The following is a 55,888-nucleotide window of genomic DNA, read 5'->3' as shown; positions in this document are numbered from 1 at the left end:
AGGGCGAGGGTGCGCGTGGGACCGGTGGCGAGCCGGACGGCCCAGTCCCGTGCCGTCTTGGCCAACTCCTCGTCCGGTACGACCCGGTTGACCAGGCCCAGCCGCTCGGCTTCCGGCGCGGAGAGGGTGTCGCCGAAGAACATCAGCTCCTTGGCGCGGTGCGGGCCGATCAGGCGGGGGAGGAGATAGGCGCCGCCGCCGTCGGGGACCAGGGCGCGGCGGACGAACACCTCGATGAAGCGGGCGGATTCGGCGGCCAGGACCAGGTCGCAGGCGAGCGCGAGATGGGCGCCGAGGCCGGCGGCGGTGCCGTTGACCGCCGCGATCACCGGCTTCTCGCAGTCGAGGACGGCGCCGACCAGACGCTGGGCGCCGAGCCGGATGGTGCGGGCCACGTCGCCGGGGAGGCGTTCGGCCGTGGCGCCGCCGCGGAGGTCGGCGCCCGCGCAGAAACCCCGGCCGGTTCCGGTGACGACCACGGCCCGCACCGAGGGGTCCGCGGACGCTTCGGACAGCAGCTGGATGATGCGTTCTCGCTGGTCAGGGGTGATGGCGTTGAGGGCCTCGGGGCGGTTGAGGGTGATCTGCGCGACCTGGTTGTCAGTGGCGTGCAGTACCAATGACTCAACGGAAATTTCCGGCTCGTCGTTCTTTACCGGCTCTCGGGGGGAATTGGGCATGTTCATCTCAGCGGCACACCGTCAGCGCGTCGAGCGCCACCGCGCCCTGCCCCTCGGGCAGCACCATCAGGGGGTTGATGTCGAGTTCGGCGAGCTGGTCGCCGAGTTCCAGGGCCATCCGCTGGACGCGCAGGATCACCTCGACGAGCGCCTCGAGGTCGGCCGGCGGCCGCCCCCTGGCCCCGTCCAGCAGGGCCCGCCCGCGCAGTTCGGCGAGCATGTCCCGGGCCTGCTCCTCGCCGAACGGCGGCACGCGTACGGCCGCGTCGTGCAGGACCTCGACCAGGACCCCGCCCAGCCCGACGGTCACCGTCGGCCCGAACAGGGCGTCGTGCGTGACCCCGACCACCATCTCCACGCCCCGCTCGACCATCTGGCAGACCAGCACACCGTCGAGGGTGATGCCCTCGTAGCGGGCGATGTCGGTGAGCTCCCGGTAGGCGTCGCGGACCTGGCTGGCGGAGGTCAGCCCGATCTTCACCAGGCCCAGCTCGGTCTTGTGGGCGATCTGCGCGCCGGACGCCTTCATCACCACCGGGTAGCCGACCAGCCCCGCCGCGCGCACGGCGGCGGCCGCGCTGGTCACCAGCTGCTCGCGCGGCACCCGTATGCCGTACGCGCGCAGCAGCTGTTTCGCCGCGTGCTCGCTCAGCTGCTGCCCCGGCCGCATCAGCGCGAGCGCCTTGCGGTACGAGGGCGAGGGCGTGCGCGGGGCCTCGTCGAAGGGGGAGTGGTAGGCGCCGACGAAGCGGTGGTGGTCGAGGTAGGCGCGGACTGCGGTGAGGCAGTTGCCGACCGTGCGGAAGGTGGCCACCCGGGAGGAGCCCAGCAGGACCTCGCGGTAGGCGGGTTCGGTGCCGACCGGCGAACCCCACACCACGCACACCAGCTTGTCGCTCGCCTCGGCCGCGTCGACCAGATCCCGCACGAGCCGGTCGCTGAGCGGCGGGAAGGGGCCGGTGATCGGGCAGATCAGCACCCCGACCTCCGGGTCGGCGAGGATCGCGTCGATGATCTTCCGGCCGCGCCAGTCGCCCACCGGATGACCGCCGTTGTCGACCGGGTTGGCCACGCTCAGGTACTCCGGTATCCACTGGTGCAGCTCGGCCTGCCGTGCCTCGGACAGCACCGGCAGCCGGAGCCCCGCCCCGGACGCCAGGTCCGCGGCGTGCGCGCCCGTGCCGCCCGAGATCGAATAGACGACCACCCCGTCGGCGTGTGGCGGCCGGGCCCGGGCCAGCAGGGCAGCGGTGTCCTGGAGTTCGTCGAGGCCGTCGACGCGGATCACCCCGTACTGGCGCAGCGCCGCGTCGACCACGTCGTCCGCACCGGTCAGCTTGCCGGTGTGGGAGGCGGCGGTGCGCGCGCCGGCCTCGGTGCGGCCGACCTTCACGGCGACCACCGGCACCTTGCGGCGGGCCGCGCGGTCGGCGGCCAGCAGGAAGGCGCGGCCGTCCTTGAGGCCCTCGACGTAGCAGGCGATGGCGCCGACCTCGGGGCGCTCGGCGAAGTAGGAGATGAAGTCGGCGGTCTCCAGGTCGGCCTCGTTGCCGGTGGGCGCCCAGTGCGAGAGGCGGATGCCGAGTTCCTGGGCGGCGAAGACGGGCCGGCCCTGGTGTCCTGACTGGGTGATCAGCGCGATCGCCGGTCCGTCCAGGTCGTCCCGGAAGCGCTCGAAGGCGTTCAGGTTGGTGTTCGGGCCGAGCAGCCGCAGCCCGGAGCGGCGTACGGCGGCCGCGAGCCGGACCTGGGCCGCCGCCCCCTCCTCGCCGGTCTCGGCGAACCCGGAGGCGAAGGCGACGGCGAACTTCACCTTGGTCTCGGCCAGTTCCTCGAGCACCGGAAGGGGGTCGGCGACCAGGAGCACGGCGAGGTCGACCTGCTCGGGCAGGTCGGCGACGGAAGGAGCGCAGGCGATGCCGAAGACCGACGGCCGGGTTGGATGCACCGGGTGGACCCGGGCCCCGACCCGCTCGGCCCAGTCGAGGATCTGCCGGGTGATACCGGTGTTGGGCCGCCCCTCGGCGTCCGAGGCGCCGATCACGGCGACGGACTCGGGCCGGAAGAACCTGTCCAGATCCGGTACGTCCGCGTACAGCGGCCGTCCGCTGACGTCCTGCTCGTCCGCGTCGGCCGTCCGGCCGTGGACGGCGGGTCCGGGTCGCTGCTCACCGCAGGCGATAACCCGGGCCCGGCGGGAGTCGGTGGTGAGGGTGCCGTGGGTTGATCCAAGCATCGTTCCGCCCGCTCCTGTGTGACAGCACAATTAACTGACGCAGTGTCAGATTACTGAACTGACACTGCGTCAGGAACTGGTCTGCACGCAAAGTTGAGACCGAAAGCAGCCCGTCTTCTCAGCCGAGGGCGGCCAGCACCTCCTTCGCGACCCGCTCGCCCGACCGCACCGCCCCGTCCATGAAGCCCGTCCAGAACGTGGCGGTCTCCGTCCCCGCCCAGTGGATCCCGCCCACCGGCTCGCGCAGTGCGGCCCCGTACTCGGTCAGCACACCGGGCGGCGCGTAGGCCACCGGGCCGCCCCGTGAGAAGCCCTCATTGTCCCAGCGTTGCAGCACGAAGGAGGTGGGAGATCCGGCCTTGTCCCCGAAGTAGTTGACGTAGTCGGCCAGGACGGCCGCCTTGACGTCGGCGACGCTCGCCGCGTCGTACGCCCGCATCTCGTCGGCCTCGATGAAGCCCATCAGCGCCCCGTAGGAGGCGTCCGGCGGGGAGTTGTCGAAGGTCGAGCGGACCACGCCGGAGTCGCTGACGGCCTGCCCGTTGAGGCCGGCGGCCCGCCAGAAGGGGGTGTCGTAGACGGCGATCGCCTTGCCGATCGAGCCCATCGGCATCCGCTGGGTGAGCTGGTCGCGGGCGGCCGGCAGCAGCGGATCGTAGGTGATGCGGGCGGCCAGCGGGGGCGGCACGGCGACCACGACCCGGGTCGCGTTGACCGTGATGCCGTCCGCCGTGACGACGTACGAGCCGCCAGACCCGACGATCGACCGCACCGGAGCGCTCAGCACCACCCGGTCGCCGAGAGCCGCGGCGAGCTTGATCGGGACCTGCTGGGAGCCGCCGACGAAGCGGGACTCCTGGGCGCCGCCCGCGGTGTCCGTGAGGCGCTCCAGGGTGCCGGCGGTGGACTCGTTGCCGGCGGCGGCGATGTAGGAGAGGACGTAGAGGAGGGAGAGTTCGCGGGGCTCGGCCGAGAAGATCGATGTGCAGGCCAGGTCCAGGAGGAACTTGGCGGACGGGACGATCGCGTGGGCGTTCAGCCAGCTCTCGAAGGTCTGCCTGTCCCACTCGGCGGCCTTGACGGCGGTCCAGGGCGCGTTCACCGGCACCTGGGCGGCCATGCTGTCCAGCTCGGACTGCACGATCGCCGCGTTGGCGAGCCCGGCCGCGTCGACCGGCGGCACCGAGCCGAGCAGGCCGCTGGTGTCGTAGGGCGTGCGCCTGCCGTCCTTGTAGAGGAGGTTGTCGCCCGTGTTGTAGGTGGCGAAGGTCGCCACCCCCAGGGAGTCGGCGAGGGCCTTCATGCGGTCCTGGGTGGGGCCGATGAACTCGCCGCCGCCCTCGGTGTGACCGCCGCCCGCCAGCGCCAGGTTCACCACCCGGCCGCCGACCCGGTCCCGGGCCTCCAGAACGGCCACCGACCTGCCGCCGGCCACCAGGTCGCGGGCCGCGGTGAGCCCGGCGAGGCCGCCGCCGACGATCGCGACGTCGACGGTCCGGGAGGCGGCCGAGGCGGCCGAGGCGGCTGCGGTGGCCTCGGTGGCCTCGGTGGCCGCCGTGGCCGTACCGGCGGAGACCGTGGTGAGGCCGGCCGCCCCGGCGGCGGCACCGCCGAGGAGGGAGCGGCGGGAGAGGGACCTCGCGGGGGTGAGCTGTCTTTCACGTGGCACGTGCGTCCTCCGTCATGAGCGAGAGGGGTGGAGCCGGAAAGGTGAGCAGGGCTCATATTCTGGGCTCGGGCACGCGGATGTGCTACCGCCGGTAACAAACAACTCCGGTCGCATCCGTCACATGAGCAACGGGGCGCATACGTCAGGAGGTTGAGGATCCGTACGCCGTCCGGGAGGCGTTCGCCCCATGTCGTCCAGCGGTGCTGGGCTCGCCGTCCGGAAGGGGGTGCTCGCACCACGCCGTCCGGGGAGTTCGGGCCACGCCGCCCACGCCGCCCACGCCGTCCGGGGCGTTCGGGGCGTTCGGTCTACGTCGTCCACGCCGTCCGGGGCATTCGGGGCGTTCGGTCTACGTCGTCCGCTGTCGCCTCGCGACGGTCTTCGCGATCTTCTGCGCGTCGAGCGCCATCTCCCGGAACATGCCGCTGATGGGGTTGGTGTAGCCGGTGAAGTACAGGCCGGGGGCGTTCTTCGGGGTGCGGGGGCCGTGGGTGACCGGGTGGCCGCGGTCGTCGAGGACGTCGAGGTGGCCGACCAGATCCTCCAGTGCGCGCACGTATCCGGTCGCGGCGATCACCGTGTCGGGGGAGACGAGGGTGCCGTCGGCGAGGGTGACCTTGCCGTCCTCGAAGCCTTCGACGGCGGCCACGATCTCCACCTTCCCCTTCTGCACCGCGTCGACGAGGCCGACGTCCAGGATCGGGATGGCGCCCTGCCCGACCCGGCTGTAGAGGCCGGTGCCGGGGCGGGGCAGACCCTGGGCGGCCAGGTCGGGCACGCTGACCTTGGCCATCGTGCGGGCCAGCCGGTCGACGAGGGACACCGGGAGGCGTCGTACCAGGATCGAGTTGTACTGGGCGGCCCAGCCGGCGGTGGAACGGCGCACGACGTGCGGGACCGTGCGGACCGCGAGCCGTACCCGGGCGGCGCCGCCCTCCACCAGGTCGACGGCGATCTCGGCGCCGGTGTTGCCGGCGCCGACGACGAGGACGTCCTGCCCGGCGAAGGGCTCGGCGTTCCGGTACTCGCCGGCGTGCAGGAACCGGCCGCCGTAGGTGGCCCGGCCGGGCCAGTCGGGGATGCGCGGAGTGTGGTTGAAGCCGGTGGCGACCACCACCGCCGAGCCGGTCAGCTCCCGGCCGCCGGAGGCGTGCAGCAGCCAGCCGGTGCCGTCGGGCGAGCGCTCCACCCGGGAGACCTCGACGCCGGTGACGATCTCCAGTTCGTGGTGCTCGGCGTACTTCTCCAGATAGCGCACCACGTCGGCGCGGGAGACCCAGCGGCCGAAGCGGCGCGGCATGGGCAGCCCGGGCAGGGCGGAGAGGCGGCGGGTGGTGTGGAGACGGAGGCGGTCGTAGTGGTGGCGCCAGGAGGAGCCGACGTCGTCGGACTTCTCCAGGACGACGGCGCGGATGCCCCGGGCTCGCAGCGCGTACGCGGCGGCGAGACCTCCGGGGCCGGCGCCGATGACGTAGACGGGCGAAACGGTGGGGGAAAACACGGCCATGGGCGGGAGCGTAATCACGCTCCACGTTGATGGGTCTCGGTCAAGACCGGAATTGGTTGCGGATTGATCACACCCGTAGGAGAAGTGAGTGGGACTTGTGACGTAGCCCACTTCATCTGAACGGAAGTGGAAGAGAAGGGGTGGGAAAAGGCCCGCGCCGCCGGGCTCCGGTGCGCGGGAGCCCGACGGCGCGGGTGGGCGGTGTTCCTTAGACAGACGGGAAAAGAACACCGCGTTCGGGGAGGCTATCGCGGTCGTGAGGGGCCTATCTCGATTGTGAGAGGTTCTTACTTCCGCGGCGGTTTTCTCAGTCCCGCTCGCCCTTCTTGCCGGTGCCGGTGCCGGTGCCGGTGCCGTCGCCGCTGCTGTTGCCCTTGCCCTTGCCGAAGCCCGTCACCTCGGCGATCCAGGTGATGAAGTCGCCCGGGTCGGTGTTGGCGCCATGGCCCTGGTCCCAGTAGTAGAGGTGGTTCACGTCGTCGCCGAGGTTGTCCAGGCGGGCCGCCAGGTTCGCGGAGATGACGTGCGAGGTGTCGGTGTCGTTGGTGCCGAGACGGATCCACCAGTGCTTCGAGCGCTTGCCGTTGACCTTCTCCACCAGGTGGTACATCGGGTTCATCAGGTTCAGCTTCTCGGGGACGTCGCTCGCGACCCGCTTGGTGCTGAGACCGGTGGAGTCATTCTTCGCGCCGTAGGACGTGAAGTGGCGGCTTTCGGTCGTACCCGCTCCGAACTCATTGTTTTCGCCGGCGGACAGGTCGAAGGCGTCGAAGGCGGGGGTGGTCTTCTTGCGGGCGCCGACGTGGGTGAGGTAGTCGTCCCAGCCGAAGGCGGCCCTGCCGCCGGACCAGGTGATGAAGGTGTTGGCGGCCAGGTAGGTCTCGCGGTCCGAGTCCGACAGGGCGGCGAGGTAGGTGGTGGCGGACGGCTCCAGGTACTGCTTGACCAGGTACTCGTCGTAGTTGCGGGCGGTCAGCGGGCCGAAGCCGTCCAGACCGCGCAGCTTCAGGGCCGCCTGGTACTCGGCGAACTGGGCCCGCAGGTCCTTCGACACGGTCTGGTCGACGACCTTGCCGGTGGACTGGGTGACGTTGGAGCCCCAGTTCCACTCGTAGGCGCCGTCGGCGTGCTCCAGGTCGGTGATCGGGCACCAGGCGCCGGTCGCGAAGATCGCGTCCGAGGCGTCGGCCGCGCCGATCTCCTTGAGGTACTTGTCGTAGACCGGGCTGTCGCCGGAGGCGCCGAGCAGCGAGGACAGGGCGCCGCCCGCACTGGTGCCGGCCGACACGATCCGGTCGACGTCGCCGGGGATGAGGCCGCGGTTGGCCTTCACGTACCGCACGGCCGCCTTGAGGTCGACGATCGCGGCGGGGGCGGTGCCGTAGTACTCGCCGTCGGAGTTCTTGAGGGTACGGCCGCGGGCGCCGGGCTCGACCACCACGTAGCCGGCGGCCAGGGCCAGCAGCTGGTTGGAGGCGGTGGCGCCGCCGGTGGCATTGGTGTTGCCGTTCGCGGTGGAGGTGGTGGAGGTGGTGGAGGTGGTGGAGGTGGTGGAGGTGGTGGAGGTGGTGGAGGTGGTGGAGGTGGTGGAGGCCGAGGCGCTGGGCGCGGCGCTGCCGGTGGGCGCACCGCTCGGGGCACCGCCGCCGGCGCTCATGCCCCCGGCGCCGACACCGGTGGCGTCCGCCACGGAGGAGGGCATGTACCCGCCGACGGAGTTGGCGAACAGGATCGGCGCGTTCGTCGGGTCGACCGTCTCGCCGTCGATCTCGACCGGGGCGCTGACGACGAGCGACTGGTAGGTCTCGTCCACCGGGTTGGCGACATAGGTGATCGCCTTCCAGAAGTGGTACGTCACCGAGTGGTCGTCGCCGTCCGTGTCCGTGACGGTCGTCGTCAGCTTCGTGTACGCGTCCGGGTCGAACTTCAGGGAGCCCGAGGAGCCGGAGGAGCCCGACGAGGAGTCGCTCGACGCCTGTGCGCTGAGGGCGATGCCGCCGACTGCTGCGACACCGGCCGTGGCGCCGATGCCCATGATCACGGTCCTGCGCTTCACTGCCCTGTGCTTCACCTTGCTGCCTCTCGTGTGCGGGCTCCTTGGCCTTGCGCATGCGAACGTAATTCGGTGCCGACAAAATCGTCAACAATACGCCGGGATTCATGGCGGACCCACAGCCCCATGGGAATCGCACAGCTTTTGCCCAGCACCCTCTGGGCTCCCGCAACCATCTGACATAACGTCAGATTCATGGATGCGACGAGTGCGCCGACCGCGACGACCACCGACCGGGCCCGCCCGGCCGCCCGGCGGTACGACCTCCCCGAACCGGACGCCTTCACCCGCCCCTACTGGGAGGCGGCGGCCGAGGGCAGGCTCCTGCTCCGCCGCTGCGGCTCCTGCGGCCGGGCCCACCACTACCCCCGGGAGTTCTGCCCGCACTGCTGGAGCGAGGACGTCACCTGGGAGCCCGCGTCCGGCCGCGCGAACCTCTACACCTGGTCCGTCGTGCACCGCAACGACCTCCCGCCCTTCGGCGACCGCGTCCCGTACGTCGCCGCCGTGGTCGACCTGGCGGAGGGCCCGCGCATGATGACCGAGCTGGTGGACACGCCCGAGCCGCGCGCCGGACTGGAGCTGGCGGTCGCCTTCCGGGAGGGCGTGCCGGTGTTCCGCCCCGCGGCCCGCTGAAAGGGAGCGGCCGGGACGGGGGGCGGTCAGGACAGGGAGCGGCCGGCATAGGGGGCGGCCAGAACAGGGGGCGCGCCGAAACGGGCTGGGCCATCACCCGGCACAGAGGCTTCAATGACCCCATGGCCCAGATCGACGAACAGCCCGCCGCCCGCCGCCTCGACGTCACCCCGCACGGTCACGGCCTGCGCCTCGACCACTGGAACCCGGACTCACGGGCCCACGCCGAGGCCTGGCTGTGCGGCCGTACCGACCTGGACTTCCTCCGCTGGAACACCCCGCTCCAGCCGGACATCGACCTCGCCGGGGCCCGCGCAGCCCTGTTGAGGCAGCGCGAGCAGGCGGCCGCCGGTGGCTGCGCGCCGTTCCGGATCGCGGACGCGGAGAGCGGTACGACCCTCGGGCACATCGGCATCAACATGATCGACCGGGTGTCCCGTTGCGCCCGGGTCGGCTACTGGGTCCTCCCCGAGGCACGGGGCCGCCGGGTCGCCACCCACGCCCTGGCCCTGGCCGCCCGCTGGACCTTCACCGAGCTGGGCCTCTACCGCCTGGAACTGGGACACGCCCTCGGCCACGAGGCGTCCTGCCGGATAGCGCAGACGTGCGGGTTCCCGTATGAGGGGACGCTGCGGGGCGCGATGTTCGAGGCGGGCCGGCCGAGCGCGTTCCGGGACGCCCACCTGCACGCCCGCCTCGCCTCGGACCCGGAGCCGTCGCTGGATTAATTCACGTGCGGGGGGCGGCGGCCGACCGGGACCATCGACCATGGCCTCCGAGACACCTGCATCCGAAGCGACCGAAGCGACCGAAGCGACCGACGCATCCGAAGCGACCGACGCATCCGAAGCGGCCGACGCGTCCGAGGCACCCGGCCCGTCCGACTGGCACTTCACCTCCGACGTGGACGAATTCCTCGACCACGCCCAGGACTTCCTCGGCTCCCGCCCGGACCTGCACACCGTCCATCTGACGGTGACCCAGCAGCTGCGGCACAGCGGCCCGTTGGCGTACGGCGACCTGCCCCCGTTCCTCGGCTACCTGACCCGGAGCGACGGCAGCGTGGGCGCGGCCCTGCTGCACACCCCGCCGTACGCCCCGCGCACCACCCGCCTCACGGCCGGGGAGTGCGAGGCGCTGGCCTCCCGGCTCCTCGCCCTCGGCCACCCGGTCTCCGGATTCGGCGCCGAACGCGCGACGGCGGAGGCGTTCGTGGCGGCCTGGGAACGGCGGACCGGGACGCCCGGGAAGCTCCAGGACCTCGAACGGCTCTACCGGCTGGACGAGTTGACGGTCCCCGCCCCGGTGCCGGAGGGCCGGGCGAGGGTGGCCGGGCCGGCGGACCGGGAGCTGCTGATCCGCTGGTACGGCGGCTTCGTCGCCGACGCGGGCGTGCCGGGCGGCCGGGACGCCGGGGACTGGGCCGACTTCCGGCTCTCCTACGGCGGCGTCACGCTCTGGGAGACCCCCGACGGCACCCCGGTGTCCATGGCCGGTGTGACCCCGACGGTCGCAGGCCAGGCCCGGGTCGCGCCCGTCTACACCCCGCGCGAGCTGCGCGGCCGCGGCTACGCCGGTGCGGTGACGGCGGAGGTCAGCCGGTTAGCCCTGGCCCAGGGCGTCGGCGAGGTCCTCCTCTTCACGGACCTGGCGAACCCGACGAGCAACGCGCTCTACCAGCGCATCGGCTACCGGCAGGTGGCCGACTGGGCGGTGTACGACTTCGGGGAGGGGGCGTAGGGGGAGGGGGGGCTGGCGCCTAGGGCCGGCGTGCGCCGCGCGGTCCGGCGCCCGCGGCAGGCGTGCGCCGTGCGGAACCGGCGCTCGCGATCGGCGTACGCCCCGCGGAACCGGCGCTCACGGCTGGCGGGCGCCGTGCGGAACCGGCGCTCACGGCAGGCGTACGCCCCGCGGAACAAGCGCTCGCGGTCGGCGTGCGCCCCGCGGAACCGGCGCTCGCGGCCCGCGTGCGTAGCGAAGGACCGGCGCTCGCAGCCGGGCGGGCGCCGTGTGGTCCGGCGTTCATGGCCACAGCAGTTGCTTTCGCCAAGTCCCGTTCTCCTCCGCGACGTACCGGAGCCGGACATGGCGCCGTTCCGGGTCGCCCTGGAAGAACTCGGCCTCCTCCGGGCGCAGCCGGTAGAGGGTCCAGGTGGGGGAGGGGGCGGCCGGGTTGGCGCGGGCTCGTTCCCAGGCCGCCTCCGACTCCTTGCGCAGCTCCTCCAGCGAGGACAGGACGCCGCTCTGGCTGCCGGTGAGCGCCGCCGCCAGGGCGCCCGTCGAGCGGGCGTGCAGGTCTGCCTGGCCCTCCTCCGACGGGGCCGCGGTGACCGGCCCGCGGAGCCGGACCTGGCGGCCCAGCACCGGCCAGTAGAAGGCCAGCGCCGCGTACGGGCGGGCATCCAGCTGATGCCCCTTGCGGCTGGTCAGATGCGACGCGAAGGACCAGCCGTCCGGGTCCGCGCCGTGCAGCATCACGATCCGTACGTCCGCCCGGCCCTGCTCGTCCGCCGTGGCCAGTGACACGGTGTGCGGTTCCGGCTGCCCGGCCGCCACCGCCTCCGCGAACCACGTGGTGAAGAGAGGGAGCGGGGCATCGGGTGCCGACGCCGGGTCGAACGGCCGTAGCTCCGTGGTCTCGGGGGACCAGACCCGGAGCGACTTCAGGAGCGTGTGAAGATCCGTTGCTGCCATGTGCCGAGTATCACTCGGGGACCCCGCGGGGCCGCACCATCAGGACGTCGTACGGCGGCCAGGCGTGCCCGGAGGGGCCCGGGCGCCGGACTCCCCGGGCACAACCGCGCAAATCCCTGCGAACACCTGTGCCCCGGCCCCACACTGTCCGGCATGAGGGGACCCAGGACCGTTCAGGTGGCCGTACGCCACGTACTCGGGGACGCCGGGCGGCCCAGGACGCGGACCGTCACCTGGGCCGCGCGTGACTTCCGGCTGGTCCGGCCGGCCGAGGGCCGGGACCGCGTCGAGCTGGAGTGCCCGGTCTGCTCGGCCGCGCTCGTCGCCGAGGTCCGCGACCACGCCCGTACCCGGCGCGTCCGCCTGACCTGGGGCACGGTCTTCCTGCTCGCGCTGGCCCTGTTCGCCGCCTCGCTGGCCTACGCCGTCCACGAGGGCGGCCGGACGCTCCCGGCCGGGCAGTCGCCGCCCCTGCTCCTCCCGATCAGCGTGGCCGTGGCCGCGGTGACCCTGATCGTCACCCCCGTCGCCTGGGTGATCGCCCGCAACCACATCGGCGTCACCCTCGTCGACGCCCGCGGCCACCGCATCGTGCCGGTGCGCCGCTGAGCCGAGGCACCCCTCAGTGCCGGGCGAACTGGACCCCGGTCCGCTGGACCGTGTCCGGGCGTACCGGGAGTGCGGGCACGGTGAACTGTTCGCCGTAGATGTCGGTGAGGCGGAGCTCACCGCCGCAGCCGGTGCCCTGTTCGGAGAGGAAGTAGTTGTACCCGGTGCGGGTCAGCGCCAGCCAGCCGCCGCCGGTGCGGACCTCCAGGCGGGCCAGCGGGTTGCGGTGGCCGATCGCCTGGATGCCGCACCAGTACTGGGTGGAACCGGTCTTGTAGCGGATCGAGACCGTGTCCGAGGTGGCCGGGCTCAGCAGGCTCCAGGTGATCGCGATCCGGCCCGCCGAGAGCGGCGCGAGCTTCGCGAACGCCTGTCGGCTGAGGTCGAGCTGGCCGGCCGCACAGGGCGCCGGGCACTCGTTGGTGATGCGTACGGTGATCGACGTGCCGCTCGCCGCGCGGACCGAGACGTACGCCCCGCAGGCCTTCGCCGTCTCGTAGTCCGCGGTGTTCATCGCCGCGGTCATGACGTCGTCGGTCGGGCCGAACGAGCAGGCGCCGTCGCCGTTGCCGACGTCGTAGGAGGTGGCGACCCCCTGGTAGGAGGCCCCGGGGCGGATCCGGCCGGCCGCGGGGGCCGTGGTGGTGGACGGGGTGCGGGCGGTGCCGGCCGCCGCGCGCCGGGCCGGGGTGGCGGACGGAGCCGCGGACGCCGTCGGCGTGGTCCGTGCGCTCGCCGTGGGCTTCGACGACGCCGACGGTCCTTTCGAGGGCGTCGCCGATGCCGTCTCCGCCGCCGTCGTGCTCGCCCCGGCTTCCGGCGAGGCCGTGGACGAGGCCGCGGACACCGCCCGGTCCGCGGCCCCCTGCCCGGCGCCGGCCGTGCCGCCGGGGCGGAAGGCCACGACCAGGGTCACGACCAGGGCGACGGCGGCCACGGCGGCCACCGCGAGGAGGGGGCCGCGGACCGGGCGCCACTCGAAGTTCTGGTCCGGACGCGGGCGACGGCGATGTGAGGAGGAGGCCACGGGGCGATCCTTACGCGGTTCGGCGGTGCACGTCCTTCGAACGTCTCGTTCTGAACGTCGAAGCTTCCGGTACGCAGTCGCCGCCGCGGCCCGGAAGGTTGCCGCCGCCTTCCCCGGCCCCGGTGTCACCCCCGCCCCCCCCGGCCCCGGTGTCACCCCCGCCCCCCGGCCCCGGCGAAACTCCCGCCCCCTCACGGCCCGGTGTCACCCCCGCCCCAGCACCACCGTCCCCGACGAGCAGAACCAGCCCCCCGTCCCCGAGGCCACCCCCAGCTCCGGCAGCCCCCCGTCCGCCCGCCGCACCTGCCGGTCACCGGCCTCCCCGCGCAGCTGCCGTACCGTCTCCACCAGCAGGAACAGCCCCCGCATGCCCGGGTGCTGGGCCGACAGGCCGCCCCCGTCCGTGTTCACGGGAAGCTCCCCTCCCTCGACCCGCAGCCGCCCCTTCTCCACGAACGCCCCGCCCTCGCCCTTCGCGCAGAAGCCCAGGTCCTCCAGCGTCACCAGCGTCATGTAGGTGAAGGCGTCGTAGATCTCGGCGAAGTCCACCTCCGAGGGCCGTACGCCCGCCCGCCGGAAGGCCAGTTCGCCGCTCACCGCCGCCGGGGACACCGTGAAGTCCGCCCACTCCGACATGGTCGCGTGCGAGAGGCACTCACCTGTGCCAAGGACCCACACCGGCGCGGTACGGCAGTCCCGTACGTACTCCTCGGCCGCCAGCAGCACGGCCGCGCCGCCGTCGGAGCGGATGCAGCAGTGCAGCTTGGTGAAGGGGTCGGCGATCATCGGGCCGGACAGGACCTCGTCGACCGTGACCGGGGTGCGGAACATCGCCTCCGGGTTCAGCGCCGCGTTCGCCCGTGCCTGGACCGCCACCTGTGCCAACTGCTCGATCGTCGTGCCGTGTTCGATCATGTGCCGGCGGGCCGCCATCGCGTACTTGGCGATGAGCGTGTGGCCGTAGGGGACCTCGAACTGGAGCGGGCCCCCGGCGCCGAAGGACAGATTGCCGGTCCTGCGGCCCGCCTTGATGTCGGCGCGGGCCGTCGAGCCGTACACCAGCAGGACCGCGTTGGCATGGCCCGCCGCGATCGCGTCCGCCGCGTGCGCCGCCATGACCTCCCAGGTGGAGCCGCCGACCGAGGTGGAGTCGGCCCAGGTGGGGCGCAGGCCCAGGTACTCGGCCACCTCCACCGGGGCCAGGGTGCCCAGGCCCGCGGAGGCGAAGCCGTCGACCACCTCCCGGCCGAGGCCCGCGTCGGCCAGTGCGCGGCGGGCCGCCTGGGCGTGCAGGGCGTAGGCGGTGGTGTCGTCCACGCGGCCGCAGTCGGACAGGGCCACGCCGACCACGGCGACCTTGCGGGGTCCGGTCATGAATCTGACGGTACATCAGATCCGCTGCACTCCGCCCCTGTGCATCTGCATCCAACACCCCTAGCATGACGGGCCGTCAGATCGTCAGGAGGTCCGGTCATGGACGCCCGCTTCACCGACGAGCAGGACGAGATCCGGCGCGCCCTGCGTGAACTGCTCCACAAGCGCTGCGGGACGGAGGACGTACGGGCCGCCGTCGACAGGCCGGAGGGGCACGATCCCGCCCTGTGGACCGCCCTCGGCGAACAACTCGGCCTGCCCGGACTCGCGCTGCCCGAGGCGTACGGCGGGGCCGGCTGCACCGCCACCGAAGTCGCGCTGGCCGCCGAGGAGTTGGGGCGCGCCCTCGCCCCTTCCCCCTTCCTCGCCACCGCGGTCCTCGCCGCCCCGCTGCTGCTCGCCCTCGGCACCGATGCCCAACGCGCCGAGCTGCTCCCGAGGATCGCCGACGGCGGCCTCACCGCCGCCCTCGCCGTCCCCGGCACCCGGCTCGGCACCGCCCTCGCGCTCACCGGCCCCGGCGGCGGCGACTGGGCCGGCGGCGGACGGGCCGGCGGTGTCCAGGCGCGGCACCGGGGGGACCGGTGGCAGCTGTACGGAGAGGCCGACCAGGTGCTGGACGGGCACAGCGCCGGGCTGCTGCTGGTCCCGGCGCACGCCGGCGGGTACGCCCGCTCGCGGGTCCTGCTCTTCCTGGTGGCGGGGGACGCCGACGGGGTCGTACGGACCCGGCGCACCACCCTCGACCCGACCCGCCCCCAGGCCAGGGTCCAACTGCGCCATGTGGCCGCGGAACCGCTGGGCGACGAGGACACCGACATCCGGCCCGCCCTCGCCGCACTCGGCGACTCCGTGGCCGCGGTGCTCGCGGGCGAGGCCGTGGGGGCCGCGGACCGGGCGCTGGAGCGGACGGTGGAGTACGTGAAGCAGCGGGAGCAGTTCGGGCGGGCGATCGGGTCGTTCCAGGCCGTCAAGCACCGGCTGGCCGATGTGCACGTGGCGGTACGGGCGGCCCGGTCGGCCGCCTACTACGCGGCCTGGGCGACGGCCCGGGGGGAGCCGGCGGGCGCACTGGCCCTCGCCCAGGCGCTGGAGGCGCTGCGGACCGCCGCCGCGGAGGGGATCCAGCTGCACGGCGGGATCGGGTTCACCTGGGAGCACGAGGCGCATCTGTTCTTCAAGCGGGCGGCCGGGGACGAGCTGCTCTTCGGGCCCGTGCACCGGCTGCGCGGGCAGGCCGCCGACGCGGCGGGGCTGTTCGGGGGACAGGGGGTGGCGGTGTGATCGGCGAACGCCTGGTGCGGAAGGCGGCGGCCAGCCGCGGGTTCCTGAAGGTCGCCCCGCATGTGGTCCCGGCCCTGGACCGGGCCGTGCACCGGCTCAGCGGAGGCCGGCTGCTGCTCAGCGCGCAGATGCTGCCCGGGGCGGTCCTGACCTCCACGGGGGCGCGCAGCGGCCTGCCCCGGCGTACGCCGCTCGCGTGCATGCCCCAGGAGGACGGCTGGCTGCTCGTCGGATCCAACTACGGCCGGACCGACCACCCCGCCTGGACCTACAACCTCCTCGGGCATCCCGCCGCCGAGATCAACTGGAAGGGGCGGGACATACCGGTCACCGCCCGGCTGCTGACGGGGGCGGAACGGGCGGCCGCCTGGCGCGAACTCCTGCAGTTCTGGCCGCCGTACGCGACGTACCAGGAGCGGGTGGACCGGGAGCTGCGGGTCTTCCGGCTCACCGCGTCGTAGCGGGTGCCGCGGGTGCCGTGGCGGCTCGCCGGGGCGCGGCGGCCGGTCAGAGCGCGTGCTGGGCCAGCAGCAGGGCGCCGATGCCCAGCATCGCCGCCCCCGAGGTGCGGGTGACCGCCCTGGCCGCCCTCGGGCGCGCCGACAGCAGGCGGCGGGCCAGTGTGCCGACGGCGAGGTAGACGGCCGCGCAGGCCGCCATGTGGAGGGCGCCGAGTACGGCCGTCTGGGCGGCCACCGGGGCATGGTCGCCCTTCGTCACCAGGAACTGGGGGAGCACGGAGAGGTAGAGCAGCAGGCCCTTGGGGTTGAGGCCGCTGATCGCCGCACCCCGCCAGAAGCCCGGCCCCTCCGTCCCGGCCGCCGCCTCTTCCCCCTCCACCGGTACCGCCGGGCGCCGCAGCACGCTCCACCCCAGCCACACCAGATACCCGGCTCCGGCCACCGTCAGGACGGTGAGCAGCGCGGGCGAACTCGCCACCAGCACCGCGAGGCCCGCGACCGCGAGCGCCGTGTGCAGCGCGTACCCGGCGACCAGGCCCGCCACCGCGCGCGGCACCGAGCGGCCGCGCACCCCGGCGGCGATCACGAACGCCCAGTCGGCGCCGGGGACGCACACCAGCAGCAGGTCCACGGCGAGGAAGGAGATCAGGGGTCCGGTGTCCATGGCAGGGACATTAGGCGCGAACAGCCCGAAAGTGTTGTCGAAATTTGCTCACGACCAGCCGTTCCGGGGGAGAATCTTCCCCATGGACGACGTGGACCGGAAAATTCTTGCCGAGCTTCAGCAGGACGGACGGCTGACCGTGACCGAGCTGGCCGGGCGGGTGCGGCTGAGCGTCTCGCCGTGCCACCGGCGGCTGCGCGAGCTGGAGCGGGCGGGGGCGATCAGCGGGTACCGGGCGGTGGTGGACCCGGCGTCCGTGGGGCTGACCTTCGAGGCGCTGGTCTTCGTCTCCATGCGGCAGGAGGACCGGGACACGGTCGCCGACTTCGAGCGTGCGATCGCGGAGATCCCCCATGTGCTGGACGCACAGCGGCTGTTCGGCGAGCCCGACTATCTGCTGCGGGTGGCCACCGCCGACCTCGCCGCCTTCCAGCGGCTCTACGACGAACGGCTGGCGACCCTGCCGGGGGTGCAGCGCCTCACCTCGACCCTGGTGATGAAGCACGTGGTCCGGGACCGCCCGCTGCCGGCGTGACGGAACGGGTAGCGCAACAGGCGGTGGCCCACCTCCGGTGAACCGCCGCCTGCCAGACAGGACCCGGGGCGCGGGTTACTTCGTGGGCTTCTTCCCGGTCACGCCCAGATGCACCAACAGTGCGAGGTTCGGCTTGAGTTCGGCCTGCTTCACGCCCCAGGACTGGAAGCCCTTCTGGTGCGAGGCGACCGCCGCGAGCATCGCGACCAGCGAACCGGCCATGGCGGCCGGGTTCACGTCCTTGTCGACCTTGCCCTTGGACTGCAACTCCTTGATGGAGTCGGTCAGGGAGTTGTTCACCGAGTTGAGGATCTTCATACGGATCTTGTAGAACCGTTTGTCCCCTTCGGCCGCGCCGAGGTCGACCACGCGCAGGATCGCGTCGTTCTTGCGCCAGAACTCCAGGAAACCGTCCACGAGTTCCTGCGCGGTCGCCCAGCCGGCCTTGCCGACCCAGGAGCGCCCTGCCAGCAGCTCGGTCAACTGGCCGCCCTCGGTGGCCATTTGCTCGGCGATCTCCAGGACGGCGCCCTCGACGTCCGGGAAGTACTGGTAGAAGGTCGCGGGCGAAGTACCCGCCTTCCGGGCGACATCGATGACCTTGACGTCCCGGTAAGGGGAGGAGCTGAGCATCTCGCTGAGGCAGTCGAGCAGCTTCTGCCGGGTCGCCTGCCCACGCCGGCCGGCCACGCGGCCGTCGACGGTACGCACTTGTCCTGTCATGCCGTCAGCTTACCGAGGGGTGATCGGAGCGCGATTCGGCCGACTGCAAATGGGGTGCACGGGTGTATGGGGGGTGGGTGACGGGTGCGTGGGGGGTGCCACCCCAGGTGGTGCGGCTGGTCTGCGGGGTCCGAGCCGGACGGTTACTTTGACGACATGGCCGAAAACAGGGCATCCGCATACACAGAGGGCGTCCCGTGCTGGGTGGACGTGCAGCTTCCCGACGTCGAGGCGGGCAAGCGGTTCTACGGCGGGCTCTTCGGGTGGACCTTCGAGGACGCCGGACCGGGGGCCGTGTGGGCCCGGCTGGACGGCGCGGCCGTCGCCAGGCTGGCACGGAAGCGGGACGGCCGGATGCCCACGGTCTGGACGGTGTACTTCGCGACCCCGGACGCCCGGGCCCTCGCCCGGCGGATCCTCGCCGCCGGCGGCCAGATCGTGCACGACCCGGTCCCCGTCCGCGACCTCGGCACCGCCGCCCTGGTCGCCGACCCCCAGGGCGCCGTCTTCGGCCTCTGGCAGGCCGCCGGCCACCCCGGTTTCGGCGTCCGGCACGCCCCCGGCACCTTCGCCTGGGCGCAGCTCTACACCAGCGACACCGACGCGGCCAACACCTTCTACGGCCACCTCTTCGCCGCCGCCCTGTTCGGCGCCGGCGCCGAACCGGACTTCGGTCGCGCCCCCGTCTCCGACGTCTTCTACCCCGGGATGCCGCCGCAGTTCGTCGTCCACTTCCGTACCGGGGACGTGGGGGCCGCGGTCGGGGCCGTGCGGCAGCTGGGCGGCCGGGTCCAGGCGCCGCCCTTCGAGACGTCGTACGGAAAAGTGGCCGTCGTGACCGACAATCAGGGGGCGTCCTTCGCGCTGCTGCAACGCTGAGGCCGGAAACAGACGGCTCTTGGTGGATAAATGTCTCACTTTGTCATGTGACACCCCGATTGGTCGCCGGGTTCGCAACCTGTGCCCGGGCCAGGAAGAATCAGGGTGCGTGCCGCCATGGCGGTGCGGTGGTGAGACGCTGCACGGGGTCGCGTACATATGTGGGTGGACGGGGCCCGTACGGGGAGGTGGCAGGCAAGTGGTGGATCAGCTGACGCAGCACGATCCGCGGCGGATCGGGCCGTTCGAGGTGCTGGGACGGCTGGGGGCCGGCGGCATGGGGCTGGTCTATCTCGCGCGCTCGGCGTCCGGACGGCGCGTGGCGATCAAGACGGTCCGGACCGAACTCGCCGAGGACCAGCTGTTCCGGGTCCGCTTCACCCGCGAGGTGGAGGCGGCCCGCGCGGTCTCCGGCTTCTACACGGCGGCCGTGGTCGACGCCGACCCGCGCGCGGCGGTGCCGTGGCTGGCGACCGCGTACGTTCCCGCGCCCTCGCTCGAAGAGATAGTGAACGACTGCGGGCCGCTCCCGGCCCAGGCGGTCCGCTGGCTCGCGGCGGGCGTCGCGGAGGCGCTCCAGTCGATCCACGGCGCCGGCCTGGTGCACCGGGACCTGAAACCGTCGAACGTCCTCGTCGTGGAGGACGGCCCCCGGGTCATCGACTTCGGCATCGCGTCCGGCGTCTCGAACACCCGTTTGACGATGACGAACGTCGCCGTCGGCACCCCCGCCTACATGTCCCCCGAGCAGGCCAAGGACTCCCGCAGCGTCACCGGCGCCAGCGACGTCTTCTCCCTCGGCTCCATGCTCGTCTTCGCCGCCACCGGCCACCCGCCCTTCCACGGCGCCAACCCGGTCGAGACCGTCTTCATGCTGCTGCGCGAGGGCCCGGACCTCGAAGGCCTCCCGGAGGAACTCCGCCCCCTCATCGAGTCCTGCATGCAGATGGAGGCCGTCGGCCGCCCCAACCCGGCCGACCTCCAGGCCCAGCTGGCCCCCCATCTCTTCGGCTCCGGCTCCGACGACAGCGGTACGGCGTCCGCGTGGCTGCCCGAGAAGGCGGTCGCGCTGATCGAGTCCCGGCGCGGCGGCCGCCCGGCCGTGAAGCCCTCCGCCAACCCGTCCGGCGCCCGCAGCGGCGGCCGGCTCGCCGTCCCCCCGCCGCCCTCCTACGACCCCGTCGTCCCGGTCCCGGTCGGCGCCCCCGACGCCGGCCCGGTCCGGCTGGCCGGCGCCCCGGTGCCGATCGGCCCCGGCCCGCGGGTCGCCGACGCCCGTGCCGCCGCCGTCAAGGCGCCGCCGCCCGAAGCCGGCCTGGTGGCCAACTGGTCCCGGCCGCGCCCCGGCGTCAACGGCGCCGACCCCGCCGTACCGCCCACGCCCGTCCAGCCCCCGGAGACGGCGTCCGGCTGGCGGCCCTGGCGGTTCCGGATGTCCAACGACGTCTGGGGCACCCCGGCCGTCGACGGCGACCTCGTCTACGTCACCTCCTTCGAGGTGCACGCCCTCGACGTCGCCACCGGCCGGCGCCGCTTCAAGACGAGGGACGTCGCCTGGTCCATGGCGGTGGCGGACGGCCGTATCCACGCCTCCGACGGGCCCACCCTGTTCGCCCTGGAGGCCCGCGAGGGCGGCGACCTGTGGCGGCTGTCCACGGACGCCTGGGTGTACGCCCTCAAGGCCGACCGTGGCACCCTCGTCACCGGCACCCGGGGCGGCGGCGTCCAGGCCTGGGAGGCCTCCAACGGGCAGAAACTCTGGGAGCTGTCCGGCGCCCAGACCGACTTCGAGGCCCCCGAGTCCGGGCCCTCCCTGCACGAGGGCACGGTCTTCGTCTGGCAGGACGCCCGCCTGCGCGCGCTGGACGCCCGGACCGGCGACGAGCGATGGTCCTACCCCATCGGCGACGCGGCCTCCTGCGGCGGCGTCCCGGTCCGCCTCACCCACGCCCCCGACGGCTTCGTGTACGCCTCCGCGGGCACCCGCGTCATCGCCCTCGACACGGCGACGGGGCGCGTCCGCTGGCACTTCGAGGCGCCGGCCGTCTTCCTCTCCCCGCCGGCCTTCGTACCCGGCCCCGCGGTCACCGGCGGCGGCATCTACCTCGCGGACTACCTCGGCACCGTGTACGCCCTCGACGCCACCGACGGCCGCGACCGCTGGCGCATCGCGACGGAGGCCCGTGCCTCGATCGAGCCGGTGCTGGTCGCCGCCGGGCACGTGCACGTCGGCAGCGGCAAGGGGCTGTACACCCTGGACGCGGTCACCGGGACGCCCAAGTGGCGCTTCCAGGCGGGCGGGGACGTGGTGGGGACGCCGGTGGTGGCGGAGGGCCGGATCCACTTCGGCTCCAGCGACCATCTCCTCTACACCCTGAAGGCCGACGACGGACGGCTGCGGTGGAAGCTGGCGACCGGTGGGGAGATCACCGGGTCGCCGGTGGTGCGGGACGGGGTGGTGTACGCGTGCAGCAAGGACCGGTGCGTGTATGCCTTGGACGCCGAGAAAGGCACCGGTACGGCACGGACCGCGTGAGCGCCGTGGGGGGCTGGTCGCGCAGTTCCCCGCGCCCCTGAAAGACAAAAGAAGGTCCGCCGGAGCCGCGCCCCTTTAGGGGCGCGGGGAACTGCGCGACCAGCCACGGCGTACCCGCGGTCGTCCGGCGGCGGTACCCGGGACGGCCGTCGCACGGAAGGGTTGTGCACGGCGGCCGTCGCTCGGGGTGGGAGTCGGCTCCCGCAGCGAACGCTACGCCTGACGGCCCACCCCCGCCACGCGGCGACTCAGCGGATACGGGGCGTGGTCCGGGACCGGTTCCCGAACAGCTCGGCCTGCCGGTCGTCCGGCAGGTTCCCCAGCGCGATGAGGTACGGCGCCTGCCCGTACCCCCGCTCCCGCGCCGCCTCCTTCGCCGCCCACAGTGCCCGCACGCTCCCCTGCACGCCCTCGGCCGGATACCCGGCGATCACGGTGGCGCACCGTACGGCCGCCTCCAACGCCGCACCGGCGGGCGTCACTTCGGACACCAGCCCCACCTCGTACGCCCGCCGGGCCGAGACGCGCTCGGCGTTGCCCATGAGCACCAGCCGGGCCACCTCCCCGTACGGCATCCGCTGTGCCATCAGCACCGACTCGTACGCGCTGACCATGCCGTAGGAGGTGTGCGGGTCGAAGAAGGCGGCGGTCTCGTCGGCGATGACGAAGTCCGCCTCGCCGAGGAGGTAGAAGGCGCCCCCGCAGGCCATGCCGGCCACGGCGGCGATCACCGGCTTCCACAGGTCGTTCGTCTTGGGGCCGATCGCGATCAGCGGATCGTCCTGGCTGTACGGCGAGGACGGCTGCGGCACGACCGCGTCCCGGTCGAGTCCGGTGCTGAAGGCGCGCCCGCCGGCGCCGGTGAGGACGACGGCCCGTACGGCGTCGTCGAAGCGCAACGCCTGCCACACGGAAGCGAGTTCGGCGGCGGTCTCCAGGTCGATGGCGTTGAGCTTCTCGGGGCGGTCCAGGGTGACGACGGCGACCCCGGTCTCCTTGTCCGTCTCCAGGCGCAGGCTCACGGCCGCTCCAGGACCCACTGCGGGAGGCCGTCCGCGAACACCGCCTGCACCCGGGCGCCGATCCGGATCCGGTCGGGGGAGAAGGAGTCGAGAGGCGCCCCCGCCGCGCTGACCAGGTTCCCCACCAGGCGGATGCGCGGTGCGTCCGCCAGCTCCACGATCACCACGTTGTACGGCGCCTGGGCCGCGTACTCGGGGAGCAGCGGCGGGTGCGGGACGACGTACGACCAGATCCGGCCCCGGCCGCTCGTCGGCCGCCACTCGCTCGCGAAGGACCGGCAGTGCGGGCAGCACGGGCGGGGCGGGAAGCGGGGCTCGTGGCAGTCGGCGCAGGCCTGGACGCGGAGTTCGCCGAGCGCCGCGTACTCCCAGAAGGGCGCGCCGTCGGTGTCGATGGCCGGTCGCAGCATCTCAGCTCCGGTTGGTGAGGAGGAGGGCGGAGGTCGGCACGCCCTCGCCCGCGGTGACCAGGCAGGTGGCGGCGCCGGGGACCTGGGCGGTACTGGTGCCGCGCAGCTGCTTGACGCCTTCGGTGATGAGGTTGAACCCGTGCACGTAGGCCTCGCTGAGCCCGCCGCCCCCGGTGTTGACGGGCAGCCGCCCGCCGATCTCCAGGGCCCCCTGCTCGGTGAAGGCCCCGCCTTCCCCTCGGCCGCAGAAGCCGTATCCCTCCAGGGAGAGCGGGATCAGCGCGCTGAAGGCGTCGTAGATCTGGGCCACGTCGACGTCCTCCGGGGTGAAGTCGGCGTGTTTCCACAGGTGCCGGGCGGCGGTCCAGGCGGGCCCGGTGAGCGGGTCGTCGTTCCAGTAGTTGACCATGCCGTGGTGCTGGGCGGGGAGGCCCTGGGCGGCGGAGTGGACGTAGACGGGTTTCCGGGCGCAGTCGCGGGCGCGCTCCCTGCTGACCACCACGCACGCCAACGCCCCGTCCGTCTCCAGGCAGTTGTCGAAGAGGCAGAGGGGCTCGCTGATCCAGCGGGAGGTCATGTACATCTCGCGGGTCAGGGGGCGCTCGTACATGATCGCGGCCGGGTTCTGGTTGGCGCGGTTGCGGCAGGCGAGGGCGACGTTGAAGAGGTGGTCGCGGGTGGCGCCGTACTCGTGCATGTAGCGGCGGGTGAGCATGGCTATCTCGTCGGCGGGCCGGAGCAGGCCGAAGGGCCGGGTCCACTGGGCCGGGGTGGGCAGCTGGACGGTGGTGTTGGTCCAGGGGCGGGGTCCGGAGCCGCGCTTCCGTGACCGCCAGGCGACGCCGACCGTGGCCTGCCCGGAGGCGATGGCCGCGGCGAGGTGGGCGACCGTGGCGCAGGAGCCCCCGCCGCCGTACCCCACCTTGCTGAAGAAGGTCAGGTCCCCGAACCCGACGGCCTTGGCCAGCTCCACCTCGTCGGTCTCCTCCATGGTGAAGGAGGCGAGGGCGTCGACCTCGGCGGGGGCGATCCCGGCGTCGTCGAGGGCGGCGAGGACGGCACGGCAGGCGAGGGTCCGCTCGTCCTCGTCGAGCCGTTTGGCGAAAGGGGTCTGTCCGATCCCGACGATGGCGGTGGCGTCCCGGATCCCGGCCATGTGCACACCTCCGCGAGCTGCTGAAGGGCTGCCGACAGTTGCTGCTGACAGTCCGTCAGGCTACAGCTAATCTGACGTACCGTCAGCTATGCGTTCTGTGCTCTCGCCTGGGGAGGCCGTCGTGCGCGGTGACATGGAGTGGGGGACCGTTCCGGGGCTGGTGCGGTCGGCGGCCCGGCGGTACGCGGACGCGGAGGCGGTGGTGGACGGCCGTACCCGCATCACCTACGCCGAGCTGGGCGCCCGGGTGGAACGGGCGGCGGCCGCCTGTATGGCCGCGGGCGTCGAGGTGGGCGACCGGGTGGCCGTCTGGGCGCCCAACTCCCTGGACTGGATCGTCGCGGCGCTGGGCGCGGTCTCGGCGGGCGGGGTGCTGGTCCCGCTGAACACCCGCTTCAAGGGCGCGGAGGCGGCGGACGTGCTGCGGCGCAGCGGGGCCCGTCTGCTGTTCGTGACGGGGACGTTCCTGGGGACGTCGTACGTGGCCTCGCTCAGGCGGGCGGCCGGGGAGGGGGGCTCCCCGGGCCCGCTGCCGGGGCTGCCGCTGCTGCGGGACGTGGTGGTGCTGTCGGAGGACGCGCCGGTGGACTTCCGCACCTGGAAGGACTTCCTGGCGGCCGGGGAGGGCGTGGCGGCCAAAGAGGTCGCCGTCCGCTCGGCCGGGCTGGACGGCGACTCGCTCTCCGACATCGTCTTCACCTCCGGTACGACGGGCCGCCCCAAGGGCGCGGTGATCACGCACGCGCAGACCCTGCGGGCCTACGAGGTGTGGGCCGACCTGGCGGGCCTGCGCACGGACGACCGCTACCTGATCGTGAACCCCTTCTTCCACACGTTCGGCTACAAGGCCGGGGCGATCGCCTGCCTGATGCGGGGCGCGACGATGATCCCGCAGCCGGTGTTCAACGTGGAGACGGTGCTGGCGAACATCGCGGCGGAGCGGGTCTCGGTACTGCCCGGTCCCCCGACCCTCCACCAGTCGCTCCTCGACCACCCGGCACGCGACACCCATGACCTCTCGGCGCTGCGGCTGGTGGTGACCGGAGCGGCGGTCGTGCCCCTGCTCCTCGTCGAGCGCCTGCGCGGCGAACTGGGCGTCGGGACGGTCCTGACGGCGTACGGCCTCTCGGAGGCGAGCGGCATCGTGACGATGTGCCGCCGCGGAGACCCCCCTTCGGTGATCGCGTCGACGTCGGGGCGGGCGATCCCCGGCACGGAGGTACGGGTGGACGCGGCGCCGGGCGAACCGGGCGAGGTACTGGTCCGGGGCTTCAACGTGATGCGCGGCTACTACGAGGACGCGCCCGCGACCGCCGAGACGCTGACGGCGGACGGCTGGCTGCGCACGGGCGACGTCGGCGTCCTGGACGCGGCCGGGAACCTGCGGATCACCGACCGGCTGAAGGACATGTTCATCGTCGGCGGCTTCAACGCCTACCCGGCGGAGATAGAGCAACTGCTGGGCCTGCACCCGGATGTGGCGGACGTGGCGGTGATCGGCGTACCGGACGGGCGGCTGGGCGAGGTCGGCAGGGCGTTCGTGGTGCGCCGCCGCGGCTCGGTGCTGACCGGGGGCGACCTGATCGCCTGGGCGCGCCGGGAGATGGCGAACTACAAGGTGCCGCGGGTGGTGGAGTTCGTGGGCGAACTGCCGCGGAACGCGAGCGGGAAGGTGGTGAAGGGGGAGCTGCGGGGCCGCCGGCCCGCCTAGCCGGGCTTGCCTAGGCCGGCTTCGAGCGGACGGCGACGGGCTGGTGGCCGTGCCGGGGCTGCCGTACCCGGGCCAGCACGATGGTGTCGTCGTCCCTGACACCGGACTCGACGCCGGACTCGACGCCGGGCCGGCGCCGCCGGCCCGCCGGAGCCTCGGCCATGACCACGCCGAGCACCAGCCAGAACAGCATCTCGATCCGGTCCAGGTTGGCCGGGTTGTCCATCATGCTCACCAGGAAGAAGCCGGTCAGCGAGGCGAGTCCGACGGTGCCGACGACCGACTTGGCGCGGGCGGCCCGGGCCGCGGCGGCCCAGGCGACGACGGTCACCGAGGTGATGGCGAGCAGCCCGAGCGGGCCCGTCTCCACCAGCCAGTTCAGCCACAGGTTGTGGGCGTGCACGAAGACCCGGTCGCCGGGTGCCGTGGCGGATATGACCGCGCCCGAGCGGCCCAGGCCGACGCCCGTCGGGTGGTGGACGGCCACTTCGAGCGCGGCCCGCCAGGCCTGGCCGCGTACGCCCAGGGAGTCCCCGGCCCGGGACACGGCCCAGATCCCGGCAGCGGCGGCGAGCAGGGAGGCCGCGCCGATCCCGGCCACCAGCCGCCGCTGGGTGCGGTCGGCGAGCCGGGGCGCCAGCCAGTAGGCGGCGGCCAGCACCAGCAGGCCCGCGGCGCCGGCGACGTAGCCGCCGCGGGAGAAGGTGGTCAGCAGCGCCCCGTAGCCGATGCCGCCCAGCACGATGACCGCCGTACGGGCGGTGCGTTCGCCGGCCGACACGGCGGCGAGCAGGGCGAACGGCAGCAGCAGCACCAGGAAGGCGGCCAGCAGGTTCGGGTTGGCGAAGGTGCCGGTCGCCCGGATCAGCACATCGCCGCCGGTCGCGTCGCAGGCGACGTCGGTGAGCAGCCCGGTGCGGCAGAAGCCGGTCGGGGTGTCGTTCGTGAACTGGGAGAAGGCGCTGGTGCCGGCCGCCGCGAGCCCGGCCAGGGCGAGCAGGCCGACGGCCCGCCAGGACTCGGGCTGGGTACGGCGCAGGCCGACGACCAGGTAGAAGCAGGCGAGGACGGTCAGCAGGCCGCGCAGCGGGGCGGTGGGGTGACCGCCGACGTAGGTCGCGGCCAGCGAGGCGGCCAGCAGCAGCGCGACGGGCAGGTCGAGGCGGGTCCGGAAGTCCGCGAGCCGCGCCCGTGGCCGGCCCGGCACCGGCAGCAGCAGCGCGATCAGCCCGGCGAGCAGGGTGAGCCGCGTCGGGGTCACGATGCCCACGACCGGGTCGTCGGGGAAGAAGTCGGTGGCCGCGTCCAGCAGGACGACGGCGACCGCCCCGAGCGGGACGAACCGCATGAACTTGACGATCGCCGACGACAGTCCGGTTCCCGGCGATGCACTCAGATCGGATGCCGATGCCATGACACCCGAGCGTGGCCCCCGGGTGCGAAACCCGGGTGACCGCCGAGCAAACGTATTCGTGCGACTACGGAGACGGCCCGGGGCCGGGTGGCCGATGGGCGGCTCCGGCCGCCGGGCGGCCCGGACCCGGCCCCGGACACACCTCGGCCGCGGCGGCTCCCCCTCGGCGCCGCCGCGGCCGTTCCCCGTCCGCGGGAAGGTTCGGTCAGGCCGTCTCGCCCGTGGCGTGGATGTTGTCCGTGCCGACCTCCGTGGTGTCGTCGTCCACCTTGAAGGGGTTGGCGGTCTTCAACGGCTCGCTCGTCGCGTGGATGTTGTCCGTGCTGACGGTGGTCTCGTCCTCGACGTCCGTCGCGTGGATGTTGTCGGTGCTGTTGGTGTCGCTCATGTTCGCTGCTCCCCTGACAGTTCGGTGCCCTGACGTAGACCGCCTGTCCGGCGGCTCCCCCGAGCCCGCCGGACAGGCGTCGTGACCGCTCACCGTAGTGCAACGGCCCAGGTCGCCCCGCCTGCCCCCCGACGCGACGGAACGACACCACGAGAGTGCCGGACGGCGATAAACGAACGATGAACGGCCCCCTGGGGGCGCGGAGTCAGGTCACCGTGAGCGGCTGGAGAAGAGCCCGGACCGGGCCGGCCTCGGGGGCGCCCAGCGCCTCGAACAGGTCCAGCGCCTCGCGCCAGCAGACCTGGGCCCGGCCGGGCTGCCCGATGCCGTTCAGCGCGTGCCCGAGCACGACCAGCACGTTGGCCCGCCGCCAGTCGCCGCCGATGCCGCGCAGCACGGTCAGCGCCGCCTCGGCGTTGGCGGCGGCCTGCCCCGGACGCGGCGCGGCCAGGTCGACCTCGGCCAGCCGGAACAGGGACATGCCCTCCCACATGCGCTGGCGGCTGTCCCGGAACACCTCGAGGGCCTCCTGCAGCCGGGCGCTCGCCTCGGTGAGCCCGCCGTGCTTGGTCAGGGCGAGGCCGAGGGCGTAGCGGCCGTTGGCGCCCTTGAGGGCGTGCCCCATGGCGTCGTACATCTGCGTGCCCTGCCGGGCCAGGGTCACCGCGCTCTCGGTCCGCCCGGTGGCCAGGTGGATGCGGGAGAGGTTGCACAGGGCACTGGCCTCGCCCGGGCGGTCGTCGCAGGCTCGGAAGCCCTCGATCGCCCGGTTGAGATGGGCCTCGCCGTCGTCGTGGCGGCTCTGGTAGACCGCGATCACCCCGAGGATGTTGGACGACCAGCAGCTCGTCAGCGGATCGACGGACGCGGTCGTCAGCTCGCGGGCGCGTCCGGCCTCCTCGTCGGCCAGGTCGAACCGGCCGGTGACGCTGTGGGCGTAGGCCAGCGTGATCAGGGCCCGTGCCTCCGCGCGCGGGTCCTCGGCCCGCCGTGCCGCCTCGCGCAGCGTTGCGGCGACTCCGGCGTACTCCTTGGAGTTGGTGCCGGACTCGGCGAGGTCCACGGCGGCCCACAGCACGTCGACCGCGCGGGTGAGGAGTCCCGAGCCCGCGGACTGCCGTACGCAGGCCAGCAGGGACACCGCCTCCGAGTACAGCCAGTCCTGCGCCCGGTGCCGGTCCGCGAAGACCAGCCCGGGGTGGTCGGGCGTGGCCAGGTGGTCCACCAGCCGGTCGCCGGGCCGTTCGAGGGCGTAGACCCCGGCCGCCGTGGCCAGATAGAAGTCCAGGAGCCGGGACATCGCCGCCTCCCTTTCCCTGGGCGGCTGTTCGTCGCGTTCCGCGCAGGCGCGTGCGTAGAGGCGGACCAGGTCGTGGAAGCGGTAGCGGCCGGGGGCCGCCGACTCCAGGAGGGAGGTGTCGACCAGGGCCTCCAGGAGGTCCTCCGTGTCCTCCGCCGGGAGGTCCAGGACCGCCGCGGCCGCCGCCAGCGAGATGTCTGGGCCGTCCGCCAGGCCCAGCAGGCGGAACGCGCGGGCCTGCGCCGGTTCCAGCTGGCCGTAGCCGAGTTCGAACGTCGCCTTCACCGCCAGGTCGCCGGCCTGGAGTTCGTCCAGCCGGCGGCGCTCGTCCGCGAGCTTCGCCGCCAGGACCGAGACCGTCCAGGTGCGGCGGGCCGCCAGCCGGGACGCGGCGATACGGATCGCCAGCGGCAGGAAGCCGCACGCGGCCACCACGTCCAGCGCCGCCTCGCGTTCGGCGGCCACCCGCTCCGCGCCGACGATCCTCGTGAAGAGCTGGAGCGCCTCGTCCGGGGACATCACGTCCAGGTCCACCAGATGCGCCCCGGCCAGGTCGACCATCCGGACCCGGGAGGTGACCAGCGCCGCACAGCCCTCGGTGCCCGGCAGCAGCGGGCGTACCTGGGCCGCGTCCTTCGCGTTGTCCAGCAGCACCAGCACCCGGCGGCCGTCCAGCACCGAGCGGTACAGGGCCGCCCGGTCGTCCAGGGTGTCCGGGATGGCGGAGTCCGGGGTGCCCAGGGCGCGGAGGAAGGAGCCCAGGACCGTCTCCGGTTCCGCCGCCCGGGGTCCCGCCCCTTGCAGGTCGACGTACAACTGGCCGTCCGGGAAGGCCGATCGGGCCTGGTGGGCCACGTGGACGGCCAGCGTGGTCTTGCCCACGCCGCCGATACCGGCCAGCGCCGACACGGCCATCACCCGGCCCTCCGCCGACGCCAGCACCTCGCCCAGCTCGGTGACGCTCCCGGCCCGGCCGGTGAAGTCGGGCACGGTGGCCGGGAGTTGGGCGGGGCGGACCAGGGTGGCCGGGGGATCGGCGGGGGGCGAGGAGGGTTCCGCCAGGGCCGGGTCGGCCCGCAGGATCCGCTGCTGGAGGTCGCGCAGGCCCGGGCGCGGGTCGACGCCCAGCTCCTCGGCGAGCAGGCGGCGGGTGTCCGCGTAGACGGCGAGGGCCTCGGCCTGCCGGCCGCTGCGGTACAGGGCCAGCATCAGCAGCTCGCGCAGCCGCTCCCGGAGCGGGTGGGCCGCCGTCAGCGCGGTCAGCTCCGACACCGCCTCCGCGTGGCAGCCCTGCTCCAGGTCCATGTCCAGACGGGACTCCAGGAGTTGGAGCCGCCACTCGTCCAGGCGGACCCGGTGCGTGTCGGCGTACGGGCCGGGCACGCCGGCCAGTGCCTCGCCGTCCCACCGGGCCAGGGCGAGCCCGAGCAGCTCCCGTGCCCGGCCCAGGTCCCCGCCGCTCCGTGCCTTCTCCGCCTCCGCGGCCAGGTCCTGCACCACCGCCAGGTCCAGGGCGCCCTCGCCGAGGCCGCGCACCGCGTAGCCGCCGGACTCACTGACCAGGACGCCCGGGTCCAGGATCTTCCGCAGCCGGGACGCGTACGTGCGGACCGCCGCCAGCGCCTGCGACGGCGGCTCGGCGCCCCACAGCGCGTCGATCAGCTCGGCCGCGGTCGCCGTGCGGCCCTCGCGCAGCAACAGGGCGGCGAGCAGGGCGCGTTGCTGAGGGGAGCCGGTGTTGAGCGGCTGTCCCTCGCGCCAGGCGCGCACGGGACCGAGCACGCTGAAGCGCAACGCCGCCTCCGCCGAGGAGGAGGGGCGCCGCTGCTCCGGTACCCGCGGTCCACCGTCCATGCCCGTCCCCCTAGACATCCCGATCCACCCCGTCAGTTTGCCTTGTTCACGGGAGCCGCGTCAGCCTGGCGAGACACCGATCACAGGGCGACACACGGTGGTCCACACAGTCTTCACACGGCAGTGGCCTCCGTGAACAGGCCCAGTTCATGACGGAACGTTTCCGCCGGGCGGATCCGCGTCCTCCGCGCCGGAACCCCGCCGTTCTTCCCGCACCACGCGCCGAGCCGGTCCGGCGCTGCGGCCGTCGCTCCCGCGGGCCGGTCCTCCCGGCCCGGCGCACCACCCCCGAGGCCCTGACGAACCGTCATCCCACTAGCTGACGGTACGTCAGATCGGCGCTACCGTGGGCGCCATGGACACCCAGGACGGCACCTTTCCGCTGATCATCTCCGTCGACGACCACACCGTGGAGCCGCCGGACGTCTGGCAGTCCCGCCTCCCGAAGAAGTACCTGGACACCGGGCCGCGCATAGTCCGCGCCCCGCTGAGGGAGATGAGCTTCCTCGGCGGCCGCTTCAAGCCGGTCATGGGCAGGCCCGGCGAGGACGGCCCCATCGGCGACTGGTGGATCTACGAGGACCTGCACCGCCCCCTCACCCGCCTCGACACCGCGGTCGGCTACAGCCGGGACGAGATCAAGCTGGAGGTGATCACCTACGAGCAGATGCGGGCGGGGTCGTACGACATCCCGCAGCGGCTCGCCGACATGGACGTCAACCACGTCCAGTCCGCCCTCTGCTTCCCGACCTTCCCGCGCTTTTGCGGGCAGACCTTCACCGAGGCCAAGGACCGCGAGCTGGCCCTGCTCTGTGTCCGGGCCTACAACGACTGGATGGTGGAGGAGTGGTGCGGCCCGCAGGCCCGGGGCCGTCAGATCCCCCTCGCCCTCATCCCCCTGTGGGACGCCGGACTGGCGGCCGCCGAGGTCCGCCGGAACGCGGCCCGGGGCGTCCGCGCGGTCGCCTTCTCCGAGATCCCCCCGCACCTCGGGCTGCCCTCCGTCCACACCGACGACTGGGACCCCTTCCTCGCCGCCTGCGACGAGACCGGCACGGTCGTCGCCATGCACATCGGCTCCAGCAGCAGGATGCCCTCCACCTCCGCCGACGCCCCGCCGGCCGTCGGCTCCACGATCACCTTCGCCAACTGCTGCTTCTCGATGGTCGACTGGCTGATGAGCGGCAAGTTCGAGCGCTTCCCGAACCTGAAGGTGATGTACGCGGAGGGCCAGATCGGCTGGATCCCCTACATCCTGGAACGCGCCGACGTCGTCTGGGAGGAGAACCGCGCCTGGGGCGGCGTCGCCGACAAGGTCACCCGCCCGCCCTCCGAGCTCTTCGCCGGGCACGTCTACGGCTGCTTCTTCGACGACGCCTTCGGCCTGAAGAACCTCGACGCCATCGGCGTCGGCAACGTCCTCTACGAGACCGACTACCCGCACTCCGACTCCACCTGGCCGAAGTCGCGCGAGGTCGGCGAGGCCCAGATGGGCCACCTCGCCCCGGACGTGGTCGAACGCATCGTCCGCGGCAACGCGATCGAGCTGCTGGGCCTCACGGACGACGGGCTGTGGGCGGGGCAGGCCACGACCCGGTGAGGATCGTCGCGCCGCCCCGCCCGCGGTGCACCGGCCCGGGGCCGCCCGGCGTCAGCCGAGGAACACCGACGAGATCTTGTTGTCGAAGCCGATCGACGCCAGGTCGGCGATGTCGCCCTGGACCACCTTGGACTCGCCCTTGCAGTTCTTCTCCGACCAGATCTTCAGGCTGCCGGAGGCCCGGAGGGAGGAGGCGGAGTCGTCGCGGGCGACGTTCTGGCAGCCGGAGCCGGCCAGACCCTCGGAGGGGTCGCCGAAGTCGGTCTCGTCGGAGAGGATGACGCTGGTCGAGGCGGCCGTACCGGTCCCGGTGCCGCCGGTGCCCCCCTGCTCCTGGGCCCCGGCCTTCTGTCCGTCCGGCGTCACGCCGAACCAGGTGCCGCCCACGCCCTGCCCGTTGGTGTCGCCGGGCTTGAGGTCCTTGCTGAAGCGGTAGACCGGCCAGCCGCCGACGGTCACCTGGAGGTTGCCGTCGGCCCGCTTGACCACGCCGACGTCGGACTTGTCCACCCCGTCGATGAAGATCTTGCCGCCCGGGGCGACGACGACGGGCGGCCAGGTGGTCGCGCACGCGTCGTTGCAGTTGGACTTGGACGGGTTCGCGGTGTCCTTGTCGAAGCGGTAGAGGGTGAAGCCCGCGCCGTTGACGACGACCGGGTTCAGGTCGCCCGCCTTGGGCGCGCTCAGCTGCACCCACTTCTTGGCGGCCGGGGTCGCCGCCGGCTTGCCGGCGCCGGTGGCCCAGTCGCCGGTCTTGGCGGGCGCGTGGTTCTGCTTCGCGGTGCCGCTGTTGAAGCGCAGGCTCTGCAGCGCGGTGCCGACCCCGTCCTTGGCCGCCGAGGCGGCCTCGTCGGTGGCGTTGCAGGCGGTCAGCAGCAGCGACGCGGCGACGGCGGTGGCGGCCAGTGCGGCGATGCGGTTGCGGATCATGTCGGTCTCCCCGTGTCCGGTGCGACCCGGACCCCCCGAGTCGTCGCCAGCCAGTACGAGCCCCGGCCGGGCCGCCCTCACCCGGTGACAGGCCCGGGACATGACCACGACGGCCCCGGGTCAATCGGTCAGAGAGGCGGACATTCTTCACCGGACGATCATCGTCCCCGACTCTTGTCTGACGGGGCGTCAGGCAAGACGATGGCTCCGACAGCTCTGATGTGACGGTCCATCAGATTCGGTCCATCAGGTTCAGGAGGACGTGTGTCCATCCAAGCCCTGCCGGACGGGCGGCCGGCGTACGGGATGCAACTCCCCGTCCAGTCCCAGTCCACCATCTACGCGGAGCCCTGGGAGGCCGCCGCCGGTCCTGCGGACCTGGTGGCGATCGCCCGCGCCGCCGAGCACGCCGGCTTCGCCTACCTCGCCGTCTGCGACCACGTGGCGATCCCGCACCGGCTCGCCCCCGCCATGAGCACCGTCTGGTACGACCCGGTCGCCACCCTCGCCCACCTGGCCGCCGTGACCGAGCGGGTACGCCTGCTCAGCCACGTCGCCGTCGTGGGACTCCGGCATCCCCTCCTGTCCGCCAAGCAGTACGCGACCCTCGACCACCTCTCCGGCGGCCGGCTGATCCTCGGGGTCGGGGCGGGGCATGTGCGGGAGGAGTTCGAGGTGCTGGGGGTGGACTTCGAGCGGCGGGGGGCGGTGCTCGACGAGGCGATCGACGCGTTGCGCGCCGCGCTCGGACCGGATGAGTTCCCTTCCCACCACGGCAAGTTCTACGACTTCGAGGGACTGGGGCAGCGGCCCCGGCCCGCGCAGCAGCGGGTGCCGGTGTGGGTCGGCGGCTCGTCACCGGCCGCGGTACGGCGGGCCGCGCTCAAGGGCGACGGCTGGCTGCCGCAGGGCGACCCGCGGGACCGGCTCCCGGCGCAGATCGCCCGCCTGCGGCGGCTGCGCGAGGAGGCCGGCATCGGGGAGCCGCTGACCGTCGGCGCGATCACCGAACCGCTGTACGTCGGCACACCGGACTGGGCGGTGGGCCGCCGCACCCTCACCGGTGCCCCGGAAGCCCTCGCCGAGTCGCTGCGGGCCTACGGCGCGATGGGCGTGCACCAGATCCAGGTGCGGTTCCGCAGCCGGAGCCGGGCCGAACTCATCGACCAGATCGAGGCGTTCGGGGCCGACGTCGCGCCCCGGCTCACCTGAGGGAGTGGCATGGGCAAGCTGGACGGGCGGGTCGTCATCGTCACCGGGGCGGCGCGCGGACAGGGCGAGCAGGAGGCGCGGCTCTTCGTCGAGGAGGGCGCGCGCGTGGTCGTGGCGGATGTGCTGGACGACCCGGGCGAGGCGCTCGCCAAGGAGATCGGGGCTCGCTACGTCCACCTGGACGTGGGCGTGGAGGAGGAGTGGCAGGCCGCCGTCGCCGCCACGAAGCAGGCGTACGGCCGGCTCGACGGGCTGGTGAACAACGCGGGCATCCTGCGGTTCAACGCGCTCGTGGACACCCCCCTCGACGAGTTCATGCAGGTCGTGCAGGTGAACCAGGTCGGCTGCTTCCTGGGCATGAAGACGGTGGCACCGGAGCTGGCCGACGGCGGGACCATCGTCAACACCGCGTCCTACACCGCGCTCACCGGCATGGCGGCCGTCGGCACCTACGCCGCGACCAAGCACGCGGTGCTCGGGCTCACCCGGGTCGCCGCACTGGAGCTGGCCGGCCGGCGGATACGCGTCAACGCGATCTGCCCCGGGGCCATCGACACCGCGATGTCCAACCCGGCGCGGCTGGACCCCACCGCCGACCCCGAGGAGATGAGCCGGGCCCTGGACGAGCTGTACCGCAAGCTGGTGCCGCTCGGCCGGATCGGACGGGCGGAGGAGGTGGCCCGGCTGGCGCTGTTCCTGACCTCGGACGACTCCTCGTACATCACCGGGCAGCCGTTCGTGATCGACGGGGGCTGGCTGGCCGGGGTCTCGGTAATCTGACGGTTCATCAGCTATTGACGCTGGAAGCGGCCGGTGCGACAGTCGGCCAACGAACGGTATCTGACGGAGCGTCAGGAAATATGGGACGGTGAACCGCCTTGGAATTCGGGCTCTTTGTACAGGGATACGTGGGCAAGCGCGCCGAGACCGACCCGCTCGCCGAGCACAAGGCACTGATGGAGGAGACCGAGTACGTCATCGAGGCGGACAAGTCCGGCTTCAAGTACGCCTGGGCCTCCGAGCACCACTTCCTGGACGAGTACTCGCACCTGTCGGCGAACGACGTCTTCCTGGGGTACCTCGCGCACGCGACCGAGCGCATCCACCTCGGGTCCGGCATCTTCAACCCCCTCGCCCAGGTCAACCACCCGGTGAAGGTCGCCGAGAAGGTCGCCATGCTCGACCATCTCACCGGCAACCGCTTCGAGTTCGGCAGCGGGCGGGGGGCGGGGTCGCACGAGATCCTCGGGTTCATCCCTGGTGTGACCGACATGAACTACACCAAGGAGATCTGGGAGGAGACCATCGCCGAGTTCCCCAAGATGTGGCTCCAGGACGAGTACACCGGCTTCCAGGGCAAGCACTGGCAGCTGCCGCCGCGGAAGGTCCTGCCGAAGCCGTACGGCAAGTCCCACCCGGCGATGTGGTACGCGGCCGGGTCACCGCCGTCGTACGCCATGGCGGCGAAGAAGGGGCTCGGGGTCCTCGGCTTCAGCATCCAGAAGGTCTCCGACATGGAGTGGGTGCTTGAGCAGTACAAGACCGCGATCGTGAACGCGGAGCCGGTGGGTGACTTCGTCAACGACAACGTGATGGTGACGACGACAGCGATCTGCGCGCCCACGCATGACGAAGCGATCCGGATCGCGGCGTCCGGGGGGCTGCACTACCTCCCCTCGCTGGTGTTCCGGTACCACGACACGTTCCCGCGGCCCGAGGGCTTCCCGGTGTGGCCGGAGACGCTGCCGGAGTACACGCCGGAGTTCGTGGAGCTGCTCGTCGAGGAGGAGCTGCTGATCTGCGGCGATCCGGACGAGGTGCTGCGGCAGTGCAAGCGGTGGGAGCAGGCCGGGGCGGACCAGTTGAGCTTCGGGCTGCCGGTGGGGGTGCCGAAGGAGGAGACGCTGCAGACGATTCGGCTGATCGGGGAGCACGTGATTCCGAAGATCGATACGGATCCTGTGCACCGTACCTCGCGGTTCCGTGAGGCTGCCTGAGGTCGTACGGCGGCTGCGGGTGCGTGGGGGCTGGTCGCGCAGTTCCCCGCGCCCCTTTAGGTAGGACAACGCCCCGCGGTTTCAAAGGGAGCCCCCATGCTTGATCACCTCATCAAGGGCGCGACCGTCGTGGACGGGACCGGTGCGCCCGCTTTCGTCGCCGACGTCGGTATACGCGACGGTCGTATCGCGGCCGTAGGGAAGATCGACGGCGAATCCCGCACCACCGAGGACGCCACCGGGCTGGTCCTCGCCCCCGGGTTCGTCGACCCCCACACCCACTACGACGCGCAGCTCTTCTGGGACCCGTACGCGACGCCCTCCCTCAACCACGGGGTGACGACGGTCGCCGCCGGGAACTGCGGGTTCACCCTCGCCCCGCTGAAACCGGGGGACGCCGACTACACGCGCCGCATGATGTCCAAGGTCGAGGGGATGGCGCTGGTCGCGCTGGAGGAGGGGGCGCCCTGGAGCTGGCGTGGCTTCGGGGAGTATCTGGACGCGCTCGAAGGGCGGATCGCCGTCAACGCCGGGTTCATGGTCGGGCACTGTGCCCTGCGCCGGTACGTGATGGGGCCGGACGCGGTCGGCGGGCAGCCCAGCGAGGAGCAGCTCGCCGAGATCGTAGGGCTGTTGCACGAGGCCATGGACGCGGGTGCCTGGGGCTTCTCCACCACCCAGTCCAGCACGCACTCGGACGGGGACGGACAGCCGGTCGCCTCCCGGCACGCCCGCCCGGCGGAACTGCTGGCCCTCTCGCGGGCCGTCGGCGAGCACGAGGGAACGCAGATCGAGGCGATCGTCGCCGGCTGCCTCGACCAGTTCAGCGACGCCGAGATCGAGCTGTTCGCCGAGATGAGCGCGGCGGCCGGCCGGCCCCTGAACTGGAACGTGCTGACCGTGGACGCCGCCGTGCCGGAGCGGGTGCCCCGCCAGCTCCAGGCCAGCGAGCGGGCCCGGAAGGCGGGCGGCCGGGTCGTGGCGCTGACCATGCCGATCCTCACGCCGATGAACATGTCCCTGGGCACCTTCTGCGCGCTGAACCTGATCCCCGGCTGGGGCCCGATCCTCGGGCTGCCGGTCCCGGAGCGGATCGAGAAGCTCCGGGACCCGGACGTACGCGCCCAGATGCTGGAGCGCGCCCACTCCAAGGAGGCCGGTGTCTTCCGGCGGCTGGCGAACTTCGGCCGGTACGTCATCGGCGACACCTACAGCGAGGCCAACGCCGGGCTGTCGGGCCGGGTGGTCAAGGACATCGCGGCGGAGCGCGGGCAGGAGCCCTTCCACTGCCTGGTCGAGATCTGCGCGGCCGACGGACTCCGTACGGTCCTGTGGCCCATGCCCACCGACAACGACCCCGCCTCCTGGGCGCTGCGCGCCGAGACCTGGCAGCACGAGGACGTGCTGCTCGGCGGATCCGACGCGGGGGCGCATCTGGACCGGATGTGCGGGGCGCCGTACACGACCCGGTTCCTCGGCGACTGTCTGCGCGGCCGCAAGCTGGTCGGCCTGGAACAGGCGGTGAAGATGCTGACCGACGATCCCGCCCGGCTCTTCGGGCTGCGGGAGCGGGGCCGGATCGCGGAGGGCTGGCATGCGGACCTGGTCCTCTTCGACCCCGAACGGATCGCCGCCGGCCAGGCCACCCTGGTGCACGACCTGCCGGGAGACAGTCCCCGCCTGGACGCGAAGGCGATCGGGGTGCGGGCGGTCTGGGTGAACGGGGTCGAGGCCATCCGCGACGACGTGGTCAGCGGTGCCGTACCCGGGAAGGTGCTGCGGTCCGGGCGGGACACCAGGACGGTGAGCACCCGGTGAGCGCTGCGGCGGGTGACGGGCAGCGGCTGTTCGTCGGGGGGCGCTGGGTGGACCCCGACGGCGGGCACTACGAGGTCGTCGACCCGGCGACCGAGGGAACCGTCGGCTGGGCTCCCGAGGCCTCAGAGGAGCAGGTCCTGGCCGCCTGTGCGGCCGCCCGGGAGGCCCTCGACGGCTGGTCGCGGACCCCGGCGGCGGAACGGGCGGCGGTGCTCGGCCGGGCCGCCGGCATCATCCGGGGCCGGCTGACGGAGTACGCCGACCTGGCCCGGGCGGAGACCGGCGCGACCACCGGGACGGCCCGGGCGATGCAGGTGGGGGTGGCCGCGGCCCGGTTCCGCCGCTACGCGACCGTCGAGCCCGCCGAGTGGGCGATCCCGCCGCAGATCAACGAGGCCGGGCCGATGGGGAGGGCCGGCGTGATGGGCGCGCTGGCCGTGCGCCAGCCGGTGGGCGTGGTCAGCTGCATCACGTCGTACAACAACCCCTGGGCCAACCCGGCGGGCAAGGTCGCACCGGCGCTGGCCATGGGCAACACGGTGGTGGTGAAGCCGGCCCCGCAGGATCCGCTCTCCGTCTACCGCATGGCGGAGGCACTGGAGGCGGCGGGCGCCCCGCCGGGCGTGGTGAACGTCGTCTCCGGGCGGTCGACCGGCGTCGGCGAGACCGCCGTGGCCTCGCCCGACGTCGACATGGTGAGCTTCACCGGGTCCACGGCCGTCGGGCAGCGCATCGCCGAGGTGTGCGGGCGGGACATGAAACGGCAGCTGATGGAGCTGGGCGGGAAGGGCGCGGCGGTCGTCTTCGCGGACGCGGACGTCGGCTCGGCGGTGGCGGGGATCGGCACCACCTTCTCCTTCTACAGCGGCCAGATCTGCACGGCGCCCACGCGGGTACTGGTGCAGCGGCCGTTGTACGACCGGCTGGTGGAGCAACTGGCCGCCTACGCGGGCCGGTTGAAGGTGGGCGACCCGGCGGCACCGGACACGGTGGTCGGACCGCTGATCACGGCCGAACACCGGGCGCGGGTCGAGTCGTACGTCGAACTCGCCGGGAAGGAGGGCGCGACGGTGGTGACGGGCGGCGAACGACCCGCCCTGGAAAGGGGGTTCTACCTCAGGCCCGCGGTGCTCGCCGACTGCCGTAACGACATGCGAGCCGCCCGCGAGGAGATCTTCGGCCCGGTCGTCTCCGTCATCCCCTTCGACGAGGAGGAAGAGGGCATCGCCCTCGCCAACGACTCCGACTACGGCCTCATCGACTACGTCTGGTCGGGAGACGTGGCCCGTGCCTTCCGGGTGGCGCGCCGGCTGCGGGCGGGGGGCGTCGGGATCAACACCGTCGGGCGGAACATGGAGGCCCCCTTCGGCGGCTTCAAGAAGAGCGGGGTGGGCCGGGACGTCGGCTCCTACGCCCTGCACGCCTACAGCGAGGTGCAGGCGATCGTCTGGCCGGGGTGAGGGGACCGCGTCGGCACCGGCCGCTACTCCTGCCGTGTGGTCCGCGCGGCGGGGTGTGCCGGGAGGCGGTCGGCGTGCCGTAGAAAGGCGGGGCGGGTTGCCGACTGCGGGAGGACGTCTTGCCGAGTACTGATCCGATCCTGGTCACCGGCGCCGCCGGCGGCGTCGGGGGTGTGGGCGGGAGGGTCGTCACGGAGCTGCGCCGGCACGGGTTGCCGGTCCGGGCCCTCGTCCACCACGACGACGACCGTGCCACCGCGCTGCGGGCCGTCGACGGCGTCGAGGTGGTCGTCGGTGACCTCACGCATGGGGCGGACGTGGTGGCGGCTCTGGAGGGGTGCCGCAGGGCCTACTTCGGGATGAGCCCGTCGCCCGACTACCTGGAGGCCACGGCGACCGTGGCGGCGGCGGCCCTTGCGGGCGGGCACCTCGAACTGCTGGTGCACATGTCACAGATGACCGTCTCCCAGATGAGCCTCACCAGCACCGCGGAGTCGCACCAGCAGCGACTGCACTGGCTCTGCGAACACGTCCTCAACTGGTCCGGGCTGCCGGTCGTCCACGTCCGGCCGACGGTGTTCATGGAGAACCCGCTCTTCGGCATGCTCGCCGTGGCCTCCGTCCGGCGTGACGGCACCATCCGCCTCCCGTTCGGCACCGCACGCACCTCGCCGGTGGCCGCCCGCGACGTGGCCGCGGTGGTCGCCCGGCTGCTGCTCGACCCTTCGCCGCAGGCCGGCAGGGTCTACGAGCTGACCGGCGCCGCCTCCCGCGACCTGACCGCGATCGCCGCCGAGCTCTCCGAGACGCTGGGCCGCACCGTGACCTACGTCGACGTGCCGTACGACGAATGGATCGAGCACGACCTCAAGCCGCTGGGCCTGACGCCGCATCTCTTCGACCACATCGCCACGATGGCCCGGCTGCACAAGGAGAACCGCTACGACCGGGCGACCGACGACGTGACGGAACTCCTGGGCCGCCCGCCGTCGGGCTTCGACAGCCTGCTCGACGCCACGCCGGGACCGCGGGCGGGGCAGGGGTAGCCGCCGGGACGGCAGCGGAGCGGGTCCGGCGGCCGGCACCCGGGCCCGCTCAGGCGTCCAGGTCCACGCGCACCGTCAGCAGGTTCGTCCCGAGCAGCCGTACGGCCGCGCTGTTGCCCCGGGGCAGGGTGCGCAGCCGGGCCACCGGGTCGTCGTCGGGCAGGAGATGGGCCGTCCCCGCGTGCCACTTCCCCCCGATGCGGACCCGCACCCTCGGGTCGGCCTTGATGTTGCGGACGTACTGCGAGTGCTCGCCGAACTCCGACACCAGCCAGAAGGCCCCGCCGACCCGCCGGCCGCCCAGCGGCGTACGGCGGGGCAGCCCCGAGCTGCGCCCGGTGGTCTCCAGGAGGGTCTGGAAGGGGAGGAGCCGGGTCAGCGGGTTGGCGACGTGCCGCTGGAAGGCGGTGGTGGCGCGGAAACGGGTGTCGGTGGGGCGGGGCATGGTCCGTGCGACTCCTCATGGTTGCGGCCGTTGCCTCCATGGTCCCCGACCCGCACGCGAGATGCCTCCCTACCGGGCGGGAAACCGCGTGGCCGCAACTGCCGTCTCACATGCCGACACCCGTCCCCTTCTCTGTCGGAGGCACCCATGGCCTTGGTCGGCCTGTTCTGGATCACCGAGGACGCCGTGTACCTGGGGGCCGAGCCCGTCGGTACGGCGTCCGGGGTACGGCTGACGGAGGACGGCGTCGAAGTCCTCGGGACGGGCCACGGCACGTACCGGAGCTGGAGCGAGGTGCGGCGGATCGACGTCCGTGACGTGCCCGTGCGGTCCGCCGGCCGGCGCCTGGTGTCCATGGCCCTCGACTCGCTGCTCGTGGCGGTGACCGGCGACGGCGAGCTTCCGCCCGCCTACACCGTGCGCGTGGAGACCGCCGAGGACACCGTCGAGGTGAGCGTCCTCTCAGCCGTCGCCGGCGGCATCTACCAGCCCGTCGAGTACGACCTCTCCCGCACCCTCCTGACCCGGCTCGCCGACGGCACCACGACCGTCGCCGACCTGCTGGCATGGCGCCGGGACCACACGCCCGACGCCACCCCGCCCCGCGAGGAACGCGAGGCACTGCTGCGCAAGTGGGCCGACGGCTAGCCCTCGGCGTCCGGGGTCTTCCCTGTGTCGCGGGGGCAACTGGGCCGCACCTCGGTCTGGTCGGGGTGAGGTGTCAACGAGGCCTGTTCGCTTGCCCTTTGGGGTCCGGAAGGCGTGCCGCACGGGCAGGGATCGGGCGATCGGCTCCGGAAGCGGTGGCGGATCCGTAGCATCCGGACATGACAAGGGGGACGGCCGGTTTCCGGTTTGTCGATGTCCGGCCGCTCCCTTCTTCTGCTCTTCTGCCACGCACGAAATCCTTGGAGACCACTCCATGAAGCACGTCAAGAGAATCGCCCTGACCACCACGGCCGTCGCCGTCGCGGCCGCCGCCACCCTGCTCGGCACGACGGCCGTCCAGGCCTCGTCCGCGAAGCCCGCCGCCCTCCCGGCGGTGCACGCCCCCGCCGCGCTGGCGGTGCCCGACGGCAACAAGCTGACCGGCGTCTACTCCGCGCACGGCGTACAGACCTACACCTGCACCGACGGCGCCTGGAAGCTCCTGGAGCCCGCCGCCACCCTCTCCGACAAGCGGGACCGCGCCCACCGCCCGGTCGCCCTGCACTCCCGCGGCCCCGTCTGGGTCTCCACGGTCGACGGCAGCGCGGTCAACGCCTCGGCGCTCGTGACCTCCCCCAAGGAGGGCACCATCCCCGAGCTGCTCCTGAAGGCCACGGCCACCCGCGGCGCCGGGACGTTCGAGGGCGTGACCTACGTCCAGCGCCTGAACACGGAGGGCGGCGTCGCCCCGGCCGCCGCCTGCACCGGCACCGACCAGGTGTCGGTGCCGTACTCCGCGACGTACGCGTTCTACAAGGCGACCGTGTGACCTAGTCGCTGGTCGTCGTCGGACGGCAGGCGGGCGGTGGCTTCACGGCACCGCCCGCCTGACGCGTCTCCGGCCTTGCCGTCACGGGGCGAACGGCTGTGGTCGTCAGCGGGCGGTGACCAGTTTCTGTGTGCTGGTGACCGTGCCGTCGGCGTGCTGGGTGAGTCGGACGACCAGGACATGCCGGCGGTCGGCCGGTGCGGTCACGTAGAACGGCCGGCCCTTGTTCAGGCCGGGTGCCTTGAACTCCACGCGGGATCCGAAGGCTCCGGCGGCCATTTCGCAGCCCTTGGCCGATGTGCCGTCGAACGGATCACGGTCGTGACCGGAGGGCTCGACGTCGTAGTCGACCTTCCTGTCGTCGGGCCGGGCTACGGTCCCGAGGTTCGTCGTGACCCATGCGTGGACTTTCACGTCCGAGCAGACGGAGACCAGACTGACGGTTTTCAGATCCGGGTCGCCGAGTTCCTTGCCCTCGGCGTCTTTCACGGTCAGCAGGAGGGTGCCCCCCAAGGCGGCGACCCCCACGACGATGATGGCGGCACCGAGCAGAATCATCGAGCGCGTGCGGACAATCGGGAACATGACCCCTCCGGGGGAGACTGCGGGCGGTGAACCGCCTGGCGCGCGTGGTTGACCGCCGCCGTGCTGCGACGACTCTGGTCCGGCTGTCTGCCGGCGTGCCCAACTTCCTTACGTGCACCGGGACTTGTGCACGTCACGTGAGTTGAGACGCCACGGACGGGGTACGCGGTTCATTGCCGCGTTCGTCCACCGGGCTTGAACCGCTGTCCTACGTGGTGAGGCGGACGAGCTGCTTGTGGCAGCAGAGGGCGCCCGCGCCAGGCAGACCCCGGAGATCTCGCCGCAGCATCAGGAGTCGTGACCCCGGCCCGCGGTCTCGCGGTGTGTGCTCCCCATGGCGGCGCCTTCGTACTGTCCTTCGAGTACGGCGGACATCCAGGGCCGCACGGTGTCCACGACCGGGGTGGCGAGGCCGATCTCCCGCCCCAACTCCTGGGCCGCGGCCAGGTCCTTCTGCGCGAGCGCGTCGATGTAGGCCGCCCGGCTTCGGATGACGCCCTGCGCGTCGAGATGGTCCCGGAGCAGGAACAGCGGGGAGGTGCCACCCGTGACGGCCTTGTCCAGCACCTCGATCAGCCGCTCGGGATCGACACCGGCCCGGACGGCCATGCCCGTCGCCTCGCGTACCACCGCCCAGCTCGCGTACGTCACGACATTGCGGGCGATCTTGGTGACCATGCCGGAGCCGACCGGGCCGCAGTGCACGACGGCCTTGGAGAAGGCGTCCAGCACGGGCCGTACGCGTTCGACGACGTCACCGGGCCCGCCGACCATGGAGACGAGCAGCCCGTCGCCCGCCTGCGTCACCCCGGCGTCCAGCAGCGTCGCCCCCTGCCCGGCGCACAGCGCGGCGAACTCCCGTACGGCCGAGAGCGCCACCGTGGACAGCAACAGCACGACGAGACCTTGCTTGCCGGCGCCGAGGAGTCCGCCCTCGCCCGCCAGGACCTCCCGGACCTGCCCGGCGTCGACGACCGAGATCAGCACGACGTCACTGGCACGCGCCACGTCGGCGGGGGAGCCGAGGGGCGCGGGCACACCGTCGAGCCCGTCGGCGGCGTCGGGACGGAGGTCGTAGACCGTCAGGGGCAGGCCCGCGGCGGATATGTTCCGTGCCACACCACCGCCGATCATCCCCAGGCCGATCACGCCCGCGGTGACGGTGTCCCTCTGTGCTGCGTCCGACTGGGCCGGCAACGTCGTCCTCCTTCGCCCGTGGTGGAGGGCGACGGTAGTCGGTCCGGGCCGGTGGCCGGATCGGCTGTCCCTGTCAGCGGGACACGTACTGGGATGCCGCGGCGTCGGTCGGTTAGCTTCCGGGGCGTCCGTCCTCCGGAGCGGACCAGGGGGCCGGCGAACCGGAGAGGAGATCGGATGGCGACGGATGGGGACGGCCGCTGGAGCCGCGGCAGGGAAGTCATGGACGACGTGTACGGGGAGGGCTTCTCCGCCACGTACTACCCGGTCGAGCGCACGCAGCCGTACCACCGGGAGACGGTGGAGCATCTCTTCGGCGACGTCTGGTCCCGGCCGGGTCTCCCGGTCCGGGACCGGAGGCTGCTGGTGATCGGCGCGACCGCCGCGCTGGGGCGGGCGGACCTCGTCCGCATCCAGGCCCTCGGTGCACTGCGCAACGGCGAACTGACCCGCGACGAACTGCGGGAAGGGGTTCTGCAGCTCGCCTACTACACGGGCTGGGGCAATGCGACCGCCGTGGACCGGGGTGTCGAGGACGCCATCGCGGACCACGAGAAGGAAGAAGCCGGGTAGCCGGGGTGCTCCGGCCCGCGGACCTCGGTGAGGACCGGCGTCGGTCAGGGCCGGACCAGTCCGCTCTGGTAGGCGATGACGACGAGTTGGGCGCGGTCGCGGGCGTTGAGTTTGGTCATGGCGCGGTGGATGTGGGTGCGTACGGTCAGGGGGCTGAGGAAGAGCTCGCTCGCGATCTCGGCGTTGGACTTGCCCTGCGCTGCCTCGATCATGACCTCACGCTCCCGGCCGGTCAGGGCCGCGAGTTCGGGCGGCGGGACCGCGACGGGGACCGGAGTGGTGAGGAATCGGGTGATCAGGGTCTGGGTGGCTTTCGGTGACAGGAGTGCTTCCCCGCCGGCCACGGTGCGGATTCCGTCGACGAGGGCCTGGGCGGAGACGTCCTTGCCGAGGAAGCCGCTGGCACCCGCGCGCAGGGCCTGGGCCACGTACTCGTCGGTCTCGAACGTGGTCAGGATGAGGATGCGGGTGGTGGCCAGGGCGGGGTCGGCGCAGATCTCGGTGGTGGCGGCGAGTCCGTCGGTGCCCGGCATGCGGATGTCCATCAGGACGATGTCGGGACGGTGGCGACGGGTGAGCGCGACCGCTTCGGCGCCGTCGGCCGCCTCGCCGACCACCTCCATGTCGGGGACCTCGCCGATGAGGATGCGGAAGGTCATGCGCAGGAGCTGCTGGTCGTCGGCGAGGAGGATGCGGATGGTCATCGGGCCTGTCTTCGCGGAGGGGGGCCGGGTCAGGGCAGGATGGGCAGGTCGGCGGTGACGGTGAAGCCCCCGTCCGATCGACGTCCGGCGGTGAAGGTGCCTCCGGCGGAGTGCGCGCGCTCACGCATGCCGATGAGTCCGAAGCCGTCGCCGTCGGGGGTGCGGGAGGGTGCGGCGGGGAGCCGTCCGGGCGGGTTGGCGACCGTGATCGTCAGCCGTTCGTGCCCGTAGCCGAGCCGGACGTGCGCGGTGCCGCCGGGGGCGTGCTTGGTGATGTTGGTGAGGGCCTCCTGCACGATGCGGTACGCGCTGAGGTCCACACCGGGTGAGAGCTGCTGCGCCGTGCCCTCGGCGACGACCTGGACATCGAGGCCGGTCGATGTGAACGACTCGATCAGGTCCGGGAGTTGGGCCAGGCCGGGGGCGGGTTCGAGGAAGTCGGGGTCGTCGGGCCGACGCAGCAGGCCGACGGTGGCCTTGAGTTCGCGCAGCGCCGAGGAGGTGGTGGCGGCGAGCTGGTTCACCATGGGGGCGACCTTGTGGGGGCTGGTCCGGGCGAGGAAGGTGAGGGTGCCGGCCTGGGCGTTGGCCAGGGCGAGGTGGTGGGCGACGACGTCGTGGAGCTCACGGGCGATGCGGACACGTTCGTCCGCCACCCGGTGCCTGGCCTCTTCCTCGCGGGTCCGCTCGGCGTAGGCGGCACGGGTCTCGACCGCTTCGAGGTAGGCGTTGCGCATGCGGGCGGTGGATCCCAGGGCCACCGGCAGCAGCAGGCACAGGACGGGATTGACGGTGGCCAGCGGCCAGGGGTGGCCGTAGCGGTCGCCGAAGACGGTGGACAGCGCGATCATCGCCGTCACCGGGAGGCAGAAGCGGTAGACCGTCCTGGGCGCGACACGGGCGGCGATCCCGTACAAGGCGACCAGGACGGGGGCCAGGAGCATCGGGGTGAGGAGATAGCCCATCCCGCCGGCGGCGCCGGCGCACACGGCGGTGACGAGTACGACCGTGTACGGGTGACGGCGCCGCCACAGCACGGCGACGGAGGCCACCGCCGCGAGCGGCAGAGCGGACCACCAGCCGAGACCGTCGGCGTAGGACTTGCTGCTGTAGTACGCCACCGGTCCGGACAGGACGAACAGCACCACGACGAGCACCGTGTCGAGGAGACGATGGTGTCGGCGGGAGAAGTGCTGCCAGCGGGTGGTCATCGACGCTTGCTCCGACAAGGTAGGCGTGCGGCCATCCTGCCAAATGACCGGGATCGGTGAGGCCGGGCGACCGCCGTGCCGGAGGCCGCCCCGGCCTCGTAGAGCCTGGATCAACGGTGTGCCGCTTCCGCGACCGGCGCGGGTTCCGCCTCGGCGGCGGGCGTACGGCTCAGGGACTCGCCCTCGATGTCGACGCGGGGCAGCCACCGGGCGAGCCGGGCCGGAAGCCACCAGGCCCGCTCGCCCAGCAGGGCCATGACCGCGGGGACCAGTGCCATCCGCACCACGAGGGCGTCGAAGAGGACGGCGACGGCCAGGCTGAATCCGATCATCTTGATCAGGGCGAGGCCGGCGCCGACGAAGCCGGAGAACACGGCGATCATGATGAGTGCGGCGGCGACCACGACCCGCGCGCTGTGCCGGAAGCCGGTGACGACGGCCTCGGCGGGACGCTCGCCATGGGTGTACGCCTCGCGCATCCGGGAGACGAGGAACACCTCGTAGTCCATGGCCAGACCGAAGACGATGCCCACCATCATGATCGGCATGGTGCTCATCACCGGGCCGGTCTGCTGCAGGCCGATCAGGTCGGCGAGCCGGCCCCACTGGAAGACCGCCACCACCGCGCCGAGCGCGGACAGCACGGACAGCAGGAACCCGAAGGCGGCCTTGAGCGGGACCAGCACGGACCGGAAGACGACCAGCAGCAGGAGGAAGGCCAGCCCGACCACGACCGCCAGGTAGGGCACCAGGGCGCTCTGCATCTTGTCCGCGACGTCGATGTTGATCGCCGTGGTGCCCGAGACGAGGAAGGTCGCGCCGGTCTCGGCCGTCACCTCCGGCCGTTCGGCGCGGATGGCACGGACCAGGTCCTTGGTCTTCTCGTCGGTGGGCGCGGTGGAGGCGGTGGCCGTGAAGATCGCGGTGTCGCCCGCCGGGTTGAAGACGGGCGGAGTGACGGAGACGACGCCCTCGGTCGCGGAGATCGTCTCGGCCACGCTCTTCGCGGCGCTCTTGGGGTTCTTCGCGCCCTTGGCGTCCACCACGACGGTGAAGGGGCCGTTGAAGCCGGGGCCGAAGCCGTCGGCGAGTTCGTCGTAGGCCCGTCGTTCGGTGGTCGCGGTGGACTTGGACTCGTCGCCGGGCATGCCGAGTTGCAGGTCGAGGACCGGCAGCGCCACGATTCCGAGGCCGATGACCGAGGCGAGCAGCACCGGCACCGGCCGGCGCTGCACGAACCGTGCCCACCGGGTGCCCGCGTTGTCCCCGGTACGGGCGCCGCTGTCGCGGCCCGTGCGGATACGGCGCGGCAGGACCGCGTTCGGCAGGATGCCCAGCAGGGCGGGTACGAGGGTGAGGGCGACCAGGACGGCGACGACGACGGCTCCGGCGGCGGACAGGCCCATCTTGGTCAGCGTCGGCACGCCGACCACGGACAGTCCGGCCAGGGCGATGACGACGGTCAGGCCGGCGAAGACCACCGCCGAGCCGGCGGTGCCCACGGCGCGGCCGGCGGCCTCCTGCGGACTGTGCCCGTGGCCGCGTTCCTCGCGGTAGCGGGAGACGACGAACAGGGCGTAGTCGATGCCGACGGCCAGGCCCAGCATGGAGGCGAGGCTGCTGCTCGTGGTCGACAGCCCGAGCGTCGAGCCGAGCGCCATGATCGACACGGTGCTGATGCCCACCCCGAGTACGGCGGTCAGCAGCGGCAGCCCGGCCGCGGCGAGGGAACCGAAGGTCACCAACAGGACGACGGCCGCGATGACGATGCCGATCAGCTCACCGGACCCGCCGGCGGCGGCGTCGGCGAGCACCGGCCCGCCCACGTCCACGGTCAGCCCGGCGTGCCGGGCTTCGTCGACAGCCTTCCGGAGGTTGTTCCTGGTGGCGTCGGTGAGGTCCTTGGACGCGGCCTTGTAGGTGACCGTCGCATACGCCGTGGAGGCGGCCTTGTTCACCGTGCCGGCGCGGAAGGGGTCCACGGCGGCCTGGACCTGACTGCTCTCGGCTGCCTCGCCGACCAGCTTCTCGATCACCGCCCGGTTGGCGGAGGAGGTCAGCTTCTCCCCGCCCGGTGCGACGAAGACGATGCGCGCCGTCGCCTGGTTCGGACTCTGCGAGGCGCCAGGGAACCGCTTCTGCAGCAGGTCGTAGGCGCGCTGCGACTCGATTCCCGGCATGGAGCCGGTGTCGTCGGGGGGCGAGGCCGCCTGGGTCGAGGCGAAACCGAGGGCACCGAGCAGCACCACCCAGAGCAGGGCGACGTACCAGCGCCGCCGGAAGGCCGTACGGCCCATGCGAGAGAGAAAGACAGCCACGGAGCGGATCTCCACATCAGGATCGGGAACTCGTCCATGCTGCGAAGCCGGAGCCCCGGCCGTCGTCGTGCCGACGCCGACAGCTCCTACTGAGATCGCCGACCCGGCCTACTGAATCGGCAGTACCGCCGGACAGGCGGTAGCCACCGGGGGCGAGTGGGCTGCGCACCAGACCCGCCACCGCGCTGTCCTCAGGAAGGCCGGACGGGCCCACGAGCCGCTACCCGCGCCGGAGGCGCAGGAGAACGCCGCCGCTCGACGGCTCACGCCGGCCACGAGCCGCCACAGGGCAAAGACACTCGACGGCTCACGCCGGCCACCATCCGCCACAGGGCAGAAACACCAGACCGACCCGTGTGCACGTCCGCGGGCCGGGCCGACGGGCTGTTCTCGTACATGCGCAGTAGCGCCCGTCGTACGCAGGCAGTACACGCGCGCCTGCACCCGTCCGACGCCGTGCCCTCGGACGGGCTGCCACTCTCTGAGGGCTTCACCGCCCGACCGGCGCAGCGACCATGTGCGCCCTGGACCAGGTACCGGCCCGCCCCTCACCGAGGCCGCCGCCGGTGACCGGTCCACCACCCCCCCGGAACATCCGAGAGGACGGCCTAGCATGCCGCTCACCGCCTTAACGAGGGCGAGAACCGCCGCCGCACTGTCCGCGCTCATCCTGCTGGCCGGCGCCCCCGCCGCCCTCGCCGAGACGGACTCCGCCCCCGCACGTCACCCGGCGAACGAAAAGATCCTGGAGACCGACGTCACCAACCTCCCCGACACCCGGGAGGGACAACCGGTCCTCGCGGTCAACCCCAAGAACCCGGACAACCTGGTCTTCACCTCGACCGTCTTCCCCGACAGCCCCGGCCTTGAGCCCGTCGGCGCCTGCTTCGTGGCCTTCTCCTTCGACCGGGGCACCACTTGGCACCAGTCGTCCTGGCCGATGGGCGACCGCCCCCAGTGCGGCGAACCGGAAGTCACGACCGACGCCGACGGGGTCTTCTACATCTCCGACAACCAGATCGGCCCCGACCGCTACACGACGTACACCAACCACAACGTCGTCTCCAAGTCCGTCGACGGCGGCCGGACGTGGACGGGCCCGGTGCAGACCCCGCTGGTCCTGGGCGGTGCACCCAAGCTCCGTGTGGACCAGGCGACCGGCAAGGTGTACGCGGTCGCCTCCCACACGGCCTTCGAGTACCCCAGCGCCATCTCGGTCAGCAGCGACAAGGGCGAGACCTGGTCGGATCCGTCGACGATCCCCGGTCCTCAGCCCTGTGTCGAGATCACCCCCGACCTGCCTCCGTCCTGCGGCTACCCCGGCCGTGAGATCGCCGTCCACGCCGGGATCCTGGCCTCCGCGAGCCAGGGCGACGACGGCAAGGTCGCCTTCTACACCACCCGCGACGACGGCGAGAGCTGGCGGACCCTCCCGGTCACCGACAACCACGGCACCCCCGTCCCCAACGGCACCGGCTCCCTCGTACCGGTGCCGGCCCTGGGCGCCGCCGCCGACCCCGTCCCCTGGGTGTCCGCCGACCCCACCCACAAGGGCCGGTTCGCCGTCATGGTCCCCCGCGACTCGAACCTGGAGGTGTACGTCACCGGCAACGCCGGCAAGTCCTGGACCGGCCCCGCCACCATCGCCGCACCCGACGCACAGCGACCCTGGTTCGACTTCGGCCCCGACGGACAGCTCGGCGTCATGTGGCGCACCACCGAACTCAACGTCTACTCGGTGGTCTCCTTCGACCACGGCCGCACCTTCAGCGACCGCCTCCAGGTCAACGGGACCACCGAACCCGCCGGCGTCAACGGCCCTCCCGGAGACCGCTGGTCGACCATCACCCTCGACAAGAAGTACGCCTACGTCGGCTGGGCCGACGGCCGCAACGGCGAACTCGATGCCATCCTCGGCCGCGTCCCCCTGAGCGCCTATCACGGCGGACGGCGACCCTGACACTCTGACACCTCGGCCCCTTCCAGCCGCCCGGGACGGGTCGGGCGGGGCCCGGAAGCCCCGCCCGATTCGTGCACGCACCTGGCCCACGACAGACCGAGCCCCCGGCGCTGACGCCCACAAGGTCGTCGACGCCGCCCGTCGTGACCTCAACCCCGGTTGAGGCGTCGTACGAACGCTCCGGTTCGTTCCCGACAAGTAGGGGGTGTGGCCGCGATCGCGTGGCCGCGGAAGGGGACCCGATGGAACCGGACAACCTGGATGGCGCGGACGACTCGGACGACGACGGTCTGCTCGCCCGCTCGGCCCGTGATCCGGCGGCCTTCGAGCCGCTGGTCGAGCGTCACGCCGGCGTACTGCACGGCTATCTGACCCGCCGCGCGCCCGCCGCCGCCGACGATCTGCTGGCGGAGGTCTGGTTGCAGGCCTACGCGAGCCGCCGCACCTTCGACGCCGCCCGTGGCACGGCCCGTACCTGGCTGTTCGGGGTGGCCAGGAACGTGCTCGCCGCGCACTGGCGGCAGGGCGGGCGGGAAGAGGCGGCGCCGGGAACGCCCGGCGACCGTGCCGACACCGACCCGTGGCAGGCGGTCGACGAACGGCTGGACGCGGCCGCGGTCGCCCCGTTCCTGCGGCGCACCCTCGCCGGACTGCCGCATGTGGAGCGCGAGTTGCTGCTCCTCGTCGCCTGGGAGCGGCTCACCCCGACCGAGGCCGCGGCCGTGGTCGGCGTGCCCCCGGGCACCGCGAGATCCCGTCTGCACCGCGCCCGCGCACGGCTGCGCGAGGCACTCGCATCGACCAGCGCCAGCGCCAGCACCAGCACCAGCACCAGCACGTTCGACCGGACGGGAGACCTCGCATGACCACGACCGAGCCTGATGTCCTCGACTTTCCCGGCGCCGAAGCGCTGACGGCCGCCGGTCTGGTGGATCCGCCGAGCGCGTCGGCCGTCGCCGTGGCGCGGGCCGCTGTACGGGAGGCGGTGGCTCGTGACACGGCGGACGCCGTTGCGCTGGTTGCCCCCGACCCGGCGGACGCCGTCCCGCTGCGGCCGCGCGGGTGGGTCCGGCGGCGGTTCGTCGGGGCGGCCCTGGCCGTCGCGGCGGTCACCGCCACCCTCCTCGTCTACCCGACGGTCTCGGTCGACGGCGGCCCTCCGGCCGCGAGCGCCGACGCGGCGGCCTTCCTGAACCGCGTCGCGGACACGGCGGCGGACGGCGACAAGTCCGCCGCGGACGCCCCGTACTGGAAGGTGCGCATGCGGACCACCGGCATGGTCAATGGCAGGGGGAGCCGGGTCCAGACGACCTGGTACAGCCGGACGGCCACCTACTCCCGGAGCAGCCCGGGAGCGGAGACGAAGATCTGCCACGACGGCTTCTGCAAGTTCCCCGGCGGGATGGTCTGGACGATCGGGAAGACCAAGCTGACCTGGGACGATCTCGGTAAACTGCCCACCGATCCGGCGGTCCTGAAGACCCGCCTGCTCGGGGACGCGGGAAGCGGCTCCGGTTCGACCGGTTCCCTCTACAACAGGATCGTGAACCTGATCGCCGGCTCACCGGCGAGCCCCGCGTTGCGCGCGGCGCTGTTCGAGATCCTGGCCGGGATGGACGACGTACACCTCGTCGGCCCGGCGAAGGACAGTGCGGGACGGCAGGGTACGGCCGTGGAGTGGCAGGGCCCGAAGATGCGCAGCCGCCTGATCGTCGACCCCCGCACCAGCACCGTCCTGGAATTCCGGCAGGCGGGCTTCCCGAAGCCGGACTCGAGGTTCGCCACGACCTACCTGTACGTGGGCCCGGCCCAGAAGCTCGGCTGACCACCACCCGAAGCCGGATCCAGGTACCGCCTGGCGGGACGGTACCTGGCCGGAGTCATCTCTCCGCCGACCCCAGGAAGATCGGGTTGGTGAGCGCCGCGAGGGCGCCGGGGACGGGGCCCGCTGCTGTTTCGTGGCGGAGTTCCGCCCGCACGTACGCCGCGTACTGCGGGGTCGTCTGCCACTCGACCACGCCCGAGCCGGCCACCGGCAGCGGGTCGCTGGTCAGCAGGACGCCCTCGTCGGTGACGAAGCGGACCGTGCAGCGCGGCACCCCGGAGGCCTCCAGGCGGACGGTCACCGGGGTGTCGGCGGCCACCTTCAGCCGTTCGCCGATCCCGGCCTGCTCGCCGCGCCCGCCCGTCGCCGTGAAGCTCACCTTCACGTTCTTCGACTCGGCGACGTAGGAGCGGCCCGCGCGCAGCCCCTCCTGGATCGCCTCGCGGGTCAGGTCGTCGGCGAGGACGACGGTCTGGGGCACGCCGACGGGGTCCGGGTCGCGGTGCGCGTCGCTGTTGCCCATCGCCGGCAGCCATTCCTTGTTGTCGAGCACCGAGGCGACCAGCGTGGCGTCCCAGGCGGCCAGGGCCACCTCGTCGTCGGGGGTGTAGGGGCCGTTCCACACCTCGACCGCGTCCGCCTCGCCGAACCCGAACTTCCAGGCGCAGCCCACGCAGGTGGCGTGCGGATGCGCCGGTACGACCAGACCGCCGGCCTTGTGGATCTGGCGGGCGAAGCGGCCGAAGCGGTTGTCGCGGGCCCGGTAGCGCCAGTCGACGAAGGTGCCCGGGTCGGTGCCGAGGGCGACGACGTGGCCGTTGCGGGTGGTGATCTCCTCGCCGAGCATGATCAGCAGGTCGTCGCCGGCCTGGTCCGCCCAGTGCGCGTGCGAGGAGTGCGTGTTGTGGTCCGAGGAGTTGATGAAGTCCAGGCCGGCGGCGCGGGCGAGGGCCGCGATCTCGGCGGGGGTGCGGCGGCCGTCGGAGTACCAGGAGTGCAGGTGGCAGTCGCCCCGGTACCAGTCCCGGCCCCGGCCCTTCGCGCGGGACGGCGGGTACACCGGGCGGACGGGGGTGCCGGGCTCGCCGTACGTCAGCGTGATCGTCAGCTCGTAGTTCAGGCCCTGCGGGGCGACCGTGTAGGGGCCGAGGGCGACGTACCAGGTGCCGGCGTGCACCGGGCCGGGAAGGTAGCCGGGGGTCGCGTCGTCGGCGCGAATGAAGAACTCCGTGCGCGCCCCGCCCGACCAGCCCCGGAAGCCCTTGCCGCCCAGCTCGGTGCCGTGCTGGTCGAAGATGCCGATGTCGAGCGCGTTGCCCGTGGTGCCGGCCGGGACGCCCGGCCGGTCGTAGGTGTAGGAGACCTTGATCTCCCGGACGCCGGCGGGGACCTCGACCGGTACGTACACGAAGTCCGGGCAGCCGGGCGGCAGCGTGCCGCGTACCGCCTTCGTCTCCTGAGTCCCGGGAGTTCCCTGCCCCTGGCCGTCCGCCGCTGCGAAGCTCACGCTTCCCAACGTAAGGGCTGCCGCCGCGCCCGTCACGAACAGGGCGCGTCTGCCGATGCCGTGCGTGTCCTGACACATGCCGGTGACTCTCCTCTCCTGACGTGAACTCCCATGGAAGGACAGGGAATCCACAGGCATCCGTATGCCATGTGCATAGCCGTGTGAAAGGTGGGGCGAACGATGCCGACCAGTCGGTATGGACATATCGCGCCACCCCCGGTACAGATGGCCCATGCGTATAGCCGTCACGATCTTCCTCACCGACGAGACCATCACCCCCGTCCGGCTCGCCCGTGAACTGGAGGCACGTGGTTTCGCCGGGCTGTACCTGCCCGAGCACACGCACATCCCGGTCGAGCGGACCACCCCGTACCCGGTCGGCGGCGACCTGCCCCGCGAGTACGGCCGTACCCTCGACCCCTTCGTCGCCCTCGGCCAGGCCGCCGCCGTCACCGAACGCCTCGGCCTCGGCACCGGTATCACCCTGGTCGCCCAGCACGACCCGATCGACCTCGCCAAGCAGACCGCCACCCTCGACCACCTGTCCGGCGGCCGCTTCACGCTCGGCGTCGGCTTCGGCTGGAACGTCGAGGAGGCCGCGGACCACGGCGTGGCCTGGCGGACGCGGAGGGAGCTGGGCCGGGACCGGATGGCGTTGATGCGGGCGCTGTGGACGGAGGAACCGACCGCCTACGAGGGGGAGTTCGGGAGCGTACGGGCGTCGTCCGCGTATCCCAAGCCCGTCCAGAAGCCGCGCGGGCCGGTCGTCGGTCCGCGCACGCTGGTCGGCGGGGCGGCGGGGCCGAAGCTGTTCGCGCACATCGCGGAGTACGCCGACGGGTGGCTGCCGATCGGGGGGCGCGGGCTCACCGAGTCGCTGCCGGTCCTGCGGGGCGTGTGGGCGGACGCCGGGCGCGACCCGGCGGCGCTTCAGGTGGTGCCGTACGCCGTCTTCCCGAGCGCCGGGAAGCTCGCGCACTATGCCGAGCTGGGCATCGAGGAGGTCGTGGTGCAGTTGCCTCCGGCGGGGGAGGCGGAGGTGCTGGGGGTGCTGGACGGGTACGCGGAGTACCTCTGAGCGAGTTGTAGCGACTCGTCTGCGGGGCTGGGGTGGTGGGCGGCTGCGGGTGCGTGGTGGCTGGTCGCGCAGTTCCCCGCGCCCCTAAAAGAAGGGGCGCTGCAGCAAGCGCCCCTTTAGGGG

General features: G+C 72.6%; 47 protein-coding genes and 1 pseudogene (1 of these 48 cut by a window edge). 24 read left to right on the top strand and 24 right to left on the bottom strand.

Annotated features, from left to right (window positions below):
- The 5 genes from ACFWXC_RS43345 to ACFWXC_RS43325 all read right to left on the bottom strand — a co-directional run.
- Nucleotides 1-680 carry the 5' portion of an enoyl-CoA hydratase/isomerase family protein gene (locus ACFWXC_RS43345; protein WP_384488058.1) on the bottom strand. The gene continues 157 nt to the left of window position 1, outside the view, so the window shows 680 of its 837 coding nt (coding positions 1-680); the start codon lies at nt 678-680; the stop codon falls past the left edge of the window.
- 7 nt (nt 681-687) lie between these two features.
- A complete protein-coding gene (locus tag ACFWXC_RS43340; RefSeq protein WP_384488056.1) occupies nt 688-2,916 on the bottom strand; it encodes an acetate--CoA ligase family protein in 2,229 nt (742 codons plus the stop codon).
- Between the two features lie 118 nt (nt 2,917-3,034).
- Nucleotides 3,035-4,585 carry a flavin monoamine oxidase family protein gene (locus tag ACFWXC_RS43335; protein ID WP_384488054.1) on the bottom strand — a complete coding sequence of 517 codons (1,551 nt, stop codon included), beginning with the start codon at nt 4,583-4,585 and terminating at the stop codon, nt 3,035-3,037.
- Nucleotides 4,586-4,934: 349 nt separating this feature from the next.
- Nucleotides 4,935-6,092, bottom strand: coding sequence for a flavin-containing monooxygenase (locus tag ACFWXC_RS43330; RefSeq protein ID WP_384488052.1), 1,158 nt, complete (start codon nt 6,090-6,092; stop codon nt 4,935-4,937).
- Between the two features lie 307 nt (nt 6,093-6,399).
- On the bottom strand, nt 6,400-8,127 hold the full coding sequence (locus ACFWXC_RS43325; RefSeq protein WP_384488090.1) for a subtype B tannase: 1,728 nt from the start codon (nt 8,125-8,127) through the stop codon (nt 6,400-6,402).
- 213 nt (nt 8,128-8,340) lie between these two features.
- Here ACFWXC_RS43325 and ACFWXC_RS43320 point away from each other — a divergent pair, with 213 nt between their 5' ends.
- The 3 genes from ACFWXC_RS43320 to ACFWXC_RS43310 all read left to right on the top strand — a co-directional run bounded on the left by ACFWXC_RS43320 (nt 8,341) and on the right by ACFWXC_RS43310 (nt 10,521).
- Entirely contained in the window at nt 8,341-8,781 is a 441-nt protein-coding gene (locus ACFWXC_RS43320; RefSeq protein WP_384488050.1) for a Zn-ribbon domain-containing OB-fold protein, read from the top strand.
- A gap of 122 nt (nt 8,782-8,903) precedes the next feature.
- On the top strand, nt 8,904-9,509 hold the full coding sequence (locus ACFWXC_RS43315) for a GNAT family N-acetyltransferase (protein WP_384488048.1): 606 nt from the start codon (nt 8,904-8,906) through the stop codon (nt 9,507-9,509).
- A 40-nt stretch (nt 9,510-9,549) separates the two neighbouring features.
- A complete protein-coding gene (locus tag ACFWXC_RS43310; RefSeq protein ID WP_384488046.1) occupies nt 9,550-10,521 on the top strand; it encodes a GNAT family N-acetyltransferase in 972 nt (323 codons plus the stop codon).
- Nucleotides 10,522-10,803: 282 nt separating this feature from the next.
- Here the strand turns inward: ACFWXC_RS43310 and ACFWXC_RS43305 are convergent, their stop codons facing one another.
- Nucleotides 10,804-11,475 (bottom strand): pyridoxal 5'-phosphate synthase, encoded by a 672-nt coding sequence (locus ACFWXC_RS43305; protein ID WP_384488044.1) that lies wholly within the window; start codon nt 11,473-11,475, stop codon nt 10,804-10,806.
- A 153-nt stretch (nt 11,476-11,628) separates the two neighbouring features.
- Here ACFWXC_RS43305 and ACFWXC_RS43300 point away from each other — a divergent pair, with 153 nt between their 5' ends.
- Nucleotides 11,629-12,084 carry a hypothetical protein gene (locus ACFWXC_RS43300; RefSeq protein WP_384488042.1) on the top strand — a complete coding sequence of 152 codons (456 nt, stop codon included), beginning with the start codon at nt 11,629-11,631 and terminating at the stop codon, nt 12,082-12,084.
- Between the two features lie 13 nt (nt 12,085-12,097).
- On the opposite strand, the gene ACFWXC_RS43295 is transcribed toward ACFWXC_RS43300, so the two are convergent.
- Both ACFWXC_RS43295 and ACFWXC_RS43290 read right to left on the bottom strand, forming a co-directional pair.
- Entirely contained in the window at nt 12,098-13,111 is a 1,014-nt protein-coding gene (locus ACFWXC_RS43295) for an expansin EXLX1 family cellulose-binding protein (RefSeq protein ID WP_384488040.1), read from the bottom strand.
- A gap of 204 nt (nt 13,112-13,315) precedes the next feature.
- The gene (locus ACFWXC_RS43290; RefSeq protein WP_384488037.1) at nt 13,316-14,485 is read right to left on the bottom strand and encodes an acetyl-CoA acetyltransferase; all 1,170 of its coding nucleotides are present in this window, start codon (nt 14,483-14,485) and stop codon (nt 13,316-13,318) included.
- A gap of 99 nt (nt 14,486-14,584) precedes the next feature.
- Here ACFWXC_RS43290 and ACFWXC_RS43285 point away from each other — a divergent pair, with 99 nt between their 5' ends.
- Both ACFWXC_RS43285 and ACFWXC_RS43280 read left to right on the top strand, forming a co-directional pair.
- Nucleotides 14,585-15,769: an acyl-CoA dehydrogenase family protein gene (locus tag ACFWXC_RS43285; RefSeq protein ID WP_384488035.1), complete on the top strand. Its 1,185-nt coding sequence runs from the start codon at nt 14,585-14,587 to the stop codon at nt 15,767-15,769.
- Nucleotides 15,766-16,230 (top strand): nitroreductase/quinone reductase family protein, encoded by a 465-nt coding sequence (locus tag ACFWXC_RS43280; protein ID WP_384488033.1) that lies wholly within the window; start codon nt 15,766-15,768, stop codon nt 16,228-16,230. The genes ACFWXC_RS43285 and ACFWXC_RS43280 overlap by 4 nt, the downstream gene beginning before the upstream one ends.
- A 46-nt stretch (nt 16,231-16,276) precedes the next feature.
- On the opposite strand, the gene ACFWXC_RS43275 is transcribed toward ACFWXC_RS43280, so the two are convergent.
- On the bottom strand, nt 16,277-16,894 hold the full coding sequence (locus ACFWXC_RS43275) for a LysE family translocator (protein ID WP_384488031.1): 618 nt from the start codon (nt 16,892-16,894) through the stop codon (nt 16,277-16,279).
- A gap of 82 nt (nt 16,895-16,976) precedes the next feature.
- On the opposite strand from ACFWXC_RS43275, the gene ACFWXC_RS43270 reads away from it, so the two are divergent.
- A complete protein-coding gene (locus tag ACFWXC_RS43270) occupies nt 16,977-17,429 on the top strand; it encodes an Lrp/AsnC family transcriptional regulator (protein WP_384488029.1) in 453 nt (150 codons plus the stop codon).
- Between the two features lie 75 nt (nt 17,430-17,504).
- Here ACFWXC_RS43270 and ACFWXC_RS43265 read toward each other — a convergent pair whose 3' ends face one another.
- A complete protein-coding gene (locus tag ACFWXC_RS43265; protein WP_384488027.1) occupies nt 17,505-18,152 on the bottom strand; it encodes a TetR family transcriptional regulator in 648 nt (215 codons plus the stop codon).
- A 156-nt stretch (nt 18,153-18,308) separates the two neighbouring features.
- Between ACFWXC_RS43265 and ACFWXC_RS43260 the strand changes: the two genes are divergently transcribed.
- Both ACFWXC_RS43260 and ACFWXC_RS43255 read left to right on the top strand, forming a co-directional pair.
- Complete coding sequence (locus ACFWXC_RS43260) at nt 18,309-19,031, top strand: VOC family protein (protein ID WP_384488025.1); 723 nt, start codon at nt 18,309-18,311, stop codon at nt 19,029-19,031.
- 199 nt (nt 19,032-19,230) lie between these two features.
- Nucleotides 19,231-21,567 (top strand): PQQ-binding-like beta-propeller repeat protein, encoded by a 2,337-nt coding sequence (locus ACFWXC_RS43255; protein ID WP_384488023.1) that lies wholly within the window; start codon nt 19,231-19,233, stop codon nt 21,565-21,567.
- A 248-nt stretch (nt 21,568-21,815) separates the two neighbouring features.
- Here the strand turns inward: ACFWXC_RS43255 and ACFWXC_RS43250 are convergent, their stop codons facing one another.
- The 3 genes from ACFWXC_RS43250 to ACFWXC_RS43240 are packed head-to-tail and all read right to left on the bottom strand — an operon-like array spanning nt 21,816 to nt 24,155.
- Nucleotides 21,816-22,589: an enoyl-CoA hydratase/isomerase family protein gene (locus ACFWXC_RS43250; RefSeq protein ID WP_384488021.1), complete on the bottom strand. Its 774-nt coding sequence runs from the start codon at nt 22,587-22,589 to the stop codon at nt 21,816-21,818.
- Complete coding sequence (locus ACFWXC_RS43245) at nt 22,586-22,999, bottom strand: Zn-ribbon domain-containing OB-fold protein (protein ID WP_384488019.1); 414 nt, start codon at nt 22,997-22,999, stop codon at nt 22,586-22,588. Before ACFWXC_RS43245 ends, ACFWXC_RS43250 begins: the two co-directional genes overlap by 4 nt.
- Before the next feature lies 1 nt (nt 23,000).
- Nucleotides 23,001-24,155 (bottom strand): lipid-transfer protein, encoded by a 1,155-nt coding sequence (locus ACFWXC_RS43240; RefSeq protein ID WP_384488017.1) that lies wholly within the window; start codon nt 24,153-24,155, stop codon nt 23,001-23,003.
- 121 nt (nt 24,156-24,276) lie between these two features.
- On the opposite strand from ACFWXC_RS43240, the gene ACFWXC_RS43235 reads away from it, so the two are divergent.
- Nucleotides 24,277-25,866, top strand: coding sequence for a FadD3 family acyl-CoA ligase (locus tag ACFWXC_RS43235; RefSeq protein WP_384488015.1), 1,590 nt, complete (start codon nt 24,277-24,279; stop codon nt 25,864-25,866).
- 10 nt (nt 25,867-25,876) lie between these two features.
- On the opposite strand, the gene ACFWXC_RS43230 is transcribed toward ACFWXC_RS43235, so the two are convergent.
- The 3 genes from ACFWXC_RS43230 to ACFWXC_RS43220 form a co-directional block, all read right to left on the bottom strand.
- The gene (locus ACFWXC_RS43230) at nt 25,877-27,280 is read right to left on the bottom strand and encodes an O-antigen ligase family protein (protein WP_384488013.1); all 1,404 of its coding nucleotides are present in this window, start codon (nt 27,278-27,280) and stop codon (nt 25,877-25,879) included.
- Nucleotides 27,281-27,485: 205 nt separating this feature from the next.
- Nucleotides 27,486-27,668, bottom strand: coding sequence for a hypothetical protein (locus ACFWXC_RS43225; protein ID WP_384488011.1), 183 nt, complete (start codon nt 27,666-27,668; stop codon nt 27,486-27,488).
- A 205-nt stretch (nt 27,669-27,873) separates the two neighbouring features.
- Nucleotides 27,874-30,822, bottom strand: coding sequence for a BTAD domain-containing putative transcriptional regulator (locus ACFWXC_RS43220; protein WP_384488009.1), 2,949 nt, complete (start codon nt 30,820-30,822; stop codon nt 27,874-27,876).
- A gap of 355 nt (nt 30,823-31,177) precedes the next feature.
- On the opposite strand from ACFWXC_RS43220, the gene ACFWXC_RS43215 reads away from it, so the two are divergent.
- Entirely contained in the window at nt 31,178-32,422 is a 1,245-nt protein-coding gene (locus ACFWXC_RS43215) for an amidohydrolase family protein (RefSeq protein ID WP_384488007.1), read from the top strand.
- Nucleotides 32,423-32,473: 51 nt separating this feature from the next.
- On the opposite strand, the gene ACFWXC_RS43210 is transcribed toward ACFWXC_RS43215, so the two are convergent.
- Nucleotides 32,474-33,352, bottom strand: a complete 879-nt coding sequence (locus ACFWXC_RS43210) for a hypothetical protein (protein ID WP_384488005.1) — start codon at nt 33,350-33,352, stop codon at nt 32,474-32,476.
- Nucleotides 33,353-33,658: 306 nt separating this feature from the next.
- Here ACFWXC_RS43210 and ACFWXC_RS43205 point away from each other — a divergent pair, with 306 nt between their 5' ends.
- The 6 genes and pseudogenes from ACFWXC_RS43205 to ACFWXC_RS43180 all read left to right on the top strand — a co-directional run bounded on the left by ACFWXC_RS43205 (nt 33,659) and on the right by ACFWXC_RS43180 (nt 40,885).
- Nucleotides 33,659-34,564: an LLM class F420-dependent oxidoreductase gene (locus ACFWXC_RS43205; protein WP_384488088.1), complete on the top strand. Its 906-nt coding sequence runs from the start codon at nt 33,659-33,661 to the stop codon at nt 34,562-34,564.
- 9 nt (nt 34,565-34,573) lie between these two features.
- Entirely contained in the window at nt 34,574-35,344 is a 771-nt protein-coding gene (locus tag ACFWXC_RS43200) for an SDR family NAD(P)-dependent oxidoreductase (RefSeq protein ID WP_384488003.1), read from the top strand.
- A 98-nt stretch (nt 35,345-35,442) separates the two neighbouring features.
- Entirely contained in the window at nt 35,443-36,561 is a 1,119-nt protein-coding gene (locus tag ACFWXC_RS43195) for an LLM class flavin-dependent oxidoreductase (protein ID WP_384488001.1), read from the top strand.
- An 87-nt stretch (nt 36,562-36,648) separates the two neighbouring features.
- Nucleotides 36,649-38,379: pseudogene (locus tag ACFWXC_RS43190) on the top strand (amidohydrolase family protein); the annotation flags it as partial.
- On the top strand, nt 38,376-39,839 hold the full coding sequence (locus ACFWXC_RS43185; RefSeq protein WP_384487999.1) for an aldehyde dehydrogenase family protein: 1,464 nt from the start codon (nt 38,376-38,378) through the stop codon (nt 39,837-39,839). The pseudogene ACFWXC_RS43190 and the gene ACFWXC_RS43185, both read left to right, overlap by 4 nt.
- A gap of 119 nt (nt 39,840-39,958) precedes the next feature.
- Nucleotides 39,959-40,885: an NAD(P)H-binding protein gene (locus tag ACFWXC_RS43180; protein WP_384487997.1), complete on the top strand. Its 927-nt coding sequence runs from the start codon at nt 39,959-39,961 to the stop codon at nt 40,883-40,885.
- 49 nt (nt 40,886-40,934) lie between these two features.
- Here ACFWXC_RS43180 and ACFWXC_RS43175 read toward each other — a convergent pair whose 3' ends face one another.
- Nucleotides 40,935-41,330, bottom strand: a complete 396-nt coding sequence (locus ACFWXC_RS43175; RefSeq protein WP_384487995.1) for a nitroreductase family deazaflavin-dependent oxidoreductase — start codon at nt 41,328-41,330, stop codon at nt 40,935-40,937.
- 147 nt (nt 41,331-41,477) lie between these two features.
- On the opposite strand from ACFWXC_RS43175, the gene ACFWXC_RS43170 reads away from it, so the two are divergent.
- Entirely contained in the window at nt 41,478-41,978 is a 501-nt protein-coding gene (locus ACFWXC_RS43170; RefSeq protein ID WP_384487993.1) for a hypothetical protein, read from the top strand.
- Nucleotides 41,979-42,252: 274 nt separating this feature from the next.
- On the top strand, nt 42,253-42,807 hold the full coding sequence (locus tag ACFWXC_RS43165) for a DUF3455 domain-containing protein (RefSeq protein WP_384487991.1): 555 nt from the start codon (nt 42,253-42,255) through the stop codon (nt 42,805-42,807).
- A 105-nt stretch (nt 42,808-42,912) separates the two neighbouring features.
- Here the strand turns inward: ACFWXC_RS43165 and ACFWXC_RS43160 are convergent, their stop codons facing one another.
- Both ACFWXC_RS43160 and ACFWXC_RS43155 read right to left on the bottom strand, forming a co-directional pair.
- Entirely contained in the window at nt 42,913-43,392 is a 480-nt protein-coding gene (locus ACFWXC_RS43160) for a hypothetical protein (protein ID WP_384487989.1), read from the bottom strand.
- A 288-nt stretch (nt 43,393-43,680) separates the two neighbouring features.
- Entirely contained in the window at nt 43,681-44,589 is a 909-nt protein-coding gene (locus ACFWXC_RS43155) for an NAD(P)-dependent oxidoreductase (RefSeq protein WP_384487987.1), read from the bottom strand.
- 177 nt (nt 44,590-44,766) lie between these two features.
- Here ACFWXC_RS43155 and ACFWXC_RS43150 point away from each other — a divergent pair, with 177 nt between their 5' ends.
- Complete coding sequence (locus ACFWXC_RS43150; protein WP_384487985.1) at nt 44,767-45,162, top strand: carboxymuconolactone decarboxylase family protein; 396 nt, start codon at nt 44,767-44,769, stop codon at nt 45,160-45,162.
- Nucleotides 45,163-45,206: 44 nt separating this feature from the next.
- Here ACFWXC_RS43150 and ACFWXC_RS43145 read toward each other — a convergent pair whose 3' ends face one another.
- The 3 genes from ACFWXC_RS43145 to ACFWXC_RS43135 all read right to left on the bottom strand — a co-directional run bounded on the left by ACFWXC_RS43145 (nt 45,207) and on the right by ACFWXC_RS43135 (nt 49,395).
- Nucleotides 45,207-45,866, bottom strand: a complete 660-nt coding sequence (locus ACFWXC_RS43145; RefSeq protein WP_384487983.1) for a response regulator — start codon at nt 45,864-45,866, stop codon at nt 45,207-45,209.
- A gap of 29 nt (nt 45,867-45,895) precedes the next feature.
- Nucleotides 45,896-47,077 (bottom strand): sensor histidine kinase, encoded by a 1,182-nt coding sequence (locus ACFWXC_RS43140; RefSeq protein WP_384487981.1) that lies wholly within the window; start codon nt 47,075-47,077, stop codon nt 45,896-45,898.
- Nucleotides 47,078-47,187: 110 nt separating this feature from the next.
- Nucleotides 47,188-49,395, bottom strand: a complete 2,208-nt coding sequence (locus ACFWXC_RS43135; protein WP_384487979.1) for an MMPL family transporter — start codon at nt 49,393-49,395, stop codon at nt 47,188-47,190.
- A 613-nt stretch (nt 49,396-50,008) separates the two neighbouring features.
- Between ACFWXC_RS43135 and ACFWXC_RS43130 the strand changes: the two genes are divergently transcribed.
- The 3 genes from ACFWXC_RS43130 (at nt 50,009) to ACFWXC_RS43120 (ending at nt 53,180) form a co-directional block, all read left to right on the top strand.
- The gene (locus ACFWXC_RS43130) at nt 50,009-51,355 is read left to right on the top strand and encodes a sialidase family protein (RefSeq protein WP_384487977.1); all 1,347 of its coding nucleotides are present in this window, start codon (nt 50,009-50,011) and stop codon (nt 51,353-51,355) included.
- A 242-nt stretch (nt 51,356-51,597) separates the two neighbouring features.
- The gene (locus ACFWXC_RS43125; protein WP_384487975.1) at nt 51,598-52,221 is read left to right on the top strand and encodes an RNA polymerase sigma factor; all 624 of its coding nucleotides are present in this window, start codon (nt 51,598-51,600) and stop codon (nt 52,219-52,221) included.
- Complete coding sequence (locus ACFWXC_RS43120) at nt 52,218-53,180, top strand: CU044_5270 family protein (protein ID WP_384487973.1); 963 nt, start codon at nt 52,218-52,220, stop codon at nt 53,178-53,180. Before ACFWXC_RS43125 ends, ACFWXC_RS43120 begins: the two co-directional genes overlap by 4 nt.
- A 55-nt stretch (nt 53,181-53,235) precedes the next feature.
- Here ACFWXC_RS43120 and ACFWXC_RS43115 read toward each other — a convergent pair whose 3' ends face one another.
- Nucleotides 53,236-54,765, bottom strand: a complete 1,530-nt coding sequence (locus ACFWXC_RS43115) for a CehA/McbA family metallohydrolase (protein WP_384487971.1) — start codon at nt 54,763-54,765, stop codon at nt 53,236-53,238.
- A gap of 154 nt (nt 54,766-54,919) precedes the next feature.
- Between ACFWXC_RS43115 and ACFWXC_RS43110 the strand changes: the two genes are divergently transcribed.
- Nucleotides 54,920-55,765: an LLM class F420-dependent oxidoreductase gene (locus ACFWXC_RS43110; RefSeq protein ID WP_384487969.1), complete on the top strand. Its 846-nt coding sequence runs from the start codon at nt 54,920-54,922 to the stop codon at nt 55,763-55,765.
- The last annotated feature ends 123 nt before the right edge of the window (nt 55,766-55,888 follow it).

It is taken from the genome of Streptomyces sp. NPDC058683, assembly GCF_042716195.1.
GTDB lineage: Bacteria > Actinomycetota > Actinomycetes > Streptomycetales > Streptomycetaceae > Streptomyces.
Note: the sequence above shows the minus strand (reverse complement) of the source record. Positions and strands in the feature narration are given on the sequence as shown.

Excerpts from the sequence above, each read along its gene's own strand:
- ACFWXC_RS43340 (WP_384488056.1), bottom strand. The coding sequence starts at position 2,916 with ATGCTTGGATCAACCCACGGCACCCTCACCACCGACTCCCGCCGGGCC.
- ACFWXC_RS43330 (WP_384488052.1), bottom strand. The coding sequence starts at position 6,092 with ATGGCCGTGTTTTCCCCCACCGTTTCGCCCGTCTACGTCATCGGCGCC.
- ACFWXC_RS43325 (WP_384488090.1), bottom strand. The coding sequence starts at position 8,127 with ATGGGCATCGGCGCCACGGCCGGTGTCGCAGCAGTCGGCGGCATCGCC.
- ACFWXC_RS43320 (WP_384488050.1), top strand. The coding sequence starts at position 8,341 with ATGGATGCGACGAGTGCGCCGACCGCGACGACCACCGACCGGGCCCGC.
- ACFWXC_RS43315 (WP_384488048.1), top strand. The coding sequence starts at position 8,904 with ATGGCCCAGATCGACGAACAGCCCGCCGCCCGCCGCCTCGACGTCACC.
- ACFWXC_RS43310 (WP_384488046.1), top strand. The coding sequence starts at position 9,550 with ATGGCCTCCGAGACACCTGCATCCGAAGCGACCGAAGCGACCGAAGCG.
- ACFWXC_RS43305 (WP_384488044.1), bottom strand. The coding sequence starts at position 11,475 with ATGGCAGCAACGGATCTTCACACGCTCCTGAAGTCGCTCCGGGTCTGG.
- ACFWXC_RS43300 (WP_384488042.1), top strand. The coding sequence starts at position 11,629 with ATGAGGGGACCCAGGACCGTTCAGGTGGCCGTACGCCACGTACTCGGG.
- ACFWXC_RS43290 (WP_384488037.1), bottom strand. The coding sequence starts at position 14,485 with ATGACCGGACCCCGCAAGGTCGCCGTGGTCGGCGTGGCCCTGTCCGAC.
- ACFWXC_RS43285 (WP_384488035.1), top strand. The coding sequence starts at position 14,585 with ATGGACGCCCGCTTCACCGACGAGCAGGACGAGATCCGGCGCGCCCTG.
- ACFWXC_RS43275 (WP_384488031.1), bottom strand. The coding sequence starts at position 16,894 with ATGGACACCGGACCCCTGATCTCCTTCCTCGCCGTGGACCTGCTGCTG.
- ACFWXC_RS43270 (WP_384488029.1), top strand. The coding sequence starts at position 16,977 with ATGGACGACGTGGACCGGAAAATTCTTGCCGAGCTTCAGCAGGACGGA.
- ACFWXC_RS43265 (WP_384488027.1), bottom strand. The coding sequence starts at position 18,152 with ATGACAGGACAAGTGCGTACCGTCGACGGCCGCGTGGCCGGCCGGCGT.
- ACFWXC_RS43260 (WP_384488025.1), top strand. The coding sequence starts at position 18,309 with ATGGCCGAAAACAGGGCATCCGCATACACAGAGGGCGTCCCGTGCTGG.
- ACFWXC_RS43245 (WP_384488019.1), bottom strand. The coding sequence starts at position 22,999 with ATGCTGCGACCGGCCATCGACACCGACGGCGCGCCCTTCTGGGAGTAC.
- ACFWXC_RS43240 (WP_384488017.1), bottom strand. The coding sequence starts at position 24,155 with ATGGCCGGGATCCGGGACGCCACCGCCATCGTCGGGATCGGACAGACC.
- ACFWXC_RS43230 (WP_384488013.1), bottom strand. The coding sequence starts at position 27,280 with ATGGCATCGGCATCCGATCTGAGTGCATCGCCGGGAACCGGACTGTCG.
- ACFWXC_RS43225 (WP_384488011.1), bottom strand. The coding sequence starts at position 27,668 with ATGAGCGACACCAACAGCACCGACAACATCCACGCGACGGACGTCGAG.
- ACFWXC_RS43220 (WP_384488009.1), bottom strand. The coding sequence starts at position 30,822 with ATGGACGGTGGACCGCGGGTACCGGAGCAGCGGCGCCCCTCCTCCTCG.
- ACFWXC_RS43215 (WP_384488007.1), top strand. The coding sequence starts at position 31,178 with ATGGACACCCAGGACGGCACCTTTCCGCTGATCATCTCCGTCGACGAC.
- ACFWXC_RS43210 (WP_384488005.1), bottom strand. The coding sequence starts at position 33,352 with ATGATCCGCAACCGCATCGCCGCACTGGCCGCCACCGCCGTCGCCGCG.
- ACFWXC_RS43205 (WP_384488088.1), top strand. The coding sequence starts at position 33,659 with ATGCAACTCCCCGTCCAGTCCCAGTCCACCATCTACGCGGAGCCCTGG.
- ACFWXC_RS43200 (WP_384488003.1), top strand. The coding sequence starts at position 34,574 with ATGGGCAAGCTGGACGGGCGGGTCGTCATCGTCACCGGGGCGGCGCGC.
- ACFWXC_RS43175 (WP_384487995.1), bottom strand. The coding sequence starts at position 41,330 with ATGCCCCGCCCCACCGACACCCGTTTCCGCGCCACCACCGCCTTCCAG.
- ACFWXC_RS43170 (WP_384487993.1), top strand. The coding sequence starts at position 41,478 with ATGGCCTTGGTCGGCCTGTTCTGGATCACCGAGGACGCCGTGTACCTG.
- ACFWXC_RS43165 (WP_384487991.1), top strand. The coding sequence starts at position 42,253 with ATGAAGCACGTCAAGAGAATCGCCCTGACCACCACGGCCGTCGCCGTC.
- ACFWXC_RS43160 (WP_384487989.1), bottom strand. The coding sequence starts at position 43,392 with ATGTTCCCGATTGTCCGCACGCGCTCGATGATTCTGCTCGGTGCCGCC.
- ACFWXC_RS43150 (WP_384487985.1), top strand. The coding sequence starts at position 44,767 with ATGGCGACGGATGGGGACGGCCGCTGGAGCCGCGGCAGGGAAGTCATG.
- ACFWXC_RS43145 (WP_384487983.1), bottom strand. The coding sequence starts at position 45,866 with ATGACCATCCGCATCCTCCTCGCCGACGACCAGCAGCTCCTGCGCATG.
- ACFWXC_RS43140 (WP_384487981.1), bottom strand. The coding sequence starts at position 47,077 with ATGACCACCCGCTGGCAGCACTTCTCCCGCCGACACCATCGTCTCCTC.
- ACFWXC_RS43130 (WP_384487977.1), top strand. The coding sequence starts at position 50,009 with ATGCCGCTCACCGCCTTAACGAGGGCGAGAACCGCCGCCGCACTGTCC.
- ACFWXC_RS43125 (WP_384487975.1), top strand. The coding sequence starts at position 51,598 with ATGGAACCGGACAACCTGGATGGCGCGGACGACTCGGACGACGACGGT.
- ACFWXC_RS43120 (WP_384487973.1), top strand. The coding sequence starts at position 52,218 with ATGACCACGACCGAGCCTGATGTCCTCGACTTTCCCGGCGCCGAAGCG.
- ACFWXC_RS43115 (WP_384487971.1), bottom strand. The coding sequence starts at position 54,765 with ATGTGTCAGGACACGCACGGCATCGGCAGACGCGCCCTGTTCGTGACG.
- ACFWXC_RS43110 (WP_384487969.1), top strand. The coding sequence starts at position 54,920 with ATGCGTATAGCCGTCACGATCTTCCTCACCGACGAGACCATCACCCCC.